Below are 54474 nucleotides of genomic sequence, written 5' to 3'. Positions count from 1 at the left end.
TTCGCAGGGCTCGATATATTCGTTGATGAGACCGTCCGTGCTCCAGGTGAGGTTATAATTCAAGGCGTTGGACGGGTATTGCGGCAGGGCGCCGACGCGCATGCGCACGCTGTCCAGCTTATCGAAACGCGAGGCGAGATCGGCAGCGACAATGGAGATGAAGCCGGGGGCAAGGCCGCATTGTGGGATGAGCGCGCTTTCGGACGTTTCGGCCAGTTTCTTGACCTTGCGGGTGGATTCGACGTCTTCGGTGAGATCGAGATAATGCGTGCCGACGGCAACGGCGGCTTCGGCAATACCTGCGGTGAGGTGGAACGGGGCAGCGGAGAGGACGGCGAATTTGTCCTTCAACAGCGCCTGCAGGCCGAGGCGATCGGTGATGTCGACGATCTCGGTATCGACCCGTTCATGGCCGGGAACGTTGGCGAGTTGATCTGCGGAACGGTCCGCGACGGTGACGCGGTAATCGCCGGTGACGGCGAGCATCCATGCGATGGCGGAGCCGATATTGCCTGCGCCGATGATGACGATATGTTTCATTCTGTCCCCCTTGAGAAATGCCATTGAGGTAACAGAATGCCGCTTTTTGCACACGATTCGTAGCTTCACTTTGCGCGAAAGAGCGACTAGATTTATGCATATCGCCAATAGGATTGTGCATAATGCTTAGTGAAAAAGACCGGGCGTTGCTTTCGCTGCTGGGAGATAATGCGCGCATGCCGGTGGCGGAACTGGCGCGGAAACTCGGCCTTTCCCGCACGACGGTGCAGGCTCGTATCGAGCGGCTGGAGGCGGATGGGGTGATATCCGGTTACGGCATCAAGCTGTCTGACGCCTATCTTTCCGGGCTGGTGCGGGCGCATGTGCTGATTACGATTGCGCCCAAGGCACTGGCGGGCGTCACCGCAGCCCTTGCCGCGATCAAGGAGGTCACGACGTTGCACTCCGTCAGCGGCAGCTTCGACCTAATCGCCATTCTCACTGCGCCTTCGATTGCTGATCTGGACCGGTTGATCGACGGTATCGGGGCGCTGGATGGGGTGGAGCGGACGCTATCTTCGGTGATTTTATCGACGCGGATTTCGCGGTGATTTCAACGCTTCTCCCACATTCCTGTGCTTGTCACAGGAATCCAGTCAGCCCAAGTCTTTGGGCTGAGAAGCCTCTTTTCGCCACGCAGACGCGTGTCGGCTGGATTCCTGTGACAAGCACAGGAATGAGGGGTGGAATTGGAGTGACCTGGTAGTCTCGCACTCGGCGTCCAACACGTTTTCTCATCGCGCAGACGCGCGGTGGCTGGACCCCGGCTCTAGGCCGGGGTGACGGAGGATAGGGCTCAAACCGGGTCCGTACTGCCCCGTTTCGCCTTGAAAAACATCTTCAGCCGCTGGATTTCGGCGGGTGTCCAGCCGTGTGGTTGGGTCACTTCCAGCCATGCGTCGATGTAGTGTTCCGGCGCGTAGACGTGGCCGTAGCCCATGGGGGCGGTGGTGGCGGCGGCGACGTCGAGGAACAGTTGCAGTTCGGTGACGACGGGGAACCAGCGGAAGGAGGAGGAGACATCGCGGCCACGCGGCTGCTTCATCCATTCCGGGCGACGGTAAAGGGCTGCGGTTTCGAAGAAGGTTATGGGGTCGCTGGCATATTGCAGGTAGACGATGCGCATCGGCCCCCAGGGCTTATCCGCCATATGGGCGTTGGTGTATTGGTCTGCAAAGCGGATGACCGAGGAATCGCGGAATTTGGGCAGCCAATAGGGCGAGCCTTCGGTTCGGCCTGATGTGGCCATGCGCCATGTGGGGCTGGAAAAGGGCGGGCCGCTCCACAGCGCGCCCTGGAAGGGATCGGCGAGGACATCGTAGAGATCGGAGGATTTCTGGCTGTTCAGCGCACCGAGGCTGAGACCGTGCAGGTAGAGCTTGGGGCGGGTATCCTTGGGCAGCGTCGTCCAGTAACCGTAGATGGCTTCGAAGAGGGCGCGGGCGGTTTCCACGCCGTAATCCGGCTCCGTCAGAAGGGCGATCCAGCTGGAGAGATAGGAATATTGCACGGCGACGGTGGCGACGTCACCATTGTGCAAATATTCAAGCGTATCAATGGCTTCCGGGTCTATCCAGCCGGTGCCGGTGGGGGCGATGACGACAAGGGTTTCGCGCTCGAAACCGCCGGTGCGTTTGAGTTCTTCCAGGGCGAGTTTGGCGCGCTCTGCCGGTGTGGCTCCGGCATTCAGCCCGGCATAAACGCGGATGGGCTCCATGGCCGGGCGGCTGGTGAAGGCGGTAATCTCTGTGCTGTGCGGGCCGGTGGCGACGAATTCGCGGCCACGGCGTCCGAGCGATTCCCAGGTCATGAGGGAGGCGGAACTACCGGTTTTCATGGGGTCGGAGGGGCGTGGCACATCGGGCTCGATGAGGCTATCGACCTGTTTCAGCGAGCTATCCATGAACCGCAGGCCGACATCGACCACCAGCCCGTTGAGCAGTAGCACGGCGATGATGACGGCGGCGGCAATGCCGACGACATTGGCCAGCGGACGCGGCAAAAACCGGCGGCTGCGCAGGGCAAAGAGCCGCCGCACGATCTGAAACAGGCGCCCGAAAGCGATGAGCAGGGCAGAGACGCCAACGGCGATGGCCCCGGTTTTGATGCGGTGGGCGCTGTCCAACGGGTCGAGTTCCATCAAGACGCGAATGGAGTTTTGCCAGGTTGCCGCCTGCCACAGAAAGCCGAGCGCAGCGACGATTGCCGCCAGCGAGATGACGAAGAGAATGCCGCGTTTATCATGCCGGGAGGGCTGCGGCAGGCCGAGATAGATGGCGATATCCTTCAGAAAAACGCCGATGAGATAACCGATGGCAAAGGAAAATCCGCACAGCACGCCCTGCATGACGAAGGTGCGGGGAAGCAGCGATGGCGTGAGGGAAGCGCACAGCAGCACCGTGCCGACGACGATGCCGGTGCTGGACAGCGGCATGACCAAACGCCTGATCCATCTCAAGATTCTGCTTCCTTCCCCGGTTGGTTGTTGAGGCAGTGTAGTATGGTGGCGTGGTGCGTGGAAGGAAGGGTGCGGAATAAATTTTGCGATGAATAGGAATTTAATCCTTGACGGCGTGACGGTGGTTTGGTAGTGTTTGGGTATAGTCGGAGAAGTGTGGGTGGTGGGGTTGGTAGCGGTTTGCTGCTGGACCTTTGGGTGGGGCTTACCCCCCTCTGTCCTGCCGGACATCTCCCCCACAAGGAGGGAGATTGGCTGGGCGCTGACCCCTCGCTCTCTTCGCGAGGTTGTGGATGGGCGAGAGTTTGCCTCCTGCCGATCTCCCCACCTGTGGGGGAGATGCCCGGCAGGGCAGAGGGGGGGCGAGCTTGCGCCGACATTTGACGTTCCAACCAACAGGCAAATCATGACATCGACAATCAAGACAGACCTCTCGCTCTACCGCGAGTGGCCGCAAACGCCTGTTTATGCCGATAATCCTGCGGTGCTGGAGTTGAAATCCGCGCCGCCGGACAAGGCCAGCGACGACCTTTGGCGGTTGCTGAACGAGATGACCGCTGAGATGCGGGAGCAGTTTCGGTTCTTTCGCTCTCTGCGCGAAGGGGCAGGTGCGGCGCTGGATGAGGCGGCGGACGATGCGGCGGGGAAGGGGGCGCGGGCTGATGTGAAGGCCGCGACCGATGCCATGTCGCTGATCGTGCGGACGCTGGAAAAGATCGATACGCTGCAACGGCAGCTGACCCGCGATCGCGAGGCGGCGGCTGAAGACGCGGCGGGAGCGCAGGATTATGAGGACGCCGTTGCATTCTTCCAAAGGCGCATCGACGACCTCGTCCGGCAGAAAGTGCGGGCAAGGCTTGTCTCTGCCGGTGTTTCGCCAGACGAAGACACGGCTGAAGCCGGAAAATGAAGCGGGGCAGGCGGCGGTACCGGTGATCGGCTCTCCCGTTCCTGACATTCGCAGGCAGGAGATTGCGCAAGGCATGGCAGCGCCGCTGGCAGAAAAATACCAACGGCAGCACATTGCCCGCTTCAACCGCGACTGGCGCTTTGTGGGCAATGCCCCGCAGCAGCCGCCGGATGGCGACTGGCGCAACTGGTTGCTGATTGGCGGGCGCGGCTCTGGCAAGACCAGAGCCGGGTGCGAATGGGTGCATCTCATCGCTTCCGCCAGTGACCGATCCGATCTGCGCATTGCGCTGGTGGCAGAAACTCTGGGCGATGCGCGTGAGGTGATGATCGACGGCGTCTCCGGCATCTGCCGGGTGGCGCGGTTCAGGCGGCCGGATTTCGAGGCGTCGCGCCGCAGGCTGATCTGGCCGAACGGGGCGATGGCGCAAATCTTTTCCTCCGAAGACCCGGAAAGCCTGCGCGGCCCGCAGTTTCATTTCGCATGGTCCGACGAGCTGGCGAAGTGGCGTTATGCTCAGGAAACCTGGGACATGCTGCAATTCGGCCTGCGCCTTGGTGACAATCCCCGGCAGCTGATTACCACCACGCCAAGGCCGATACCGCTGTTGAAGGCGCTGATGGCCGACCCGGGCAGCCGGGTGGTGCGGATGCGCACCCATGACAATGCCGACAACCTGTCGCCCGGTTTCATCGATGCGATGATGAAACGTTATGGCGGCACGCGGCTGGGCCGGCAGGAACTGGATGGCGAGTTGATTGCCCAGCGCGACGATGCGCTGTGGAAGCGCGCCGATCTGGAGGCGATTTTCGATGACAGGCCGGATGTTTTGGCACGGACCGTCGTTGCGGTGGACCCGCCGGCGGGCAGCGGCGAGGGCTCCTGCTGCGGCATCGTGGTGGCGGGCATAGGTATAGACGGGCGGTTTTGGGTTCTGGCGGACTGCTCCGCCGAAGGTGCGACGCCTGCAGGCTGGGCGCGGGCGGTGGTTGCCGCCTTCCGCCGCTTCGAGGCCGACCGGGTGGTGGCCGAGGTGAACCAGGGCGGCGAGATGGTGAGCGCGATGCTGAAAAGCATCGACGCCAATCTGCCGGTGACCATGGTGCGCGCCAGCCGCGGCAAATTTACCCGCGCCGAACCGGTGGCTGCGCTGTATGAGCAGGGCCGAGTGCGGCATGCGGGGCGGTTTGAGAAATTGGAAGACCAGATGGTGGATTTCGGGCCGGATGGGTTGTCTTCCGGCAAGTCACCCGACCGGCTGGATGCGCTGGTCTGGGCGTTGACGGCGCTGGCGATGGGGACGATGGCCGAGCCGAGGGTGCGGGGGATGTGAGGGGTTGTCTTGTGCTTGCGTCGTTATACACGCCGTCATACCGGGCTTGACCCGGTATCCAGTGCGATCAAGTCTGTGATCGCGGAAGAGTCTTCCGCCGCAGACGCAGCGGGCTGGACCCCGGCTCAAGGCCGGGGTGACGGCGTTTAAGTAAGACGACTAGATAAAAAGCGAAACGCCCGCGTGGCCTGTGATGGCGCAGCGCGGGCGATTTTCAAGACTGTGACGGTAGGGGTGATCGACACCCCCGACCGCATCACTTCTTCGTAGACTGGTCCGGCTTCTGTTGTGTGCCGACTTCGCGCATCTGGCGCCATTCGCTTTCGAGGCGGTCGTAGGTGGTCTGCGGAATTGTTGCTGTCATGGCATTCCTCCTTGGCGGTTGGGCGCTGCGTTTTGCGCGGTGTGAAACAGAGTAAGCGGGTGAAAGTTCCTCAATTCAAGGTAAAATTTTCCCTTAAAACGGTTCGTATAAAATAAAATCGATTAGGATTTTTCTAAATCGATTTAGATGCGAGAAGTTGCATATTAAAATCTGGGGTTTAGGCCGCCGTAATTTTGAGAGGTGATGATGCTGTTGGATAGACAACATTTTTTCGCGACGATTCGGGGGGCTCCCTTTCCGGGACGGCTGAGTGCCACGCAGGTGAACGGGACTGAATTGGTTCTCGACGAATTCGAGGTGAGAGCACCGGACGGCGATATTCGCCATCTGGCTTACATGCTGGCGACGGCGTTTCACGAGACGGCAGGCACCATGCAGCCGGTGCGCGAAACGCTGGCGGCGAGTGACGATGCGGCGATCCGTATTCTGGACCGGGCCTATGCGGCAGGAAGGCTGGGGCAGGTGCGCACGCCCTATTGGCGGCGCGATGCAGACGGCAAAAGCTGGCTGGGGCGCGGGCTGGTGCAGTTGACGCACCGGCGCAATTACGAGGCGATGTCAGCGGTGACGGGCATCGACCTGGTGGAGCGGCCCGAGCGGGCGATGGAGCCGCAGGTGTCTGCTGCCATTCTGGTGGAGGGCATGCTGCGCGGCAGTTTTACCGGCAGGCGACTTTCGCAGTATTTTGATACACAGCGCGCCGACTGGGAAGGTGCCAGAGCCATCGTCAACGGCAATGACCGGGCAGCACTGATTGCAGGTTATGGACGAACGTTTCATGCAGGCTTGACGGCAAGCCTGATTGAACAGCCAGCGGTGGGATGATAGCGATTTCCACCCGAGATTTTGCATGACAGGTGCTTTCATGATCCGCCACATCGTTTTCTTTACCGTACCGGAAGCCAACCGCGACGCGGTTCGCAAGGGTCTTTCCGGTCTTACAGCTATTTCTCACGCGCTGACGCTTGAGATTGGCGAGAACGTGAAGAAAGACCAATGGGGCAATTCGGTGGACTTCATCGTCTACGGTGAATTCGAGAATGAGGCGGCACTGGCGGCGTATAAGGCCGACCCGGCCTATGAGCTTTCCACGAATACGGTGAAGCCGCTGCGCGACACGCGGGTGGCGGCCGATTTTGATAGTGACAGGGCGGTGAAAGAGCCGATTGGGTAGGCTGGACCTCATGGTAGGTTTTGTATGTACAAAAATGTAGGTTTTTGCTATCGTGCAATTCGAGTGGGATGAGGTAAAGGCGCAGAAAAATCGGGTGAAGCACCATGTTTCATTCGAACTGGCGAAAGAAGTCTGGAACGACCCGCTGCATGTCATCATGCCGGATAGGTTTGAAGACGGTGAGCAGCGTTGGCACGCTTTGGGTATGGTGGGTGCGGTCGCGATCCTCGTTGTCGTACATAGTTATCCCGCTGGTGAAGATGACGCTGTCGTTCGCATTATCGGAGCCCGCAAGGCGACATCCCATGAAAGGAGGCGCTATGAGCAACAGCAAGTTTAATCAACAGCAGCTTGAAGAACTGGCAAAGCTGGAAGCGATGTCGGATGACGATATCGATACGGCAGATATACCCGAGGCGCCCGTCGAAAACTGGATGCATGCCAAGCGTGGTGCGTTCTACCGCCCGATCAAGCAGCCTGTGACGATCCGGCTGGATGCGGATATTCTGGCCTGGTTCAAGGAACATGCCGAGAAAAGCGGTTATCAGACGGAGATAAACCGCGTGTTGCGGCAGCATGTAACCGAGGCGGAAAAGAAGCGGGCCTGATCCGACTTTCGGCTGAACTGGCGCGTTAGCGCACTGATTTGAAGTAACAGCTGACTTTGTCTGCAACGCCTTTGCATTGCGGGCTTTCGGCGTTCTCATAAAGGATCATTCCATGCGATTTTTTGGTTCTCTGCCGTGGCGGCGCCCGGTGGGGCGTGGACCTGTGCGCGAAGAAAAGGCGGCGGGTGGGTTTCTGGTGCTGTCTGGCGAGGCGGGGCGGACGCATTGGTCGGGGCGCGGATATGGTGCGCTGTCTCGCGAAGGGTTCATGCGCAACCCGGTGGCGCACCGGGCAGCGCGGATGGTGGCGGAGGCTGCGGCGTCTGTCAGTTGGTTGCTGTATGAGGGTGACGCTGAGATTGGCGAGCATGCGCTGTTGCGGCTGCTGGCGCGTCCCAACGGGCAGATGAGCGGGCCTGATTTCTTTGAGGCGCTCTACGGGCATCTGCTGCTCTCCGGCAATAGCTATATCGAGCCGCTGATGGTGGGCGAGCGGTTGCGGGAGCTGCATCTGCTGCGGCCCGATCGCGTCAGCATCATCGAGGGGGCGGATGGCTGGCCTGCGGCGTTCGACTACCGGGCCGAGGGCCGGGCGGCGCGGCGGATTGCGGCGGATCGGGATGGGCTGGGGCTGCTGCACCTGAAGCTGTTCAACCCCCTAGATGACCATAATGGGTTTTCGCCGCTGGCGGCGGCTGGGGCGGCGCTGGATTTGCACAATGCGGCGAGCATCTGGAACAAGCGGTTGCTGGACAATTCGGCCCGCCCCTCGGGTGCGTTGGTCTATCAGCCCAAGGAGGGCGGCAATCTTTCCACCGACCAGTACGAGCGGCTAAAGCGGGAGCTGGAGGAAGGCTATGCAGGCGCGGTGAATGCCGGGCGTCCGCTGCTTTTGGAAGGCGGGTTGGACTGGAAGAGCATGGGGCTTTCGCCGAAAGACATGGACTTCATGGAGGCCAAGAACGGGGCTGCCCGCGACATCGCGCTGGCACTCGGCGTGCCGCCCATGCTGCTGGGCATTCCCGGTGACAATACCTATGCGAATTACCAGGAGGCTAACCGGGCTTTTTACCGGCTGACGGTGCTGCCGCTGATCAATCGGACGGCGGCGAGTTTGTCGGCTTGGCTGGCACCGTTGTTTGAGGGTGCGTTGCGGCTGGAGCCGGATCTGGATCGGATTGCCGGACTGTCTGGCGAGCGTGATGCACTGTGGGCGCGGGTGGGGGCTGCGGGGTTCCTGAGTGATGAGGAGAAGCGTGAGGCGGTGGGGTATTGATGGGGGGGCGGCTGGGTTATCTCTCCCCTTGTGGGAGAGAAAGCGATTTCAACACCTTAGCCAAAGGCTAAGTGTTAGAAATCGCAAGTGAGGGGTTTTCCCTCGGCGCAAGCGGCAAACCCCTCACCTAGAAAATCTACGACTTAGCTTTCGCTAAGATCGTGATTTTCTGTCCTCTCCCACAGGGGGAGAGGTAAACCCGGCGGCACCGTTGAACCACTTTCTAAACAACCGGAATCCATCTGTGAAGGTTTCCCCTCAACCGGTTCCAATGACTCGAGAAAAGCGCACACATCCTCATGGCGGGTGCAGGGCAGCCGCTGTGCAACGTATTCTACTCTAACCCGGAATGATTACCCATGTCTGAATTTGCCAATGAGGGCGGCATTTGGGCTGCTCGATTTACCGGGGCGGTGGCGGGAGCTGGCGTTTCGCTGATCTATCTTCTGCCCCAGACGCACCGCGAGGCGGCCAGCCGGTTTCTGACGGGGCTCGCTTGCGGCATGATCTTCGGCGGGCCGGTGGGGGTGTGGATCGTCAAGCGGCTGGATATTGCCGATGGTCTCTCGGGTCAGGACGTGATGCTGACCGGCTCCGCCGCCGCCAGCCTCTGCGCCTGGTGGGGGCTGGGCGTGATGGTGCGCATTGCCGAGCGTTATGCCGCACGGCCTTAAGCCTGATTACGGGCCTTATATGCGTTGCGACGTGCTGATCAGGCTGAAAAGCAGGTGAATTCTGTGATGCGGCCTCCAGCGCTAAGCACTTTGCCGCTTTTCGAGTCCGCATTGAAAATAACGTATCTGGTTTGCGGGCATATCAAATCCAGTGATTTTTTGTAGCACTGAAGAGTGTTGACCTTTCGTTCGATGCCACCGTCCCAAATGGTACGATTGAATTGGATGTTTTCGCTGCACTTGAACCCTCTGCGCGTTGCTTTGGTTCGGGCTTCCTCCAGGCTGAGGCCAACAGTATCCAGCCTGTTGATTTCATTGTCATGCCAGGACTCAGGAATTTTGGTCAGTCCGCAACCGTTCAAGGTCAGGCACGCAATCAACAGTAATGAAGTACGAAACACGTTTTCTCCCATCGCCAATGGTTTGACGGAGTGAACCGATAAACGCCACGGCGACGGGATGCAAGACAGCCTGTGGTTGCTGTCGACAAGGCGGTAATGATGCAGTCCCGCCACGCCCAACAGCATCACCTTTTCTTACAAATAGCAGGAGAATTTCATGCACGTTTATCGCGGGCCGCGGCCTGCTACGCGCAAATTTGCCAGCCTGGAGCTGCGCGGCATTGCCTTTGATGGGGTGTTTTCCGGTTATGCCAGCGTGTTTGGCGAGGTGGATCTGGGGCGCGATGTGATCGAGCCGGGGGCCTTCAGGCGATCCATCGAGGAGCGCGGTGCCTCGGGGATTCGCATGCTGTACCAGCACGACCCGGCCCAGCCGATTGGCGCGTGGCGCACCATTCGCGAGGATGAGCGAGGGCTTTATGTCGAGGGGGTGCTGGCACCGGATGTGGCGCGGGCCAAGGAGGTGCATTCGCTGATGAAGACGGGTGCGCTGGACGGGCTGTCCATCGGCTTTCAGACGGTGCGGGCGGGCAAGGCTTCGCGCGGCGGTATTCGCCGCATTCTGGAGGCCGACCTCTGGGAAATCTCCGTCGTGACCTTTCCCATGCTGCCATCTGCCCGGGTTTCCAACGTCAAGCAGGCGCGGTTCTTTCGCGACCGGGAGACGGAGCTGGTGCGGACGATGCGCCGGGCTGCGAAGAGTTTGGCGGGGGATGCTTTTCGGCGGTGATGGGGTTTGGGAGGCCCGTCGTCTCGCCCTCATTCCTGTGCTCGTCACAGGAATCTAGCCAGCCCAAGTCCTTGGGCTGAAGGGAGTCTTTTCGTCGCGCAGACGCGCGTCGGCTGGATCCCTGTGACGAGCACAGGGATGAGGGAAGAAAGCACGTCCGCGCCAAGGAAGAGTCTTTTGCATCGCAGACGCGATGCTGCTGGGCCCCGGATCAAGTCCGGGGTGACGGTGGGGAGGCGGGCTTCGTCTTTCATTTCTTACCAATCAACAGAGGAAAACCACATGACGGAACAGACAGTAGCACCGCAGATCAAGGCCGTACCGGATACGATGACGGCGGCGTTTGATGATTTTATGGAGGCGTTCGAGGCCTTTCGCGAGACCAATGACGAGCGGCTGGGGGATATCGAGCGCAAGATGAGTGCGGATGTGCTGACCCGTGAAAAGCTTGATCGTATCGACAAGGCGCTTGATGACAACAAGAGGGTGATGGACGAGCTTTCGCTGAAGAAGGCGCGGCCTGCGCTGGGGCGCAAGGGTGCGGCCAATGCGGAGACGGAAGAGCACAAGGTGGCGTTCGAGGCCTATATTCGCCGGGGTGATGAGGGCGCGCTGCGTGATCTGGAGGCCAAGGCGTTTTCCAGCAGCGCGGGCGCGGATGGCGGGTATCTGCTGCCCAACGAGACCGATAGCGACATCGGCAGACGCATGGCGGTGGTGTCGCCGATGCGTGCGTTGGCCACCGTGCGGCAGGTTTCTGGTGCCGTGCTGAAAAAGCCGTTCGCGCCGAGCGGCATGGCGACCGGTTGGGTTTCCGAGACGGCGGCGCGACCGCAGACCAACACGCCCCAGCTTTCCGAGCTGACCTTCCCGACCATGGAGCTTTACGCGATGCCGGCGGCAACGCAGGGGCTGCTGGACGATGCGGCTGTCGATATCGAGGCATGGATTGCCTCCGAGGTTGATGTGGCTTTTGCCGAGCAGGAGGGCACGGCCTTCATTTCCGGCGACGGCGTGAACAAGCCGAAGGGGCTACTGGCCTATGACATGGTGGCGAATTCGGCCTGGGAGTGGGGCAAGATCGGTTATGTGGCGACAGGGGCTGCAGGCGCATTTGCCTCCTCCGGGCCGCTGGATGTGCTGATCGACACGGTCTATGCGCTGAAAGCCGGGCATCGCCAGAATGGCAGCTTCCTGATGAACCGCAAGACGCAGTCCACCTTGCGCCGGGCGAAGGACAACACCGGCAATTATCTGTGGCAGCCGCCAGCCTCTGCGGGCCAGGCGGCGCTTTTGATGGGCTTTCCGGTGGCGGAGGCCGAGGACATGCCGGATGTGGCGGCGGGCAGCACCTCGATTGCGTTTGGTGATTTCCGTGCCGGGTATCTGGTGGTGGACCGCACGGGTATTCGTATTCTGCGTGATCCCTATTCGGCCAAGCCTTATGTGCTGTTTTATACGACCAAGCGTGTGCGCAATATTAGCATTGTACACATTTTAAGAAAAAAGCTTTATGCCAAAAAACTTGTGAAAACAGATGCTTGAACTAAATCATTGCTCGCCCTGAAAACTCAACGGCGTTAACCCTGGGTTGTGTAAACAACTTATAGGAGTTAAGTAAATGGGTTTTAAGGTCTGGGGTAAGATCGATGGCAAGCGTTTCGAACAAGTGTTTTCAAGTGCTGCGGAGTGGCGTGCAGAGCGCAGCATGATTGAACGTGTTGCAGCAGTTGTTGTGTTGGGAATGGCGAGTGTTGAGGTATGAACATGCACGACATCTGCATCCGAGTGTTGACGACAGCACGCGTTAGTTTGTTGTTCGACGCTCCATTCTTCGGGAACCTTGTCACGCGCATGGCGCTGATTTCAGATGACAAATGTTCGAATATGCGAGGCCACTTTTTTGCCCTAACGTTCAATCCGGCGTTCGTCCGGTCCCTTACCCCTCTGACTCTTCGCAACAGAATAAAACTGGAAATCCTTTACTCAATTGAAGAGCGAATGATTGGCGACACGCTACGCTCCACAGTACAGCAGCATCCAGACGGCGAAACTCAGGCTATCGATAAGGACGTGCTGGCAGCCATTATTTCTGCTGCCGTGGCTGTGAACTGCGCTGGAATACCAGACTGGATTTTGAATTGGATAGATGAATGCGCGAGACCAATTGAAGAAAACGATCAATGGTGTTTTTGAGACTTTCCTCACCCTCCGACCTCCGCATATGGGCTGCGGATCAAGCGGGATGAGGATTTCAATCCAACCAACCGGCTGTCCGAATATGTCAGCGCGGCAAGGCGTGAACGGCGCGTGGTCGAAATTTAGTTATCGTTGTCGCCGGGCAGCTTGGCCGGTTCAACTTCGGCCAAGCGCTTCAGCAGGATGCTGAAAGAATCGTCAGTAGGCACGGTTTGAGATGAAGCAGATCGCGAGGTCTGCTTTATCATGTCGTGACTGAGATATCTTGCCAGTCGATGTGGCTGGTTCTGCATGAAATTTCCCTTGGTTCCCCGGCTACTAAATGACGAGGTCAACTTTAGGTTCCGCTCAAATAGGGACTTAAGTCCTAACCCGTTGCGAACACGATGAGAAAAACTCAATGGCGAGGATGGTCCTGAGCGCCGGATTAGCGCCTCATGATAAAGCCCAAGCAGTGGAGCATCTGCTTGGGCTTCGTTCGTAAGGAGTAAAACATGGCGTGCTTTAGCGGATATTTATGTCCCGGCTTAATTTCGTTGCGCCCGCATCGCGTCAAGCTGCAACTGCATCACCCACTGTTCTTTGGTGAGAATGCATTTCGATGTCGCTCCTGACAATTCGCTCGGTGTTGCACGTGGCTTGCGTTGGATCAGATTGGCGTCGAATGCTAAATTACCGGCTTGCCAAGGCAACGTTTCGTCTATCCGGCAAAAGCCGCCACTCGCATATATCACGCCGATTATCTGGATGAGGTTGGCAGTGCGGACAAATTCGTTGAAGTCGTCTTGCGTCAAGTTCCATGGCTCACCACGGCTATAGTGACGGACGGCGCGGAGGGAGCAAAAAACGCTTTCGAATTTGGTTTGCTTGGGCATGGTTGCCTTCTTGAAATACCGGTAAGACATCATTGCCCCACCAGCTGAGCAATCGGGACCACAGACCGGGGTTTGGATTAGTGATCCGCGTTATTTACTGCCGCCATTCAAGTGCAGGCGGGGGTAATAGAATGATTAGACCCATAAAAATAGAACAGGCATTACACTGACGAAGTAATAGATTGATTAGATCCATATACATATATGTATATGGACCCAACCAGTCCATCATTTCATCAGCGCAAAGCGCTGGCGGCTTCACGCATCGCTTCGCGTTTTTCGTTGGCACTCAAATCCGCTCATCTCTGCTACTCGCGGTCGCTTGCGCTCCTTCCGAATTGGGAAGTGATTACTTGTCTGTTGTCTGCGACGCTTGTGGTCGCTCCGCTCCCGGTTTCCGTTTAGGTTATTGAGTGTGTTGTCTCCGACGGGTCAGGGTTTCCGTCTGGCACTTCGTGAGGGTTCCGTTTTGGGGTTTAGTGAAAAACGCGCAGCTCGCCAGCCGTAATCCACATGCCGAAAAACGGGCTGGAAACACGTCAGAGAGCGTCACTGGCTGCGTCCGTGCGGTCCCAGCAACAACGCGCTTGCCCTACGCTGCCGCGCTGTACGGCGCTCTATGACTGGTTCTGAATGTGCAGAAAAAAATCGCAAAGCCGAACCGTTGGCAGTAACATAAATAAATCGGCAGCAATGCCAATGTTATCTCCAATAACATGGACCCGGATCGACGCTCAACACGATCCGGGTCAATACATTTTAATAATGACATCGTAAGAGCCAATATTTTATACTGAAAAAGTAAATACAGAATACAGCGTTGTTGAGCCAATCGCTGATTATTATTGGAGATATTTTATGAATTACCCACCAAAGCCTATCAAAGCGTCAGCTATCGACGTCATCCGTGCTATCACAAAGCAATCTGATCCTGTTGCAGTTTCCGCAGCTGTAGATGCTGCGCTTCTCGCACAGTACGCAAATGCACGCACCTATCAACTTCTCAAGAAGCGCACGTTCAATCTATCACCCGAAGAGTTCTTCGCGCTTATCACTCCAAGCCGCCGCCAGCGTATGGAGCAGCGCATGGCTGAAGGCCGTTTTGAGCGCTTCATGAAATCCAATTACGGTTACGTACTGACGTGGAAATCCCGCGCGGCATTTAAAGCTGGTGTGATGGACGCATCCACACCCTGCTACGTCAATCGTGAAGACGCTGAACGTGCTTGTCAGTTTGGCCCAGGTGACGAACACACCGCCGACAGCAAAGACCTTATCCGCAAGTCCCGAACTGGCAAAAAAGCCAGCGATGCTACACGAGCGAAAATGTCCCGCTCAAAGGTGGGCAAGAAGCTTGATGCCGAAACCTGCGCAAAAATTAGCGCTGGTCTGAAAGGCAGAGCCAAGTCTCCAGAGCAGATTGAAAAGATGCGTGAAGCTGCAAAGGCCCGATGGGCAAAGAAGCGTGTAGAGGAGAACCGCCCGTAACAAAGGGGCGGTTCCAAGTATCAGACGCCATAAACTGCCTCAAATTTGAAAACCTAATAAATACGACAGAAGAAATACAAGAAGGAGCAAACTCCCATGGAAGACAATTCCAAACTAATTGCGGACATTAATTATGCGATAGAAGCGCTTGATAAGGCCATTAAACATTACGAAGCCGATTGCACACAATCTCAGTTGCAGAGCGTAGAACAAGCTAATCGAAAAACGTTTATTTACCCTCATAAGATCATCGCGAATTTTCGCTCGGTCATCCGCGCTGTTTACGAAGAAAGAGAGACTGCCACAAGCACGGCACAAGTTCTCAACTTCGGTGAGGAGAACCGCAATGGCTAGGAAGGGTGAAAAGACCAGCGCAGATACACGCGCAAAGATGGCCGCAGCGCATAAGGCACGTCGGGCCAATATCAGAAACCAACTTGCCGCCAGTGAAGTTTGCAGCGTTGAAGCAGATAAAGACGGTCAGCACGTAATCGATAACTGCCATCGACGTTGCAAGACAGTCAGCTTGTGGTCACGCATCAAGGAACTCGTGCGAGGTGCGCGATGAGCGACACAACAGTTTTTAATATCAATATTTTCATCGGCCTCGACAAAGAAGATAATCCAGAGCCTCCACAAGAACCCGCACCATCTGCACCAAAGCGTCTTGACCCAATCTCGGAGCTGAAAGCCGCTGCGGGACCGGTTGTGCTGCAATATAAGGTGCGTTTTCAGAACTCGAATATTCCATTTCTCGATTTCAGCCGTGGTGATCGCCGCTGGCTTGGTCTGCTGTTGCAAGACCTTCAACGCATCTACATCGCAAGTCCAACTGATGCTGTGATCATGGGCACTAAGGCTTCCGTTCGCAATCGCTATCAGCAGGCGCAGACATGGCAGGAGTTTATCGATGGGATGGTCGCAGACAAAGTGACAAAGGGTTTCGATTTCACCGCAGGCCAGTTGAAGCATTTGCCTAAGCTGATCGAGGCGCTAAGCAAAGGAACGAAACTTGCTGGCTGTGGTCGTCTGGAGTTCGTTGATGAGAATGGGAAGGTGCTTTGATGAGCACCTATGAGCCGATCATCATCAACGGCAAAACCGTGTTCGTGCCGACATCGCAACCCGCTCAGCCAATTATGCCGAAAGCTCCTGTGAAGGGTAAAGTGCCTTACGCAAAACATGTCGGTCGCCGAAAGGGCGAGCGAAAGCGCTGGTACTAATGCTCGAAGGCCTTCTTCCGAATAAATGGGTGCTGCTATTAATGGCAGCGCTCATTGCCGCCTGCTTGCTCTTTTATCAGCGCAACGAAATCAACAAGGCCACGTTGCGCACGGCACAGACTGAACTCGCGCAGGCTCAGCGCGATCTCAAAATCCAGACGCAAACGATCAACGCCTTGCAGCGTGACGCAACCGTGCAAGCTGAACTGATGAAGCAGGCGAGCGCGGGTATTGCCGCAGCTAGAGAACAGGCGCTTAAAGACGCACGGGCGCTCATGCAGCGCGATCTTGGTAAGGAAGCAAACGTTGACGCTCTGGCCCTGCAGACCGCCGTCAACGAGCAATGGCGGCGCTACCTGCAAAATATACGGCTTACCAGCACAAAGTAACGCTTTTTAAAATCGACCATCAGGGCGACACCATAGAATTCAGCCTGTTAACGAGAACGCATCTTCTCCTTCATCTCTTCAATGATTTTAGGTGTTTGCAGGCGGATCTTCGCAAATGCATCATCAAACACTGTTTGCAAATGTTTCGGCGGAACGGCGAGCCACGCAGCGGCAACAGGCATGAAGCCCTCGATTACATCAAGCGGTCCTTCAAATGCTTCAGCTGATCGGGCATACCTCAAAACGTCTATCATCGCCGTCAAGTCCTTTGGCTTGATCTCATGGTCCAGCCGGTGGGCAAACTTGTTGCGAATAGTGTTCAGTTCAATAATGCCAGAGCGGACAAATGACGCGCTCGATCCAGTTTTCGGCAGCATGAGCGATTTCGCGTGGAGCTAAGGCGCATCTCGGCGATCTCTTCATGTCCGAAATGGTTCTCAAGAAAAAGATTTAGGAAATGCTCGACTACGAGATGCGCCCGCAATACCCGGCCAATCGTGTCATGCTCTCGGCTGGAAAGAGAAATGAATGTCTGGTTGACGTGGTCGAAATGCTCTTGAATTTGATCCCAGTAAGGCAAAAGCATTTCTATTGTCTCGTCGAAACCCTCTATGTCCCGCATTTTTATCTCCATTCTGCGTTCAGGAGACCATCGCAGATAGGCATTTCTTGAACAAGACTTGTCGTGAAATCCAAGGTACAGACGCAAGCATTTCAATTCTTCGACAGCCCCTCGATAGGGATGGTCGGAGTATTGTACTGGCCGATTGCGTGGGCAGTTGATTGCAGCTTAGCCAGCAGGTCAGGAATGTTTCGTGGTTCGATTTCGCGCCACGAAACAACGATCTTCCCAATCGGAATGCCTCGTCCGTCACGAACCCCGCATTGCAGCATTTCAACGCTGCCCATTTGCTTCATGCTGGCCCGTAGATAAGCACTGGTAAGCTGGTCACGCGTCCAGCGTCCGCATTCGGTCACTCCCGGCTTGGGGAAAAGAACCGCGTTTGTTTCAGCTGCGATGCTGCTAGGGATTTTCTGGAATTCTTCGGGGATATAGGCGATGCCCTCGCGCACGTACGGGCAATGGACGTTGGCGTAATTGAAGGGCACTCCACCAAGACCATAACTGCCGTTGCTGAACGTCCAGAATGTAGCACGGTCGGCACCAAACTCTTCTCCGATTTCATCAACAGCCGCGCATGTCAGCGCATCACGCGGAATGCTCTCTTGCAATCGCTTCGCTTCTTCCTCAGGCGGAATGGGCACAGTGATTGGCTCGATGAGCGGCTGTGTTGTCGTGATCTTTGATGCGAGGCGATCAGCTATGTCGATGATTTTAGAAGGGTCGGAAAAGCCCACGTAAACAAGCATTCCAAGGGCCGCGAACAGGCCGATGATGTTGATCGCAAGAAGCGCGTAGATGGGCTTCGCTTTGAATGTGTCAACGAACGAGGCGAACGCCGTAGATAGGTTAGAGAAGTCCATGCACTGCCTTTAGATATCTGGATCATCCAATATTTAAAGCCAGACAGCGCTTTGAAGGGTCATACGGAACGGATGGGTAAATACTGGCAGAACAAATAACAAGAAGGCCAGTCAAATGCCCGACTACAAGAACAAGCTTGAAGAGCGCGTACATAAGCAGGTTGGACCTGACTATCAGTATGAAGCTGAGTGGATCACTTACACGATTCAGAAGCGCTACAAGCCAGACCTAACACACAAGACAACCGCCGACATTATCGAAATCAAAGGCCGGTTCACGGCGGAAGATCGTACAAAGCATAAGGCTGTCAAGCAGCAGCATCCACACCGCAGTATCACAATCGTTTTTCAGAACCCCGATGCGAAGCTGAGTAAGACCAGCAACACCTCGTACGCGGACTGGTGCGACAAGAACGGCATCGCGTGGAGGAAAGCATGACGTTCAATTATTTCGTGTCAGTTGATCCCGCCGCAGTCCGTGAAGCTGAAACCGCAATCTTCCTCACAAGTGACGAACACAATTTCGGTTTAGGCCCGTTGTTCGAAATCGAGAGCGAGGATGAAGATTTCGGAATTGCCGGTCTGGATCATCTTCGCAAAGCAATCATCGCAAGCCGTGTCTATCGTGCGCTCAGCGGCATGAACTGGAATAACGTGAAGAACATCGTTTACGCCGACGACAAGTGTGGAGCAATCGTCGAGTTTCCAAACAAGGAAGCTGCAATGCTGTTCAAACTCTCACAAGGAGGCACAGCATGAGCCGACAGCTTTTCAAGCATTTCGACACGATCAGGGAGCAGAGGCAAATCCTGAATGACTGGTCGGCGTGGGAATACGATCTCAACGAGTATTGGCGAACAATGGACCTGTTTCCGCATCCAATCTCGACCTGCTTCAAGTTTATCAGTCAGGATTTTCAGGCGTATCTCGCCGTCATGCACCTAAACTTGGATCGGGCAGAGAAGCGGCTCAAGATCGCGGCAGGCATTGGTGGTGTTGTGGAAATTACTGATAGCCCACTGGCCCATGACATGCAGCTGGTAAGCGATCCTCGTAGCGCAAACGCATTGCTCGGCAGCAAACACCGCGTCCGCGACAACATCGCCCGTATGGACTTCTACGAGCGTTTTGGTCGCATGACAGATATCACCGCAAGCAAGTTGACAATCCAGCTAACCGAAAAGGCTGGTAATTCGGTTTCCATGCAGGATTTGTCTTTTGCATTCCTCAACCCGCGTTTCGATCCGGTAGTGGTCCTGAGTTTTGAGATTAAGGCCGACGCGATGTTATATCGGCTCTCGATATGAAAGTATCAAACACTAGTAGTGCTGGTCGAAGCTGCCTTTGAATACTTTGCTAACGCATTGGCAATCTGCATTTTTGTTGCTTTTTGGCGGCCTGGCTCTTTCTGATATTCCCTGTAAGCGTCGTCAACGCACCCATACATAGCCTTCAGCGCATTCCGAAGGTCGTCTAGGCTGTCCTCTGTGACGTTCACTCTCATGTCGTTTTTGTCGTACCCGTTCCTGTGCACGCAATCGTGCCGAGCCTCTGTCATTCGGTTGAGATAGGAGCGATTTTCGGCGGTTGGGAAAATGCTTTTATTGAGAACGGCTTTGTAAAGTTGATTAACGATTTCGAAGTTATGCCACATTAGATTTTGCAGCCGCTTCATAACCTCCACTTCAACGAGTTTTGGCTGTTGGGCAAACTCTGCCAGTGTGAACTTCATAGCTTTCAGCTCTCTGTCAGTGGAAACTAGTCGTAGCATGGCTTCCGTATCGTTGGAGACCAAACGAACAAGTCTACCATAGAGATACTGTTCAATCGCCGCAAAGTACGACGTCAATATCATTCGGTTTAACACACGTCGTGAACTCGCATCAATCGAAGCCTCGCTTAAGATAGCGAGGTCGTCCATCGTTCGTTCGAATGTCACCTCCGGCACGATCGCCATTTCATCAATCCAGTGCTCGAATGCGGCTGATTGGTCGAGAACGTTGTTCCCAACGATTACTTCTGAATCGTGGTGTCCTGAGATGGTGACCAACAACGCTGCCCCGTTATTCCGAACTTCAAGATCGATGTCGGAGCCACAAGTTGTACAGAGTATCTTTTGCCTCAGAATACCTTCTGCATCCTCAGGCTTTTCTCTGAGACCATCAAAGCCTGGGTCTTCTACCTCGTCTTCACACAGCGCACCGCACGAGGGGCATTTAAACGCTATCTCTCTTAGCAACACTTTGGCGACCTCTTCAACGTACGAGAATGTGGGATTGCACTGATTTGCAGCTCTTACTGCATGCCGGGGAGATCTGCTTGGTCGACCTGTTCGGTACCTGTCGATATGCCAAAATTGATCAACAGATCGCTGTCTATGTTTGAGGGGTTTCTATAACGGGAATGCTCTAGCAGTGTTTGTAGAACCATTCTGAGATACTTCGTGGCCATCTCGCGATGCTGTCTATATTGGCTGCGCTTCTTATCCTCGATGTCCTTGTTACGCTTTTTGGACGCGTTACCGTGGACAATATCGGAGCGGGTGCTGTAAAGCTGACTCATGTCGGAAAAGGCGGTGGCAGCATTGAACCGGCCGCCTGTCAGCTTTGCCAAACCAGCAACACGCATCCGTAGTTTGTACGTTATGCTGTCGGTTCGGTCGCCACTCAAAAGCAATTCGATCCCGATGATGGCGTCGAGAATTGCGTCCACATCGTCGTCACGTGTGACGCATGTGTTCAAACGCCGCAACGCTAGTTCCATGTTGTTTTGCTTCGCCGAGCGAACCTGCTTGTAGATATCCCTAACATCCGGCAGCAATTCATTTGGAATGGTCCGGACGGCGTCGTTTGACCAGAATAGGCTGCTATCGTAATCGCTCGGATAACGACGGTGTTCTGACGAGTATAGTGCAGGCAAATCCCACTTGTAGCCGTAAGCCCAGCCGCGCGGAACGTACAGCACTTGAGCATACCCACTAGTGGCATTTGTCGCGATCCGCAGGGCCGCAAAAAATTCATCTATTGTGCTAAAAGTGGCATCTGACGGATCGACTAACCTCAATGCCAACTGTGTACTCCGCATGTTGCGGATTGACCACCGGGTATTAACGAAAGCGTGTGTTGCTGACCCGATCACACTCTTCGAAACGCCGCCAAAGCCGAAGACATTTGCTGCTCTGGAAAGCTGAAGGGGCTTACGCATTCGAATGATATAGGAATCGTCATCAAGTCTAAACCTGTCAGCCTCGAAATGATGCATCAAGATCGGTACTGCTAGAGCAATCTGTAACGCTTCTTGGGTTACCGCAACTATGAAATGATGCACAACTGACCAAGCATGATGTGGATCATAGTCCTCTGTTCCGTACAAATCGAAATAGCGCTTCACGGCGTTCTCGATTAGATGCTTGGCTTCATAGTTGGCATCCCATTCCGATTCAAAACGGTGGCGCGTTGCAGGTGTCTCCCACATCATTGAACCAAGCTTGTCGCACGCTTTCAATTCTTCCGCAGGTAGTGCGCCAAATGGGCCCGACAAAATCGTGCCGCTTATCGCGTAATCAAAGTCGCGCTTTGCATCCTCACGCCAGTATCCAATCTCACCGAAGGACGGCATCTTGTTATCGCGGATAAACATTTCAGGATAGTGCGAAAGCTTTGTCATCGCTCTCTTTGCAAATGGCAGGCTAGCCTTATGCATAAGGCGAAAGGCGATGCCTATTTCGTTCGCCAATGCACTGCTTTGTTCCAATGATAAGGTAGGTTCCTCTTCCATAGTCTCTGGTTTGCTCCCCAACTTTCTGTTTGCGTTCTCCTGCATCTACAACGAATCAGTTGTACAAGTATATTCGCGGCAAATGATGGGGCGTTCAACGGTGCAAGAAATGAGAAGTAAGCAAGATAAAGCCAGCGGAAAAATCTGGTGGCTATGGTTCGGTTTTTTCGTGACATTTGGTTACGCTATACTGGTTGCCGTGTTCATTCACCAATATGAAGCTGGCTTCATTGAGCGTGTAGTCCAGTTAGATCTCAACGAAATCGGCGATTTCCTTGCCGGTATTTTTGCTCCGTTAGCATTTCTCTGGCTCTTCGTAGCCACCATGATGCAGTCCGAGGAATTGAAGCTGCAACGCAAAGAACTGACCGAAAACCGGGAGGTAATGCAAGAACAGGCCGACGCCGCTAAAGCGCAAGCCACGTTCATAGAAGCGCAGACCGCTGCAATGCAGAAGCAAACGGAACTCAATGAGCGGCAACTGGCCATGTCGTTGAAAGCTGGTGAGAGGGCGCATCGGATTGCGATGTTTGAAAAGCGGATAGAGATATATAACCGATTGATTTCGATTAGTAAATTAGATTTTGATTATAATTGGACTGTCAGCCAGAGTGTAGTCGACGACCTTTTCGACCTATCGAACCGATCAGAATTTATGTTCGATGATCCCTTCAATGATTGGCTGAATGAACTAGCAATCCACGTGAGAGATTTCAAAATCCTGCTTGACGAATATGATTGGAATCATAGCCGCAACAAAGCGCATATGTCAGAAGACGAATTATCGGCGATCAATGCCGCGCAAGATGAAAGGAGAGAAATGATCGTTCCTCTACGCGATTACATAAAAAGAGAACTTTCAGACAGCACCATCGTCGAAAAATTTGATATGTTCCTTGATCTAAATGATCCAGTAGAGCAGACAGACCCAATTACAACAGAAGAAGATGATAAGGCTGCCTGATTAGAAGCGGATCAACGTCAAAACAACGCGATATCCTGGTAGACCGATAATCAACACAGAAACTCACAAAGCCGCACAGAAATCACAGAAATCCGAAACCCGCGTATGTTAAGCTTGTGCAATCATAGGGCAACCGAAGATTTGAAAAGATTTGGCTGACGCTGCACCAGTGGGTTTAGAAATCAACCTATCTTTGCGGCTGCGAAGTAATATTTTTGGCACTACTGACAACGGACACTAATCGAATGTCAGAGGGTGCAATGCAACCAGTACAACCACAGAAGTTTGTCGCTTACTATCGTGTGTCCACGCAGAAGCAGGGCGCAGAAGGACTAGGCATTGAAGCGCAGCGTGCGGCGGTGAAAGCGTTCGCCAATGGCAATGTGATCGCAGAATTTACGGAAGTCGAAAGCGGCGGTAAAAACGACAGGCCGGAAATCACAGCAGCATTGGCCCATGCAAAGTCAAACAAGGCCACGCTATTGATTGCGAAGATGGACCGGCTATCGCGTAACAGCGCGTTCATCAACAACTTGCTGGAAGCTGGCGTGGATTTCGTCGCAGCGGATCAGCCACATGCCACTCCGTTGACCATTCGAATCCTAGCAGCGGTGGCACAAGAAGAACGTGAGCAGATCAGTAAACGCGTGAAGTTGGCACTGGCCGTTGCGAAACAGCGTGGCGTGAAGCTTGGCGGCGCCCATCAATCCAAAATGGATAAGGCGGATAACTTCGCAAACGCACTCACGGAAACAATCAGAGCACTCAAGGAAAGCGGCTTTGACACGCCAGCAGCAATTGCACGTCAGCTGAACAAGATGGGCATTACGACACCACGAGGAGCGCAATGGGGCGTTGGACAGGTAGTACGACTGCTGCTTAGGCTGGGCGACAAATCCAACGATCATTCGGTATGAGTTTTCTCCTCAAGCACCGGTAAAGCGATGTCATTCCTACCTTGCTTCCGAGCATTCTCCAGTTGAACTTTTAAGAGTTCATCTTGATAGCGCTGATGTCGAAAATACCAAGCTGACATTCCAGAGAAAGTCATGACGCTTCCCCAAATGAACAACCACTTCGAGAGATCGGTGTCTTGTTCAATGCGTTTGGCTAGTAACTCCATCTCACGACTTTGATTCTCGAAGTCCTGACCGGCCCTTTGCAACTGTTTAGTTTTTTCTTTTGTCTCACTGCGGGCTTTCTTCGCGTCATCGAACGCCGCCATCGCTTTTTTCGCGTCTTCAATCCTAGAGGGGTTTGCCGGATCGGAAGCCTTTGCCACCAAATCTTCCACCCGCTCCAGTTGATCCAGAACATCCTGCTGATCTGACTGCACTTCGCTATGGATCAGGTCAAAATTACTGTTAGCCTGCCCAGCCTTCAGCATTTGGGCGTCGATTTCGACCGAATGCTCTCTGGACGTCCAAAGACAAAAACCGATGATGATGATGCCACCTAGTGTCGTAAACTTGTACAGGTTATCGGTGGGAAGCTGAGGTATCATTTTTTTGCTCTTCCTGAGTAATCTTCGGTTGTCCTGATTCTTCAAAGGCTATTGATCGGATAGCACGGCAGCAATAGCGCTGCTGGTGCAAAGGTAGATCGAAGATGACTAACGCAATTGAACTTCTCAAGTCCGCAGCAACAGCCGGTGTAATCGGTGGCCAGAGCGCAGTTGATATCTTTTACAGCAAACTTGAAGAACAGAAGAAGTTTGCGGCTGAAGTAAAGGATGGCAAGGAACATAAAACACGCAGCCTCTGGTTCAGAAAGGATCGCGACGGTTACGTGGTTCGCATCGGACGCGCCGCGCATGAAATCGCAGGCGCTCGCTTGTTCCGCGCAAAGGACTTGGACGGCGTGGTCGAAATCCTGACAGCTGCAAAAATGGCAGTGGAGCAGGACAAGAAGCTGCAAGAGGCTATCGCCAAGCACTCGGCTGATCGCAGTGAACGCCTCAAGGCGGGCCGAGCGAAGAAGAAAGCGAAGTAATCGAAAACTCCGCTTGCGCAATCGGAGTGGCCTCGGCAGCAATGCCGGGGCTTCATGCTCATTGCCTGTCCTTGACCTTCACAGGCCGCCACACAATGCGCTCTGGCGCTCGGTCAAAGCCATCTGGCTCCAAAGTAATATCACACGCGCCGGGACTACATTGTTCGCACCTGAACTTCATCGTGCGGTAGTCTTTGTGTCTGCCGTAGACGCCGGATAGATCGCTGGCAAAAGCCTTGGCCTGTCGCTTGCATTGTCTGCAAGTTGCGACAACCATCATTCGTTTCTCAGCGGCATATCCAAGGCTTCTGTCGGGCATAAAGCAAAATAGAACGTAACGAGAACGCGCGCAACTGGATTGATGCGCAGCTGTGGGCGTATGTGCCAGGCCAAGCTTCAGAGCAGTCAAGGAAACGCGTGAAGGGTAGGGCGCAAAGCAACTGCTGCAACGCCAGCGGCGCTAGCGGACGAGCCTCCTAAGGTGTTTTAGGACGCACGCATACACTCACCCCCCTGTGGCTACCGCTAAAAACTCATATGTACGTTTACCTGCTGATACGGTTTTAAAATCGTCCAGAAGTTATGGCTGGCTCGTATCTTCTCTGTCCAAGAAGTCTTTCAACATTTTATCAACTTCCTCAGTCGTGGTCTCACGCGGCTTTGGTGCGGCGACCGCTGCCGCTTTTCGGTCTGCTCTGAACTGTTCAAGAGATTTCTCACCCCATGGAGAGCAAAGTGGTTCATCGACGAAACTCGTGGCCCGGCAGAAACTAATCTTGCCAGTCATCGTATCGATTCGCATTACTCCATCGTTTTCCGTGGTGATCGCATATCTCGGCGCGGAGAGCCAAATGCTGCCTGCGATTAGTATACCAGCGATGATGATTGCGAGGGCTGTCTGGTTCATCCAATAAATTTACCACTCAATCGTTCCCAACGCGTGAATTCTGCGGTCAGTGCCCTACGGCGGGCTTGTAATGACGAGCTTCCCAAATTCTAAGTAACGTTATCTGATTTGCCCAGAGCATCGCGGCTCTTGACCGAACGATATTCCGCAACCTAAGTGTGCTTCGGGGATTCTGGGGGCATATTGTGATCAGAAAAATCTTGGACGGGGTGAATGCCTTCTGGAAGTGGGCAACGTCTCGCGAAACCATCTTTGCGCTCGTATGCGGCATCGCCGCGGCGTATTTCGCCTACGCTTCTCTTCAGCCTTTTTTCCCAGCTCCTGATGTCACTAAGGATGGGCGTTATATCTTTCTGCTGATCGGTATCATGTTTCTTCTCGCGCCTTTTGCCAGAAAAGTAGAGATTGCTAAGGTGTTTTCGTTCGAGAGTCGCCTTGCAGAAGTAAAGGCTAAAGCGGAAAGTGCGGAAATTAAGGCTGAAACGGCGCAGACAGAAATCCGACACCTCCAAGTAGTCCAGGCAACGCTGACCAACTCACTTAGCAGCGTAAATTCAAACGCCAATGCCAACAGCGTCTACCTCCAGTTCTATAACGAGAGCAAGGAGGCTGCTCTACGCGGCCTCGGCGGATCAGGCATCGGGGTAAGCGCAGCTTCAAACTCTCCAGTCACCGATGACCCTGGCCCCGATTGTGGTCAGCCATCTGAACCGAATGCGCCGTCTGCCAGCTCAAATGATGCAACGCTCGCTACGGTTCAACAAGTTGAACGGTTGGAAGGTGACAGCGCTTTAGCAAAACTACTAATCCTTAGACGCGAGATCGAAGTCGTTTTACGCAGTGCACTCGGTAAAAGTTTAGATATTCATCGAACGCGTAAAGACGCGAAATTTCTAAGCAGCAGGCAGTTGTTCAACATGCTTTTGATAGACAAACCAAGTTCTTCGCGCTTGGCCCCAAGTTTTGATTTTTTCATCAACACTGGAAATGCCGCTGCGCACGGTCAGGTCATTCCTGAAAACGTTCTAAATGATGCACTTCACGTAGGCGTTGAACTTCTTAGGCAAATCCGTAACTTGGCGGCCGAAATCTCGGAGTGAAAATCGACACCGCGAAAGCTTCCTCGCGCCTTATGACCATCATTCATTGAATGGCGCTGGGAGCACCTACCGTGAAAATGATCGGCCCGGTTTTTACACCGGGCGGAGCACCGTCAAACGACGATATCGCGGTTATGGCCCTCAGCCATCCACTCAGTCTGATCCTTTTCATTTGTAAAGAGCAGCCAAATGTAATGCTTGACCTCGCCAGCCTTCTTGTAGCCAACACGAATGATCCACGGTGAGTCAACCAACTCACTTGCCGCTTGTCTAGCCGCATCCATGATTGTCGCGGTATAATCCGGTGCGACCGCTGACAGATCGTATGCGAGCTGGCGCGTGGACTGCGACAGAAGGTTGTTCAATTCCCCAATATCTTTTCTCGCCCGCTCGCCTAGATCATAATAGGTGGTGCCAGTAACGGCATGGCTGACTTCAATGATCCCCTTATAGAGACCAGCAGAAGTGAAGTCTTGAACCACTGCATCCTGAGTGTGGCCCGGGTTCACGCTGTTTTGGAAATAATAAGTCATAACTTCTCCATATGTGACAGTTCACCCGTTCGTTTGAGACACGGGCGCGCATCGCGTTTTGCGAATTGGCGACGAATGCGGTTTTGAACCGCTAAGGCCTTCATCCTTCGTCTGGTCACGGAGCAAGTAATTCGGCTCAGTGATGCGCTTGTATCTGAATACAGCGCTAACGGCTATATCATTGTTGAAATTAGGTTAACGCCGATTTCTCGTATCATTTTTCTGCTCGGTTTCCTGCTTTTTCGGGAAGTGAAAAACACGCGCGAACGCTTCTAGGTCCACCTGCATGTAAGCGGGTTTTTCCTTCCTCGGCTTCACAATTTTTCTCACCATCACTTCTTGCCCTTCTTTCCCGTCTTTGGCGGTTCAAATTTGAATGCGTCCCAATAGATCTCCGGCTTCTTTTTGCGAATGCGCTTGACCTTTGGTGTTTCTGGGATCGGCTTGAATGCGTCGTAGTTGAGTTTCATCGTTGTTTTCCTGCTGTTGAGCACATGGGCGAACAGGCCGGATCAATCCGGCCCGCTGCGTTTCGGGAGGCGCGTTTAATAGAGGCCAGAACGTTCAACTCCGCTGCCACGCGGGACCGACCATCGCCGGTCACGCAATGCGGGGTTACTCCGACGAACTCACCTTTTACGAACAATCGAAGGTGGCGCTTGCCGCGTCTGATGCTGTAGTCACCAGACGCTTCAAGTGCCGCCATGATCCGCTTGGGAACATGATGCCTTCGTGTCATCGGATGAGCTTGTTCGGGCCATGATCGAGGATTTTTACCATTATTCCGCCCATCCTCGGATCATTGCGAGGTACGCGAATGGTGTTACCTGCTCGATGTCGCCTTCGTCCCAAACGTCGAGAATGTCATTGGAGAATTGAACAAAGCGAGCGCTACCGGCAATGTTGTCCATGCAGAAAACGCCTTCGTCGTCCCCGCTCCGATGCGCTGCCGCCACGATGGGCGGAGCAGCGCGCCCTTCGGTAATCGCGATGCGCTCTTTGTTCATTTGCGCCTGATGACTGTCGAAGCAGAAGAACGCACCGTCCTCATGTCGTTCCCACCGGAGAACCACATTACCGTTGAGAAGAACATGATAACCACCGGCATAAGGTGCGAGGGTCAACTGATCAGCATCACGAAACAAGTCCTTAATCGCTGCTTCTGTCGCAGGAAGCCACGAACTGAACGGGATTTGCAGCGGCGCCGTCACAACTCCGTCGATTGCGTCAGGGAGCCAGCCGTTGGTCTGGAGGACATGGCGCTCATTAGGCCAAAGGTGCGTACTGCCACAGAACAGCGGCGCGTCGGGCGGAGACGTTGGAGCCTCACCCCAGGTAAACACGTGGAAATCGTTGACGTTCACGCCGAACAACGAGTTTTGCCCGCCGCTGAACGTGGACGTGATGGGGGTCAGGGTAGTTTTGAGGGTGATAGCCATAAAGTGCTCCATGCACGCGACCGATCACCGGGGCGATATTGCCAGCGGTGCAACTCGGTCTCCGGCTGGTCAGCAGCGCGGCGGTCGCTTTGAGTTGGTGACTATTCGAGGCATCGAACCTCGTGAAGCGCCCTATACGCACAGTCTTAACGACGGCATGGAGATGCGTCGTTGGCTCTGTGTTAGCCGCGCCGATCAGGAAATGCAATATTTTTCTTTTTCGGAAGTATTAACTTGGTTAATTCGCCGATGGCTGGTCGATTTGCTTGATTTCTTCCGCTGTTGCTTCGATCACATTATGACGAGCGTTTGCGCGGGCCAAGAAGTCGCCAAATCCATGCGTGACATTCATATCGATCTTCTGTTCCTGCGCAGCGGCAGAAACATTGTACGAAAGGATGCGGCTGGAAGCTTGCAGACGCACCATTTCATTGGTGCTGGTCATTGCCAACTCATAAAGGTTGTCCAGCATTTCCGGCGACATATACGCGGCTCTCTCTTTCAGTTCAGCCGGTGTCTTCGGGCGACCGTTGGGGTTGCCGGATTTGCCCTTTTTGAAACCGATGGCCTTCAAGTGGTCATGTGTGGCTTCGTCTACCTTGATTTTCTTCTCTTTTTCTTTGACTGCCATTATTCCTCCAGCAGTGTGCCGCCGATTTGGCGAACAAAATCCTGGGCATCTGTGTCGTGCAGGAAGTTGATACGGAAGTGATCGCTACTAGTTTCGTAGATGTCGTATTCGGTAATGTCGTTACGCTCTAGCCAGCCACCATAACGACTGATCACCCATTGCTTGACAGCAGACAGCTTCAGGTCAGGATCGATTGCTGTATCAGGGTTCTCTTCGAACCAACCGATTAGTTCGCCACGCTTCCATCCACTGGCGATGTTCATATGTACTTTCATATCGTGATACCTTCTCGTCGTTCGGTAGCAAATTCCAATTATTTACGCTGCCTAATCGAGAAAGCGCCCCAAACGCCCCCGGGCAGCGTGCCGATACTCATTTGAAGCGCTCATATTCACGTCACTGGTAAATATCCGGTCTTAAACTACCGGTTGATTACTCATGGCAATGACAAAGGAGCAAGAAGCGCAGTTCGACGCGCTGCTCGACATTTATCGCAAGGATATTCCAGCGTTCGCGCTCGACATGTTCGGCTCGCAGCTGCGCCCAAAGCAAATCGAGTTCTGCAACGCATTTCTCGAAAACAAGCGCGTCACGTTCAAGGGTGGCGTTGGCTTCGGCAAGACGCACGTTCTTGCGGTCGTGGTGTGGTGGGCTTTGTTCTGCTGCAAGGGCGATACTAAAGTCAGCTTGTTCGGACCCACGCAAGACAACCTCACCAACGGTATCTGGAACGAGGTTGAACTTCTCTACAATCGCATGGACCCGTTTTTTCAAGACGGTTTCGAATTCTCTGCGACCGAAGCAAAACGCACCAACAATTCAGCTGCTTGCTATGCGACGTGGCGAACGATCCCGCTGCCCGAAAAGATGGGTTCTATAGCGGGTATTCACGCAGACAACAATTTCATCTTCGTGGACGAGGCCGCCGATGTCGATGATATCGCATTTGAGAAAGCGCTACAGAACCACCTTACAGCTGACATCAACCCGAAACTCGTCCTGATTTCAAACCCTCGTAAAGCAAGTGGGTTCTTCTACGAAACATGGCGCGGCAACATTGCAGAGCAGTGGACGAAGGTCCACGGCAAAATGACCGACAATCCCCGCGTAACGCAGGAAGACCTTGAATACGAAGCTAAGCAGCGCGGCGGCAAAGGGTCTAACTCGTACATCGTCAACGTCGAAGGTGATTTTCCTACTGACAGCGAAGAAGGTCTTATTCCGGCATCGCTGATCGAAATGGCGATTGAGCGCAAGGACGTTGGATTACCGAGTCCAAGCCGTCCGAAGATTTGGGGCGTCGATCCAGCTGGTCCCGGTCGAGATCGTTCGACCATCGTCAAGCGACATGACAATCACATCGTTGAGATGCCGATTGAATATCGCGGCCTCAACATCGTTCAGCTTTCCTACAAGATCAGAGACATGTGGATCGCTCTGCCGCTAGCGGAGCGCGATCACACCATCATCGCAGTTGACGCCAATGGCTTAGGCCGTGGTCTGTACGACAACCTACAGCACTTCGGCGTCAATGTTGCAAAAGTCACCACGCAAAGCAGCCCAACACGAGTACGCGAAGCAAAAGAGCAATTCGCTAAGCTGCGCGATCAGTTGTGGTGGCAGGTAAGGGAATGGTTCGAAACAGAAGACGTTTCAATTCCCTACTGCATGGACCTGATCAGAGAATTGAAGTCTCCGACGTGGGCCTACGACAATCGCGGTAAAACGAAGGTTGAAGGCAAAGAGGAAATGAAGAAGCGCTTGAAGGTGTCACCGGATTACGCGGATGCATTGTGCCTGACATTTGCAGTCGATGAGAAGCGATACATCGGCAAATACTCGTGGAAACACTCGATCAGACCGGACGATCTTCGTTGGGCTGAATAAGCGCAAGAACGCGCAAACCCAATAAATATCTCAATAAACTCATAAAAATGAGAAGGGCGGGCCAACCGTCCCGAAAGGTGCAATGGCGACGGATAAAAACAAGAAAACACTCGCTAATGAGGCCGACACAGTAGCCAAAATCAAGCGCATGGCATTGGAGGCGATCAACGTTTCCGATGACAACATCACGCATAAACAAGCGAAATCATTCCGCCTTTACATGCGAAAGCCGATGGACGGCGATGATAGTATCAACGGACGCTCCAAGTACGTCAGTGACGAAGTTAAGAGTGCAGTTGATTGGTCAGTCGCGACGGTAGCGCGTGTTTTTGACAGTCAGCGCGAACCCGTCAGTTTCCAGCCAAACACGGCAAGTCCGCAGGATCAGGCTCTAGCCAAGCAGATGACGCAGGTTGTCAACTTCATCCTGCGCGATAAGAACAAGCATGTTGGAATGCTCATGCCGTGGCTCAAGAACGGCTTTATGATAGGCCTTGGCATTACCAGCGTCAGCTTTCGTCCGTGTGTAGAGCAGTCTTTGCCGAAGACCCTCAAGGGCGTGACACAGCAAGCACTCGTTCAGCTGCACGATCAGGAAGAAGCAGGGGAAATCGAGATTGTCGCCGTTGACGGCCCATACAAGCCGGAACTGCCAGCCAATGCAGTGCCAATCATGGCCGATCTCGTTCCCGAAGTTTACGATGTAAAAATCCGGAAGAACAAGCGCGTTGTGGAAATGGAAATCGAAAATCTTCCACCAGAGGATTTCATCGTTTCCAAGGATGCAAGGTTTGATCAGCAGACCGGAGGCATTAAGGCACGATTGCAAGGCCATCGTCGCGTTGTGAGCCGTGCCGACCTTCTGGAACAGTTTCCCGACGCGAAAGCCAAGGTCAACGCGATCCCATCAGCTGTAGACAAGGACGACGAACTCGCCCAGGAGCGCGGTGCGGGCTTGGATTACGAGCAGGGCATTGGGGACGTTAACGACGACGTTTTCGTGTACGAAGTTTATACAAAGATTGCGATTGATGATGACAAGGCTCGTCACTACCGCCTTACACTCGGCGGCGACATCAGCAACCATTGTGTGCTGCTTGACCATGTAGAGGTCAGCAAATTTTACCCATATGCGGCTTTCTGCCCATACCCACTTCCCAACACGCTGTTTGGCGAAGGCGTTGCCGACCGTATCGGCCCAGAACAGAACTACATCAGTAAGATGATGCGTTTTGTGTTTGACGATCTGGCTTGGGCTGCGAACCCTATCAAGGTCATCGACCCCAATGTGACCAACCCGAATGACGCACTTAACCTCTATCCCGGCGCGACGATCCGCAGTGAAGACCCGCAGGCAGGCATCTCGTGGGCGCAGCGCCAGTTTACGGGTGGTAACAGCCTTAGCGTAATCCAGAGCGTTTCAGGCAAGCTGGATTTCGCAACTGGTGTCGGTCCAAACATGATCAGCATCAACGCATCGGACCTGCAAAACTCCACCGCCACGGCTGCGAGCCAACGCGCAAACAGCAGCCAGCTTTTCATGGAACTGGTCTGTCGTTGGTTCGCTGAGACTGGCTATGCGTATCTGGTGAAACTAATTATCGACGCGCTTATCAGCAATCCCGAAGACGCTCAGCTTTTCATCCAGCGCCTCACTGACCAGTTCGTTCCGATCCAGACCGACGATTGGGACCCGGATATGGACGTATCTGCTAACGTTGCGTTTGGCGTGATGAACAAGGATTTCAACGCTGGAATGCTGCAACAGATTCTCGGCCAGCAAATGCAAGCCATGCAGATGGGCTTGGTTACGCCCGACAAGATCAGTACGACGCTGACCAAGATCGTTGAAAATGCTGGTTTCACCAACCCATACGATTTCTATCTCACGCCCCAGGAAATGCAGGCCAAGCAAGAGGCCGACAAGGCAGCAGCCGCGCAACAGCAGCCGCAGATCAGCCCTGACACGATGGGCTTGATCCAGATCGAACAGACCAAGGCACAATTGCGTGCGCAGTCTGACGAAGCCAGCCGTGAATTTGAGATGCGAAAGTTGATCGTCACCAACGACATCGAGCGCGACAAGCTGGCACAGGATCGAGAAATCAAGATTGCGGAAATTCAAGCGCGTTACGGCGCACAAGTAGATATTGCCCGATTGAACGCAGAACAGGCAGCACGCCGAAATGATGTCGATTTGGCAATGGCTGACATCGACCAGCAAAACGCCGCGATGGAACAACTCGCACAGATCAAGCAGGCAGAGAAAGCCGCCGAGGCACAACAGCAGAGCGAGGCAATGTCTCATCTAGTTGGATTGCAACAGCCACAGCAGCCTCAAATGCCTCCACAGGAGTAAAACATGGAACAGAAAAACGAAAAGATAATCGAGGCAATCCTGAGTGAGTTCGATGGCGATATCCGCACGCGCGTATTCGAAATTGAGGGCCAACTCTGTCGGGTTGTTTATGTCGGACACCCCTACATTTTCGACGTTAGGCCGCTCGAACCAATCAAAGTCGAGGTGGCTTGATGAGCAAAGACACACAAGCCCGCGCACAAGCTGCGAGAAATCTGCTCGATAGTTACGACTTCAAGGTCCTGACAGAAGAAATCCGCAAAGACGTGTTCACGCAGTGGATCAAGACCAACGTACCTGATGTAGATAAGCGCGAGGGCCTGCATGGCGTTGTAAACGGTCTAGAACTGATGATCGCAAAAGCGACCACATGGGCCAACGAAGGTAAGTTCGAAGAAGAGCGTGGAGATCATATTCCACAGGGCTAAGGTGCCGCAGAACAACCCCTCGCAAGTAAATAAGGATGCAATTAACAACTTGTGAGAGTGATTTATGGATTTGTCCAATACTCCTGTTAAGGGAACTGGATCAGCCGAACAGGCAACCGCACCAAGCATTGACCTACTACTGGCCAGCGAAAACGCTACAAGCCAACAGGTGGTAGATAATACCGAAGCTGAACCCGTCGCGGATGAGGTTTCAAACACTACCGAAAGTGAAAACGTTGAAGACGTGGAACAACCGGAAACGGACTCCGACGAGGTCGATAACGAAGATACTGAGGAAGTGCAGGACGAAGCAGAAGAATCAGAAGAGAACGGACTTAGCGACGACACACTCGTAGACGTACAGGGTGAACAGGTGACGCTTAAGGAACTTCGCGAAGGTTACATGCGTCGAGCCGACTACACGAAGAAACGCCAAGCTGAATCTGCTGAATTGAAGCAGCACATGGATCGCTACCAGGTGCAAGAGAAGGATAAGGCTGTCCTACGTGGAGAGTTAGAGCAGAACTTGCAAATTATGGCTGCAAGCATCGCTCATACGTTTCAAATGACAGAAGCGCCGGATGACGACCTGAGACAGATCGATTTTCCAGCGTGGCAAGATCAGATGATGCGTTACGCCAAAGAACAGAAGGCAATCAAAGAAATTTGGGATGCCGGTGAAGTTCTCAAGGCAAACAAAGCCAAGCACCAAGCGGAACAGCTTCATTTTGCGCAAGTCGCGATGATCGAAGAATTCGGCGGTAAGTATCCTGAGTTTGCAGACACGGCCAAGGTTCGGCCCCTGATGAACGAACTAGGTACATTCCTGTTGGATCAAGGTTTCAATGAAGATGAAATCGGCAACATGGCAGATGGTCGAATGTTGGACATCGTTTATCGCCTCTACAAGCATGAGGTGATCGCGAAGCAGGTTCCAAAGGTACTCGATGCCATCAAGCAGAAGCCTCCAATTAGTGGCTCTGGCACGGCAACCGTGAAGGCACAAAAAAAGTCGGCAGTCGATACAGCAATCGCAAAAATGAAGCGAACTGGGTCGCATGACGCGGAAAACGATGTCTTTGCAGCACTTTTGAAGAATGATCGATAATAAAGGAGAAGCCAAAAATGGCCCCGATTAATACAACAACTTCCAAGCACAATATTCGTGAATCTTGGCATAATGCGGTGAGTGAATTAAACCGCGAAGAAACACCGTTTCTATCGTCCATCGGCACTTCCGGCACTGGCGATGTTACGAAGTGGTTCTTTGCAAAAAAGCTGAATGATCCAGTCGAGAACGCCCTAGAGGAAGGCGCGAACGCACCGGATGCGACCGCTACCTCTACATACCGCGCTGCCAACGTGACGCAGATTTTCGCTAAGACACGCTCAGTGACTTCCACACAAGAAGACACAGACACGATTGCTTCCGTTGACCATATGGCGCAGCAGATCAAGGACGCTTCCAAGGAAATGAAGCGCGACATTGAGAAGGCTCTTACAGGTGCACAGGGCTCTGTGCTCGACGGCGTTCGCAAGCTGGCAGGTGTAGAAGCTTGGCTGAAGTCTAACAATTCGCATGGCACTGGCGGCGCGACTGCTGGTTATGACGATGCGACAGGTCGCGTTGCTACCGTAGTTGACGCAACTGCAAAGCGCGAGTTCACGGAAGAACTCCTGAACGATGCCTTCCAAAAGATTCACGAAAATGGCGGTCGTGCAAAGACCATCATGCTCGGCGGCGAATTGAAGCGTAAATTCGACAAGTTCGACGGTTTCGGCAAAACAGTGAACATGAATGCTTCCGAGAAGGAGATCATCAACACAGTTGATCGTTACACCGGCGCATTCGGGTCTTACGTCGTTAAGACCAACTTCATCATGCGTACATCGACAGTTCTATTGCTTGACGAGAACACCTGGGCTGTCGCGTACCTCACAAAGTACACGAAAAAGGATCTGCCTTCTAACGGTCTTTATGAGTCCAAGATGATCCACGCAGAACTAACTCTAGAAGCACGTGATGAAACCGGTAACGGTAAGATTGCTGACGTACAGGCTAAGCCAGTCGCGTAATTGGAATACGGAGAGGGCGTAATGGCCCTCTCTTTTTTCGCCCAATAAAAACAATAACAAAGAGGCGACAGTGAACAATGAAAGCATTTTTGAACTCGGTATCGATTTCTTTCTGAGAGACGGCGAAAGCAAAGTCGTACATGAGGACGCAAGCAAGACGGTAGTTTGGACACGTCAAGGCGATAAGCTGAACGAGGAAGTCTATCACTACAATTTCCAGAGCGTTTTGGATGCCAATGCCGAGGCTGCAAAGGAATTTAACCGCAACGGCAAACTCGGTGAACATGTCCGAGTCGCTAGTATTCCAGCCAGTATCTACGCGGAGTGGGAGAAAGAGGGCATCACAGATGACGATGCAGCTTTCAATCGCCGCCTGAACGATCCTGACTACAAGAAATTCCGCGTCAACGATTTGAGGCTGTAACGATGGCCTTAGAAAATCTTGATGCCCTAATCACAGCAATGGAAGACGTGCTTCAAGGCCAACTCGATGGCGAGGATTTTTCTCGCCACGTTGCTCTTGCAGAAGGCGACGTTTTCCCAATCCTGAAACACTACAAAATGGAAAAGCGCGTTGCGTTGACCACGGTCGGCGGCGCGATCACGTTTCCAGCTGACATGCAGGAAGCAATCTCCATCCTCGTTGATGGTAAGGTTGCGCTGCTAGTGCCGTCGAATGGGCCAGTTTATCTGCGTGCTGGGGAAATCGGGTTTTACCAAATTGGCGATCAGTACGTTTTCGTGCCAGAGCAAGCAGCTCCACGCGCAGTTGTTCTGACCTATTTTGCACGCCCGATCCCGCTCAGTACAGTCGCACCTACAAACTGGCTGTTGACCAAATTTCCAGCGGTCTATTTTCATGCCGCCCTTGCACGTGGATATCGTTATCGCGGTGGTGATGCGCTTGCTTTGGAGCAGGCCGAAAAGGCCAGTCTACAAGAAGCACTGATGGCCGTTGCGACGGATCACAAGCGCGTCACACAGTCTGGCAATTCCATCATCTCTATCGGAGGTGCTGGCTTTGGAGATTAATGTCACCCTCGGTTCTTGGATGCCTGACATGCCCGCGATGAACAATCCGGGCGTTACAAAAGCGTACAATGTCATCCCGACATTCGGCACGGTCAAAGGCGGTGTCACTTACCAGTCGATGAAACGTGCTTCGCTGTATTCGGCCACGACAATGGCAAGTCGTCCCCTGGGAACGGCCATTGGTTTGGACCGTGAGCGCAACGCAAAAGTCTACGGTGGCTGCGCTGAGAAGCTTTACCGCATCGATCCTGAGACACGCGGCTGGAAAGACATGTCGCGTAACGGCGGTTACGACACAGCAGAGGGCGAAAACTGGAATGCGACCGAATACGGTGAAGGCATCTATTTCACCAATTACTCGTCTGAAATTCAGTACATCAACAAAAATGACGATGGTAGGAACGCTTCAAACCTCACAACGGCGGTCAAGGGCAGATACATCACAACGGTCAATGACCGCATCATTGTAGCGAACACCTATGACGCGCTCGATGGTGCTGTCCCGAACCGCGTTCGCTGGTCAGGGCTTGGATTGCCAGCAAGTTGGGATTTCTCTCAAGCAACGGGCGCTGACTTTCAGGACGTGTACGGCTTCGGACCAATTCAGGGCATTGTTGGCGGTGAAGCTGGCTGGCTGCTGATGAAAGATGGTGTTGTGAAGATGACACCAGTCGGTTTCCCATTCTGGTTTGACTTCAAGCCCGTCGATAAGGCCAAAGGCTGCGCAATCCCACAGAGCATCATCACCGTTGAGGGTCTTACATACTTCATCGCCAATGACGGCTTCTACATGTTGAACGGCGATGCCGGTACAGCGCCAATCGGCGCGGGCAAGGTCGATCAGTTTTTTCTAAACTCAATCGATACAAGCGCTTACTCGCTTATGACCGTAGCGGCTGATCCACGCGAGAAGCTGATTTACTGGTCCTATAAGAGCAGCGAAGCGGTTGATGGCACGCCGGATAAAATGCTCATCTACAACTACGTCACAGGCGATTGGTCACAAGCTGACGCGACCGCAGACTTCATTTTCAACGCGCTCTCGCTGCCATGGACGATTGAGCAGTTAGACGTTTTCGGCACAATCGAGAAAGTCCCCGCGTCGTTTGATAGCCCGCTCTGGGCTGGTGGTAATGCCATGCTTTGGGCGATGAAGGCCAATGGCTCAATCCACGTGTTCGGCGGTGAAAACCTGCCAGCGACAATCGAGACAGGCGAGCAATTGCTGTCGCGCACGTTGAAGCAGATGAACCCGCAATCGCGTGGGGATCGAAGCAATATTCATGCAGTCCGACCGTTGTTTGATGGCGTTGGCGAAGCTGTCGTCACGATCCGCATTGGCTCCCGCAGTGACAGCAACGGTGCCATCGGATGGAGTAATGGGCGACCGATTCATTCGCAAACTGGCTGGGCTTATTTCCGTAATCAAGGTCGATACCACAGGTTCCGCATTCAGTTAGGCGGCGAATGGACCGAGGTTTTCGAATTGCAGATTGACGCTTCTGGCGCAGGTTCGAGGTAAATAAAATGTACATTAGAGATATCACGAACACTGCTCAGCTGAAGACATTCTTGGATTGGATTTACCGCCAAGTCGCAAACAACACAGGCACCGTGACGCTTTCAGCCAATGCAACACAAACTGTTGTGCAAGCGCCAAAATGCACGACGAGTAGCGTGGTCATACTGAGCGCACAGACTGCAAACGCCAGAGCAGTGCAGTGGAATTACATCGCTGGAAATGGATCATTTACGATCCAGCATGCAACGGCAGCAACAACAGACAGACGTTTTGGATATATGATCGTAGGAGTGTGATGGAAGTCAAAAAGGTCAAGATTACAGAGGGATACGACGAAGCAATTCGCGTCCTACCTTGGCTGACTGAAGCACTCCAATATTCGAGCGACTCGATCACAGAAACCGACATCATACGTGGTTTGATCGAGTACGATTACCAACTTTGGCTAACAGATCATGCAGCTTGCATCACCTCTTTCACAGAGTGGGAAGGCAAGACAGTTTGTTGCTTGTTCCTGATCAGCGGCGAGAAGGGCAAGGCTTTGCCAGAAATATTAGCCGCACACCCAATACTTGAAGAATACGCACGTGAAAAAGGCTGTGATGGTCTGCTCGGAATTGGCCGCGCAACATGGCTCAAGGCACTCAGCAGGATTGGATTTGAACAGGTCTCTAAGAGAGGTTCTGACAACGTATATTTTAAGGAAGTTTGATCGATGGGTGGACAACCAAAAGAAACCACAACAAAAGTTGAACCATGGGGCGGCGCACAGGGCTACCTCACTGATGTTTATAAGCAATATGATCAGCTGATTAAAAGCGGCGCTCCAAAGCAGTGGAGCGGATCGACAGTAGCGGACCAGTCGCAAGCAACCAAAGACGCTCAAAGCGGGCTGCACAATTACGCTTCGAATGCTGCGAACTCGAATGGCATCAAGAACGCGCAAGGCACCGTCAATGATATCACGACAGGCGGCGCATTCGGCACCACAGCACAGGATGCGTTGAAGTCGGGAACGATGTTCTCGAACCCTGCAATTGCGCAGACCAATGCAATCACCAACGGCATCAAAACGAATTATGTGAACCCGGCTGCTGGCCAAGCTGCAAATCTCAACGGCTACACGAATGCTGCTTCTGGTCTGCAAACGAACCAAGCGACTAACCTTGCAACAGCCTACAATCCAGCGCTTGCAAATCTACAAAAGACCGCAGCGGGCAGTAACATTGGCGCTAATCCGTACTTGGAGCAGGCGGTTGCCAACAGTAACCAGAAGATCGCTGAGCAGCTTGGCAACGTAACGCTGCCCACGATTCAGGGTCAGGCCGCAGGCATGGGCCGCTTGGGATCGAATGCATCAGCGAGTCTGATCAACAATGCGACATCGACCGCAGCCGACGCGATGAGCAAAAACGCGCTCGACATGTATCAGGCGCAGTACAACAACGATGTAAGCGCGATGCTACAGGCAAATAACCAAGTTGCATCTGCCTATAACAGCGATGTCAGCAACGCGATGAACGCGAACGCCAACTTGGCGACGACAAACACTGCGCAGCAGGGCCAGCGTATCGCGGGAACGCAATTGTACGGCAATCTAAACCAAGATGCCGCAGCGCTAAATCAGGCCGGTCAGGGCTTGCAGCTTCAAGGTGCCGGTCAGGCTGGTCAACTTGGTAACGCGCAACAAGACTTGCGCAACAGTGCCGCGTCCTCGTTGTGGAGTGGTCAGAACGCGCAGGCTAACACTCAGCTTGGCGCAGCTGGTATGGCCGGTGATATGTACGGCATGGGTTTGCTGCCTTATGAGACGCTTTTGGGTCTTGGTCAGTCGCAGGACACTCGTGCGCAGGACATTCTCAACAACACAATCCAGCGCTACGAACAGAACCAGCAGCAGCAACTTACTAACTACGGTAATTTCGCTAACGTGCTCAATGGCGGTGGTTACTCGAATACCACGACGCCGGTTTACAATAATACAGCGGGACAGATGCTCGGCGGTCTTGGCTCGGCACTCGGCGCGTTGGTTGCGCTATGCGACGTTCGAACAAAGCAGATTATCCGCCAAATCGGAGCGATGCCGCTGGCCGATGGTTCCGAAGTCCCAATGTACGAATTCACCTACACGGACGATCCAGACCAGAAGCTTTGGGTTGGTCCTGTGGCGCAAGAAGTCGAAGCGGCAATTCCGAACTCCACAATGGATATCGAAGGTCGCAAGTACATCATCACAAATGCATTCATGGAGGCCGCGTAAATGGCTTTTGATTTCAGAGAACTTCTTAGGGAAGCGCTTGCAGGCCGTGGCGGTCTTGCTCCGATCCCGCAGCCTCGTCCAGATCAGATTGATCCAGCCGCAACAGCAAGCATTGCCCCATCAGCGTTGCCGGTGGAGGCCGCTGAAGAAGCAGCCACAAATGATCGCTTCTTTTCCAGTCTGTTCAAGGGCAACGACGAGAGGCAAGGCAGCGTTGCAAACGCTCTCATTCAGGGAGGTGCTGCAATGATGGTTGCTGGTGGGCCAAGCGTTGGGAAGCCAACGAATTTCATGTCTGTGCTTGGTTCAGGCATTGGAACGGGTGCGCAAGCGTATAACGACTTCGGTTCTGATCAGGCAGACATCGCCTTGAAAAAGGCCCAGGTCGGCGCTGCAAACGCAAAATTGGCAGCATCGCAGAAGGGTCAGCTGTTGGCCGCAACGTTTGGTAACTTGCCGAAAAACGCCGATGGTTCAGTTGATTTCCGTGGTCTGTCACCGGAGCAACTGTACGAATATTTCAAGTATCAGGTTTCGACCGGCGATGAAGCTGGCGCACGTGACACGCTCGGTATGATTCAGAAATTGCAGCAGACAGCTGCTGGCAATGGCATGATCATCGGTGAAGACGGCAACATGCTGTTGGCTCCCGGCTACGGTGAAAGCCTACGTAGTACAGAAGAATTCAAATCGGGCGGTCGCAAAGCTGGCGAAGCCCCTTACAACACGACCTCCGATCTTACCGAACTAGACCGCATCAACGCGGAACGTGTCGCAGCGGGACAGCCAAAACTCACGACAGAAGAATGGCTAAAGCAGACGCAGACGCGCAAATCCACACAGGTCAACGTGGGCGGCAACTCCAACAAGTTTAAAGACAAGTTGGATGAGAAAGCAGCAGATCGCTTCAACACCATCTCCGAAGAAGGGAACAACGCTAACCAGATGGTTGGTGATATGCAGATGCTTATCGACTTAGGTAAGAAGGTCGGCACAGGTAAGGGCGCTGAATTGATGGTTCAGTTCGGTCCGTGGGCTGACATGTTCGGCATCAAGTTGGACGGACTTAGTGAAGCGCAAGCCTTCGATAGTATTGTAAACCGCATCACACCTCAAATGCGTCCAGCTGGTTCAGGCGCAGCAAGTGACCTCGACGTTCGAATGTTCATGTCTGCTATTCCGAATATCGGTCGTACAGCAGAGGGTAACGAGATCATTGCAATGACGATGCAGAACGTTTCGAAAAACAAGATCGCAGCAGCGGAGATTGCGACACGAGTTTCTAAGGGTGAACTCACATGGGAAGACGGCGACAGAGAAATCCGTGCTTTGCCGAACCCGTACGAGCAGTTCAAGGACTTCCAAAAAAACAAGAAGAAAGGTCCAACCATCGGCGGAACTGCCTTCAAAGATGAACCTGCGCAGGAAGTCCCACAGGTCCCACCAAATGAGCCGGTGACGGTAAATAATGCGAGTGATTATGCAAAGCTTCCAAGCGGCTCAATTGTCATCTGGAACGGACGCAAACTGAGAAAGCCGTAACATCGGTTTTCTTCCACGAATAAGAACCCCGGCAAACGGGGCGAGGTGAGTATTGGCTAAGCCCGCGCTGAATAGCAACGCGATGTACGCGTACAGGTATTTGCAAGACAAGTACAAACTCAAGGACTACCAAGCCGCTGGTGTTGTTGGCAATCTGATGCAGGAAAGCACATTCAACACTGGCGCACGTAATGCCGGTGACGGTCGCGATGGCTCAGATTCAGTTGGTATCGGTCAATGGAATTCTGATCGTGCGCGTAACATGCGTGCCTATACCGGCGATAGTTCTTCACTGGATCGTCAGCTGGATTTCGTCATGCACGAGATGCAAGGTAGCGGCAATAATGGCGGTGGTTCAGAAGCGTATGCTTGGAACCAGTTGATGAACTCGAAAGACGTTCACGGCGCAACGGCTGCGATAATCTCGTATGAGCGTCCAGCAGGTTGGTCCAAGCAAAATCCTACAGCGGGTCATGGTTTCGATAATCGCTTATCGTGGGCTGGCGAGGTCATGGGCATGTCGCCGGATCAGATTGCTTCTGCAAGACCCTCCGCAGCTTCACAGGCGCAAGCGCAGGCCGTTGCAAGTGCAGGCACTACCCCGGACGAGACAGCAGTAGCGAAGCCTCCTGAGAAGAAATTGTTCGAAAAACTTGGCTTGCCATCGATCCCTGAAAAGATTGGTGGTTTCGATACTGCCAAAGGCTTCAAGGCAATGGGTGATATCGGCAAGCTGATGACCGAACACGCCGAGGCACAGAACAAGCAAGTTCAGGCAGCAGCGCAAATGGGTCAGAACCGACGCGCAAACGCTGGTCCGGTTGAGGTGCAGCAAATTGATACCGCGCTATTCGGTAACGCAATCAATGCGGCCAATGCACCTACCGCTGCTTTGTCTGTCACACCTCAGATTAGCGAAGAAATGAAGAAGAAACTGCTCATGGCCCGTCGCGGTGGACTTGGCGGTCTAGGTGGTTTTGGGAGAGCGTAATGGGTCCAAATGTTAATTTTAAAAAGAAAGATGATCTACCCGACTGGCTTGCTGGCGCTGTTCCCATTGAGGATGGAACAGTCGGTGAAGCTTTGCCGGAGTGGCTTGCGGGCGCGGTGCCAGTTCAAGATGAGGCTCCTAGTAGCCGTTTCACCGAAGACCAGATCAATGTGAATTATGAGGCACCTGCAAGCGTGCGATTTGAAGTCGGTGCGCTGGTAAAGCCAGAGGATCGCCTTCGCGTTTTGCAGAAACATTATCCCGATGCCGAACCGTATGGTGACGGTAACTTCATCATGACCCATCCCGAAAACGGTGAGGTCATGCTGTATAATCAAGAAGGTTGGATTCCAAGCGCAGGCGATTTTGCCAGCGTTGTGCCAGAAGCAGCTGAAGTCATCGGGGCTGCCGGTGGTGGCATTTTTGGTGGTCTAGGTGGTGCGGCTGCTGGGACAGCAGTTCCCGGCGTCGGCACTGTTGCGGGTGGTGTTGGTGGCGCAATGACTGGTGCGGGCGCTGGTGGCGCTACCGCGAAGGATCTCGCTGAACGCGGCATCAATTGGTGGTTCGGCAACGAGGACACACGCACGCTAGGCGAATACGCCAAGGACAAGGCTATAGACGCTGCAATGAGCGCAGCTGGTGAGGGCGCGGGCATGGTTGCTGCCAAAGCAGGCCAAGCCATCGCTGCGCCCATTAAAGCGAGATGGGCCGGCAAGGCAATGGACGATGCCGCTGCCAAGCAGTTGGCGAAGGATTTTGCCGATGAAGGCATTAAGCCGACCGCAGGCACTATCACGCAGAACCCCAAAACGCTTAGGGCTGAGGCAAACATTGCCGCACGTAACCCACATAGCCGTGTTGCGGAAACACAGGATGCGATCGATCGCGAACTTGCTTCTCGTTTCGAGAAAACCGTCGAGGCTGTGGGCGCAAATTCTGATCCAGCTGCTCTTGTCGGCACGACGCAAAGCGCTGGTGAAGGTCTAGTAGCCAAGGCACAAGAGGCAAATCGAAACCTCAACCAACAGCGTGACACCATGTACAGCCAGCTCGACAGCATGGTTGGTTCGACACCAAGTGCTGGCGGATCAAATACGCAGGCATTGCTTGCGAAGATGAATACCGAGAAAAAGGCGTTTGGTGACAGCGCAAAGATCAACAAGGGTCCGCTTCTCGATGATGCTATTCGTCAGACCAAGGCCGCAGCCGGTGACTTGAAGAAGGGCATTTCATTCCGTGACGCACAAGAGATGCGCAGCGCAGTAGGCAAGCGGGCTTTCGACCGCAACACCGATCCTTACTTGGCAGGCCGTTACAAGCAGTTGTACGAGGCTGTAACCAACGACATGGCAGAAACCGCAAAAAGTGCGGGCGATGAAGTTTTCAAGGCGTGGAAAGAGGCTGACAGCTTCAACGCTTCCCTGTACGGGCCGAATAGTCCGAAGGAAGCCGTAAAGGGTCTGACAAAAGCCGCTGATCCAGAAGCCGCATTCAGTTTCCTCACACAGAAGGTCAAACAGGGTGGAACGCGGATCAAGGCTGCTCGTGAGCAGATCGAACGTGTTGGTGGTGCCGCGCAGTGGGACGAGACTGTTGGCGTCTATATGAACCGCATCGGCACTCATCCAAATGCAGCGGGTGAAAGCGTGTTCAGTCCGGGCCGCTTCTTGCAGGAATGGAAGAAGATTGCACCGGAGGCAAAGGACGAACTCTTTGCAGGCGCACGCCAGACATACCGACAGGACTTGGACAAGCTTGCCCGAATGGTTGAAGCACGGAGCGCCGCAAGCAAAGTCAAAGGCCGTCTAGGCAGCGAAGCCGACAACCTTCTCACACAGGCATTCAGGACGGTGACAGCACCGGTCAGCGCGGGCAAACGCGTTTATATGGATCGCTTGCTCACGGATAGTCGCGTGGTCAAATGGATGACAGGAATACCGCAAGCGCAAATGACAAAGGGCGGCATTCGAGATCACATCAGCTGGTTGCGCAATTTCAGTCGTGAAGCACTTCGCGCTGGCACAGATGATAGTGAAGCCCTGCACAACGCAATCAACAATTACCTCGCAGATAGCGGGATTGAAGACCAAGAGAAATAAGCAATCCGATTAAATACCGGACAGCACCAAAACAATAATAAAAACAAGGTGGTGATCGATGGCAGATATCTCTGCAAGCAACTGGAATGAACAGGACGTACTGAATAATAGTGCTGCCCCAAACGGACTACCGAAAGGTGCGCAACCTAGCGCCGTGCAGCTGGTAACAACTGATACACGAGGCGCGGTCAAGCGCTTTTGGAACCGCATCAATTCCTTTTACACGACCACCGGAACTACGTCTGCACTCATCTTGACGATGCAAGTGGCTCCAGCGGGCTATGTGAAAGGTGAGCGCTTAGCGTTCTTCTCCAGCCAATCAAACACCGGTGCAATGACGCTTAACGTCAACGGGCTTGGCGCAAAGTCAATTCTACAGCAGGATGGCGCGGCATTGGCCCCAGGGCAGATCGTAGCTGGATCGGCAACGACTGTAATCTACGATGGCGCTGCTTTCCGCCTTGAGAACTACGCGAGCAATCCGAAATTCAGCGGAACGGTAAGCGCGGATGCCGTTTCGGCAACGACCATCACCGGCACGCTTTCGGGCAACGGTGCGGGCATCACGGCCATCAATGCTTCGAACATCGCTACTGGCACAATCGCAGACACGAGATTGCCTGCCACGATGTCAGGTAAGTCCTTCACTACTGATGTTTCGATCAATCAGACACTATCAGTGGGAACCACTAATGGCGGTGGTATCGAGGTCGGACGAACAAATGGAACGGCTTCTCCGGCCTTTATCGATTTTCATACATCGGCAACAGCCGTTGATTACAACGTTCGTCTGAACGCAACGGGTGACACTGCGAATGCAGGTGGAACACTTGATATTCTCTCAGCTTCGCTGAAACATAACGGTGCAGAAGTTTGGGACACAGCGAGCCTACCAACACCAGCAGTTCAAGCAACGCAGGTGATTGCCGGTAATGGTCTAACGGGCGGTGGCACGTTGGCCGCAAGCCGCACCATCATGCTTGGTACTCCCGGTACGATTACCAACGCAACGACAAACGCGGTAAGTACAACATCACATACCCATGCGTTGACGCTGGTTGCAGGTGATATCACCGGTGCTTTGGGGTACGCGCCTGTGGACACCTTGGCATTCACGCCACTCGTGACGAGGACAACAAGCCTCGAAACTCGTGCAACTAATCTTGAGGGACGTGCGACGGCTCTTGAGAGTGGTGGCATAAAATATGTCGGGCGTGCATCACCGGGAGGTTCAACGAATTTTTCGTTGGGCGGTATTCCTATCGACGCTAAACGAGTAACGCTTGTGTTCTACGTCTCCACAGCAGCCGCTACGGCGGTCTGGCTTAGGTTAGGGCGAGCAGCCGGATGGCAGGAAAGTGGCTACGAAGGATCGTGGTCACAGCACGTATCTGGCTCAATCAGCGGTGGTGCAACAGCGGCTGATAGGTTCCAATTTGCAGGTCGAGGCAGCACGCTTCACCGTTACGTGGTGACAATGCTCCGAAACAGCCCATCAGAAAACACTTGGTTTGTACGTTCGGAAGCGGATCGTGGTTCTGGATTTCAATGGTTCAACGGTAGCGTGGCACTAACCGGTAATCTCACGAGTTTGCTCTTCAGTAATGACTCAAACAGTGTGATGAATGGGCAAGTCGACGTTTATGCTGAGTAAAATATTCTTGGCTCCGAACGTGACGTGACCGGTGCTGGCTAATCATATCGAAGTGTTTGGGGACGGGGACGAAAACTTCGGTCAAATTGGTCACCAAATGGACCGAAGCGATTAGCCAGCACTGGCTTGTCACGTTACCGGGGGAGGGCTCGGTGACTGTCATCTCTAGTGGGCTTAGATGACGTCGAGATAATTCATCAGTGAGAAAATGGTTCCGCTACTAAGGCAGATGGCCTTTTGTAAGTAGGTATTGTGCGTGTAGCGGGATTACAAACGAATGACCCTAGTGAGACCAAGACGTACCATCTCGGCTTCCGCGAACTGGACCGCTGGTGCTTCGTCCTCATACGTAGTCGTAGTTGCAGCCCCGTCTTCAATGACGCGCACGGTCCAGAGTTGATTCGAGAAGAACAACTCGACGGAATTACCAATAATGTTCTCGATCTGGTCGAACAGGTCTGCCATTTGCCCTACCTACCGTAATGGGAAGCGGTATTCTAGTACGACATAAAGAGCGTACGTTACCGTACAAATCAACTCTCAGAAACCCATAATTAGTGAATTGAATATTAGACGATCAGCAGGAATGATGCACTCACAAATCGGTTTGACGTAAGGTGAGTTTCTGCGAAGGCGTTATGACCAAGTACTTCTTTCATATCACGTACAAGGACGAGACTGCTCTTGACGAATACGGGAGCCATTTCTCGACGCCATATCGAGCGATTACCGAAGCGGAGTTAAATCTTCTAACTTTTGCCTTGGAAGCAAAGGTAAGAGGCAAGTCGGTCCCGCACACCGTCGTGATCGTGGAAGATGGAATTTCGCGCAAATTCGTCGCCGCGAGAAGCACGGAAAATTAGTGCTGACCAAGCGAAACAGCCGTTGTCAGTTAGCGGCTGGTGTCCAAACAGTCAGGCTTTGGCGGCCCTGACGTTATCCCCCGATTGGTCAGCGGAGGAATTGATGAAGAAGATGGTGCGCAAGCGCAAGCGAAAATAATCACGCCGCAGCTCGAAGTCTTGAATGGGCCTCTTTAGCCACCGTTATCTGACTTTCGGTCGCTCCATCGATGATAAGCATCTCTCGAATTTCATCCCAAGGCTGCTCGATATTGTTGAGTGTTATGATCCGAGTGCCAGCACGGTCGAAAAGATAAATCCGGGTATAGCCTGCGACGTAAATCGTTGCAGTCTGTAGCGCGAAATCGACCTGTATTTGAGAAACGAAACGCTTGATCGATTGCGCGACCTTGGACCGGCTTACGAATATCTCTTCGTCGGTACCAGTCTTCCACAACGCGCGCTCCGCAGCGATTGTCTCGCTCACATCATGAAGTTTGCTGGCTTGGTCGTCAATCGATCCGATGGCAGCACGAAGTTCGTTCGATTTAGCTTTCAACTGCTCGATCTGTCCACGAAGGTGTCGGATGCGTGCGATGAATTCCAAACGTGTCTGGTCGTCGTCCGCGAGTTCTGCCATCGACATCGCATTCTTGCGGCGCTTTTCGAGATCGAGCAGATCGTCATCGACACCTTGGGCTTCCTCTACCAAGACATCACGCTGCACGGACGTCTTGGTGACGCCTAGTTTACTGTCGAGATAGAAATCGGTCACGTGATCTAGAATACTGTTTTCCAAATTCGTGTACGGAAACATTTTCTTAGGGCCGGGACACGTTTTGTCCTCGTAGCGGGTCTTGCAACGGTAATACTGGAAATCATTTCTGGTCGATCTCACCAAACCCAGACCGCCATGGCAGTGAACACATCGGGTGATCATCTGGAATAAATTCGCGTACTTTAGACCTTTCCGACCTGTCCTAGCGACTTGTGAACGATTGCGTTGAACACGCCAAAAAATTTCTTCACTGACCGCAGCTGGATAATACTTTGGAATTGGCTCGCCCATAGGCACGAGTTTGCCATCAACCGTATCGTGGACTTGCAGCGTGCCAATTGCGGTTTCGTTTTTCAAAATGCGGATTACGGTTGTTTCCCACCATTTCGAACTGCTGGCTTTTAGCGGAGCTGTGTTTGCCTCATTCAGCAGACGAGCGATTTTCAAGGGTCCGACGCCCTGATCGGCAAGTTCAAAAATTTTCTGAACTGTTTTAGCGTGTTCATTTAGCGTGAACTTGCAGTCCTTGCTTCCTTGAATTCGGATCTGATCGATCCACCCCACGCATTGAGGTAGAAAGCGGGGGAGGCCAGCGATCATGTCCTTTCGTAAAGCATCTGCATTCTTTTTGCTGTTGTAGGATTTTCTCGCACTTTCCTCGTGACCACGGCTCATGATGGTTAACGAGATAATCATTTGCGTGAAATCACGCCCGCAATCGTACACCTGCCCATCTGTCAGCGTGACGATTTTTATTCCAGCTTGAAGCAGCGCTATGAATTGCGCCTGCGCATCGATTGGTGTCTGTCGGGATAGGCGGTCGAGGTTCTCGACAAGCAGATACGAACCAACGGCAATTTGGCCAGTTGCCACCAAATCGATGAACCGGCCAAGCGCACCAGACTTAACGTGATCGCCATGATAACCGGATTTACCAAGATCGCGTAAGCTGTCGTCTAAATCTAAGCCATGCTGAGCCGCATACGCTTGCGCAGCTTCTAACTGCCGTTCTTCACCTCGGCCTTTGCGCTGCTCTTTTGTTGAGATTCGGATGTAAGAATAGGCTTTTGTTGGCATTGTTAACTCCGCATACTGCACCTTTAAATCGTGCCCCTTAACGCTATGTGTATAATGCACACAAAGCGCGTGGGCGGTGGGGTGCAGAATTTTGAGGCGGTGAAGCTGGTGAAGTTTGCGGCGAGTTGAGAACGCGGTTCTTCATCTTGATGTGGTCATGCCGGAGGTTTCCGGCATGACCGAAGACGAAAAGAAACGTCACCGCCCGTGGCTCACCCCCCTCTGTCCTGCCGGACATCTCCCCCAACAAGGAGGGAGATCGGCTAGACGCGTGATCCCCACTCTATCCGCAGCCTTCAAGATGGGCGAGAGGCCTCAACGGGTCGATCTCCCCACCTGTGGGGGAGATGTCCGGCAGGACAGAGGGGGGTGAGCCACGGGCGATGACAGGCAATAGTTGCTGCTGCAACACCCCAATTCCCCCGGAGACACCATGACCTATGCCACACTGACCCCGCCCCAGGCGGAGGCGTTGACGCTTGCCGAGGTGAAGGCGCATTTGCGGCTGGATGGCGCGGATGAGGATGCGCTGCTGGCATCGCTGATCACAACCGCGCGCGAGCATCTGGAACGCCAAACAGGTCTGTGCCTCATGCGGCAGAGCTTCCGGCTGTATCTGGACGCATGGCCGGAAAGCGGCGTGATTCAGATTGCGAAGGGACCGGTGCAAGCCATCGAAACGATTCTGGTTTTTGATGATGCGGGCGACCCAACCGATATTACCGATACGGACAAACTGCTGGATGGTCAGGCGCGACCGGCGCGGCTGTGGCTGCGCCAACCGCCTGTACCGGGGCAGCCGCTGAACGGTATCGAGATCGATTTTACCGCAGGCTTTGGCGAAAGCGGCGCTGAGGTGCCCGACACGCTGAAGCGGGCGATGCTGATCCACATCGCGCATATGTTTGCCTTTCGCGGCGCGGTTTCACCTGCCGACCAGCCTGCGGGTGTGCCCGTTGGCTACGAGCGGCTGATTGCGCCGTTTTGCAGATTGGGGCTTTGAGCGATGAATCTCACCTTTCTCGACCCCGGCCAGCTGACGGCGCGGCTGGAGCTGGAGGCACCGGAGGAACTGCCTGACGGGCAGGGCGGTGTGACGGCTGGCTGGCGGTTGCTGCGCTCTCTCTGGGCGGCCATCGAGCCGGTTTCGCAAGGGGCTTACGAGCGCGCATCCGCCGATGGCGTGGCGGTGACGCACCGCATCTGGGCGGGGTTTCGCGGCGATATCGAAGCGGGCATGCGGCTTCGCAAGGGGGCGCGGCTGTTTGCGGTGAAATCTGTTGTCGACCCGGATGAAACGGGCCGCTTCATCGTCTGCCGCTGCGAGGAGGAAAGCCGATGAGGGCGGCGAATGCGCTGTTGCAGGCGGTGCACACCCGCCTTGCCGGAGATGCGGTGCTGGTGGGCATGGTGGGTGCGCGCGGCATTGTCGACCGGCTGTTGCCGAGGCCGGTTCTGCCTTGCGTTGCTTTCGGCGAAATCGACAGCCGTGATTATTCGACGGCTTCAGAACGGGGTGAAGAGCATTTCCTGACCATCGAGGTGTGGAGCGAGGAGGGTGGGCGCAAGCTGGCGCAGGACATTGCAGTGCGCGTTCTGACGCTGCTCGACGATGCGCCATTGGTGCTGGGCGGAGGGATTGCGCTGGTAAGCCTGTTTTATCGCTCCAGCCGGTCTGTGCGGCAGGCGAAAACGAAGCAGTTTTTGACGGAGATACGGTTTCGGGCGGTGACGGAGTAGGGGCGGGTGGGTGCGGTGGTTATCTCTCCCCCTGTGGGAGAGAAAGCGTTTTCAACATCTTAAGCTTAGCTTAAGTGTTAGAAATCGCAAGTGAGGGGTCTGGCCTCGGCGTAAGCGGCAAACCCCTCACCTAGAAAATCTACGACTTAGCCTTTGGCTAAGATCGTGATTTTCTGTCCTCTCCCACAGGGGGAGAGGTTACCCGGCCGCACCGTTTCCCCTTTCATTTTTAGTTTGTGAAAGGACACATCATGGTGGCGCAGAAGGGGAAAGACCTGCTGCTGAAGATCGATAATGGCGGGGCGTTCGTGACTGTGGCCGGGCTGCGCACGAAGCGGCTGGCGTTCAATGCGGAGAGCGTTGATGTGACGGATGCGGAAAGTGCCGGGCGGTGGCGGGAATTGCTGGCGGGGGCGGGTGTTCAGCGGGCGGGGCTGACGGCATCGGGCATCTTCAAGGACCAGCAGAGCGACGCGCTGGTGCGCGGGCAGTTTTTTGCCGGGGCCATTCCCGGCTGGCAGATCGTGATCCCGGATTTCGGCACCGTGTCCGGGCCGTTTCAGATTACGGCGCTAGAATATTCCGGGCGGCATGATGGCGAGGTGCAGTTCGAGATTGCGCTGGAATCGGCCGGCGCCATCAGCTTTGGAGCGCTGTGATGGGGGTCGCGAATTTCGGGCGGGCCAACCGCAGACGCGGAGAGGTGGAGGCGGTGCTGGATGGCGAGCGGCGCATTCTGTGCCTGACGCTGGGCGCGCTGGCGGAACTGGAAACCGCCTTCGCCGCCGATGACCTGACGGGCTTGGCGAGCCGCTTCGCCAGTGGGCGGATGAAGTCCGCCGATATGATCCGCGTCATCGGGGCCGGGCTTCGCGGTGCTGGCAACGTGTTTTCCGACGACGATGTGGGGGGCATGAGCATCGAGGGTGGAATTGCCGGTTATGCAACGATCGTGGGAGACCTCCTGACCGCGACCTTTGCCGGAACCGGCACGGAGGGGCAGGCCACGGCTTCCCCTTGAGTGCCGCAGCGGGTTCAAGCCCTGATCATGGTGCCAAGCCCTTTCCCTGGGGGCAGGTGATCCATGCGGGCCTGAGTCTGCTGCGGCTTTCTCCAACGGTTTTCTGGGCGCTGACGCCCGTGGAGTTCTTTGCCATGACGGGCGGGATGAGGCCGCAGCGTGATGGTTTGGATCGCGGTGGGCTGGAGGGGTTGATGCGGGCTTTTCCGGATTGTTGATCAGGGCCTTGCCGTTTTCTTCGGACGGCCCCCTTTTGCGCCATTGGCGCGGCTAGCGGCGGCTTTGGCGGGGGAGCGGCTTTTCCCGCCACGGCTTTGCGCCTCCATGAAGGTCTTGCTGCCGAAGATGCCGCTCATCAGGCCAGTGACGGTATAATCCACGTCGAGGCTTTCCCAGTGGAGACCGGTTTCACCCAGCAATTCGACTTCGGCGAGTTGCGCCGTTGTCGCCAGCTCCAGCCCTTCCACCGCGCGGGCGGGGAACATGAAGGATGCCCCATTGGTGAAATCCACGATGACCCGTTCCGATGGCGCGTCGAAGCGAATCGCGTTCGGGACAGGGCGCTCTGCCCGTTCATGCCCCCAGCGCTTTTTTGCCTGGGCAAGTTCCTGATCGCTGATCTCAACCATGATATTTCCTCCAGGTATCGAGAAAGAGTTGCCGGTGTTCTTCGACCACATCTACAGCTCGTCGAACATCCCTATCTGACATGCCTCCCTGCGTGATGACGGTGAGATTGATGATGTCGATGCGGCTTTCTCCTTCGCCATAGACATGAGCGTGAGGCGGTTCGTGATCCGCAGTGTAGACGACGAAACGCATTCCGTACTGGCGAAGAACCGTAACCATTATACAAATAACCTAACTTCTTGGGTTTTTCAAGTGATTTAACAATTGCTGCGTCATTCCAATCCCCTAGCATCCCAAATTGAATCAGAAAGGCAAGGCCGATGGCTGATGAGACGAGTTTTGGCGGCCAGCGTGATGAGGCGCAGGCTTTGGCTGACGTGATGGAGGATCTGGAGCGGCGGTCGCAGCGGTTTGGGTCGGCTTTGACGTCTGCGCTTCAGGCGGCTTCCACGGGTGGGAAGGGGTTGGACAGCGTGTTGCAGGGGTTGGGGACGCGGCTTTCCAATATTGCGCTGTCCGCCGGGTTGAAGCCGCTGGAGAACATGCTGTCTTCGGCAGTGAGTAACCTCACATCGGGGGCGGGGTCGCTGTTTGCCTTTGCCAATGGCGGTGTGCCGGGGCGGGTGACGCCTTTTGCTGAGGGTGGGGTGGTTTCGAGCCCGACGTTTTTTCCCATGAGTGGCGATATGGGGTTGATGGGTGAGGCGGGGAGTGAGGCGATCTTGCCGCTGAAGCGCGGGGCGGATGGGTCACTGGGCGTGGCTTCTGCCGGGGGCGGTGGAGGTACGCAGATCGTGTTTAACGTGACGGCGAGCGATGCGGCGAGTTTTCGGCGTAGCGAGGGGCAGATTTCGGCGATGCTGGCGCGGAGTGTGGGGCGGGGGCAGCGGGGGCTTTAGTGTTTTTGCGTTCGGCGTTGAGGTCTTGTCGTCGTTGGCGTTGCGGGTGGGGCTTACCCCCCTCTGTCCTGCCGGACATCTCCCCCACAAGGAGGGAGATCGGCTGGGCGCACAGCCTCCACTCAGCCGCAGCGTTCGAGATG

The 54474-nt window shown here is 54.2% G+C and carries 69 protein-coding genes (1 of these 69 only partly in view); 47 read left to right on the top strand and 22 right to left on the bottom strand.

All coding sequences use genetic code 11. From position 1 onward, the window contains the following. Positions 1-540, bottom strand: the 5' portion of a protein-coding gene (locus ASF29_RS10920) for a saccharopine dehydrogenase family protein (RefSeq protein WP_062450728.1). The gene continues 561 nt to the left of window position 1, outside the view; only the first 540 of its 1101 coding nucleotides appear in the window; the start codon lies at positions 538-540; its stop codon lies off the left edge, out of view. A 119-nt stretch (positions 541-659) separates the two neighbouring features. Here ASF29_RS10920 and ASF29_RS10915 point away from each other — a divergent pair, with 119 nt between their 5' ends. Further along, positions 660-1091, top strand: a complete 432-nt coding sequence (locus tag ASF29_RS10915; RefSeq protein ID WP_062450727.1) for an Lrp/AsnC family transcriptional regulator — start codon at positions 660-662, stop codon at positions 1089-1091. 245 nt (positions 1092-1336) lie between these two features. Here ASF29_RS10915 and ASF29_RS10910 read toward each other — a convergent pair whose 3' ends face one another. Continuing rightward, positions 1337-2980 (bottom strand): alpha/beta-hydrolase family protein, encoded by a 1644-nt coding sequence (locus tag ASF29_RS10910; RefSeq protein WP_162237894.1) that lies wholly within the window; start codon positions 2978-2980, stop codon positions 1337-1339. A gap of 424 nt (positions 2981-3404) precedes the next feature. On the opposite strand from ASF29_RS10910, the gene ASF29_RS10905 reads away from it, so the two are divergent. From ASF29_RS10905 to ASF29_RS10875, 8 genes are all read left to right on the top strand, one after another. Then, positions 3405-3908, top strand: a complete 504-nt coding sequence (locus ASF29_RS10905) for a hypothetical protein (protein WP_062450720.1) — start codon at positions 3405-3407, stop codon at positions 3906-3908. A gap of 73 nt (positions 3909-3981) precedes the next feature. Further along, positions 3982-5241 (top strand): terminase family protein, encoded by a 1260-nt coding sequence (locus ASF29_RS10900; protein WP_062450726.1) that lies wholly within the window; start codon positions 3982-3984, stop codon positions 5239-5241. 571 nt (positions 5242-5812) lie between these two features. Beyond that, complete coding sequence (locus ASF29_RS10895; protein ID WP_062450725.1) at positions 5813-6451, top strand: hypothetical protein; 639 nt, start codon at positions 5813-5815, stop codon at positions 6449-6451. A 40-nt stretch (positions 6452-6491) separates the two neighbouring features. Then, on the top strand, positions 6492-6800 hold the full coding sequence (locus tag ASF29_RS10890; protein ID WP_062450724.1) for a Dabb family protein: 309 nt from the start codon (positions 6492-6494) through the stop codon (positions 6798-6800). Between the two features lie 52 nt (positions 6801-6852). After that, on the top strand, positions 6853-7140 hold the full coding sequence (locus ASF29_RS23955) for a BrnT family toxin (protein ID WP_082453461.1): 288 nt from the start codon (positions 6853-6855) through the stop codon (positions 7138-7140). Beyond that, positions 7121-7408, top strand: coding sequence for a BrnA antitoxin family protein (locus ASF29_RS10885; RefSeq protein ID WP_062450719.1), 288 nt, complete (start codon positions 7121-7123; stop codon positions 7406-7408). The genes ASF29_RS23955 and ASF29_RS10885 overlap by 20 nt, the downstream gene beginning before the upstream one ends. Positions 7409-7520: 112 nt before the next feature. Further along, on the top strand, positions 7521-8684 hold the full coding sequence (locus ASF29_RS10880) for a phage portal protein (protein WP_062450723.1): 1164 nt from the start codon (positions 7521-7523) through the stop codon (positions 8682-8684). Positions 8685-9043: 359 nt separating this feature from the next. Next, entirely contained in the window at positions 9044-9358 is a 315-nt protein-coding gene (locus ASF29_RS10875; protein WP_062450718.1) for a DUF6107 family protein, read from the top strand. Between the two features lie 38 nt (positions 9359-9396). Here ASF29_RS10875 and ASF29_RS10870 read toward each other — a convergent pair whose 3' ends face one another. Next, complete coding sequence (locus ASF29_RS10870) at positions 9397-9885, bottom strand: hypothetical protein (protein WP_156462631.1); 489 nt, start codon at positions 9883-9885, stop codon at positions 9397-9399. Positions 9886-9916: 31 nt separating this feature from the next. On the opposite strand from ASF29_RS10870, the gene ASF29_RS10865 reads away from it, so the two are divergent. The 4 genes from ASF29_RS10865 to ASF29_RS10855 all read left to right on the top strand — a co-directional run bounded on the left by ASF29_RS10865 (position 9917) and on the right by ASF29_RS10855 (position 12685). Further along, complete coding sequence (locus ASF29_RS10865; RefSeq protein ID WP_062450716.1) at positions 9917-10489, top strand: HK97 family phage prohead protease; 573 nt, start codon at positions 9917-9919, stop codon at positions 10487-10489. 282 nt (positions 10490-10771) lie between these two features. Beyond that, positions 10772-12034: a phage major capsid protein gene (locus ASF29_RS10860; protein ID WP_062450715.1), complete on the top strand. Its 1263-nt coding sequence runs from the start codon at positions 10772-10774 to the stop codon at positions 12032-12034. Between the two features lie 76 nt (positions 12035-12110). Beyond that, positions 12111-12254 (top strand): hypothetical protein, encoded by a 144-nt coding sequence (locus tag ASF29_RS24685; RefSeq protein WP_200925532.1) that lies wholly within the window; start codon positions 12111-12113, stop codon positions 12252-12254. Positions 12255-12343: 89 nt separating this feature from the next. After that, positions 12344-12685 carry a hypothetical protein gene (locus tag ASF29_RS10855; RefSeq protein ID WP_156462630.1) on the top strand — a complete coding sequence of 114 codons (342 nt, stop codon included), beginning with the start codon at positions 12344-12346 and terminating at the stop codon, positions 12683-12685. Between the two features lie 125 nt (positions 12686-12810). Here the strand turns inward: ASF29_RS10855 and ASF29_RS24360 are convergent, their stop codons facing one another. Together ASF29_RS24360 and ASF29_RS10850 are read right to left on the bottom strand one after the other, a co-directional pair. Beyond that, positions 12811-12981, bottom strand: coding sequence for a hypothetical protein (locus ASF29_RS24360; protein WP_156462629.1), 171 nt, complete (start codon positions 12979-12981; stop codon positions 12811-12813). A gap of 234 nt (positions 12982-13215) precedes the next feature. Further along, complete coding sequence (locus tag ASF29_RS10850; protein ID WP_156462628.1) at positions 13216-13563, bottom strand: hypothetical protein; 348 nt, start codon at positions 13561-13563, stop codon at positions 13216-13218. A gap of 858 nt (positions 13564-14421) precedes the next feature. Between ASF29_RS10850 and ASF29_RS10845 the strand changes: the two genes are divergently transcribed. The 5 genes from ASF29_RS10845 (at position 14422) to ASF29_RS10825 (ending at position 16663) form a co-directional block, all read left to right on the top strand. Beyond that, positions 14422-15051 carry a hypothetical protein gene (locus tag ASF29_RS10845; protein WP_062450712.1) on the top strand — a complete coding sequence of 210 codons (630 nt, stop codon included), beginning with the start codon at positions 14422-14424 and terminating at the stop codon, positions 15049-15051. Positions 15052-15147: 96 nt separating this feature from the next. Beyond that, positions 15148-15405, top strand: coding sequence for a hypothetical protein (locus ASF29_RS10840; RefSeq protein ID WP_062450711.1), 258 nt, complete (start codon positions 15148-15150; stop codon positions 15403-15405). A 210-nt stretch (positions 15406-15615) separates the two neighbouring features. Further along, positions 15616-16116, top strand: a complete 501-nt coding sequence (locus ASF29_RS10830) for a hypothetical protein (RefSeq protein ID WP_062450709.1) — start codon at positions 15616-15618, stop codon at positions 16114-16116. Next, complete coding sequence (locus tag ASF29_RS24355) at positions 16116-16274, top strand: hypothetical protein (protein ID WP_156462627.1); 159 nt, start codon at positions 16116-16118, stop codon at positions 16272-16274. Before ASF29_RS10830 ends, ASF29_RS24355 begins: the two co-directional genes overlap by 1 nt. Next, on the top strand, positions 16274-16663 hold the full coding sequence (locus ASF29_RS10825; RefSeq protein ID WP_062450708.1) for a hypothetical protein: 390 nt from the start codon (positions 16274-16276) through the stop codon (positions 16661-16663). The genes ASF29_RS24355 and ASF29_RS10825 overlap by 1 nt, the downstream gene beginning before the upstream one ends. A 47-nt stretch (positions 16664-16710) precedes the next feature. Here the strand turns inward: ASF29_RS10825 and ASF29_RS10820 are convergent, their stop codons facing one another. From ASF29_RS10820 to ASF29_RS10815, 3 genes are all read right to left on the bottom strand, one after another. Next, positions 16711-17040, bottom strand: a complete 330-nt coding sequence (locus ASF29_RS10820) for a hypothetical protein (protein ID WP_062450707.1) — start codon at positions 17038-17040, stop codon at positions 16711-16713. Next, positions 16983-17285: a hypothetical protein gene (locus ASF29_RS24350; protein ID WP_156462626.1), complete on the bottom strand. Its 303-nt coding sequence runs from the start codon at positions 17283-17285 to the stop codon at positions 16983-16985. Before ASF29_RS24350 ends, ASF29_RS10820 begins: the two co-directional genes overlap by 58 nt. A 92-nt stretch (positions 17286-17377) precedes the next feature. Beyond that, positions 17378-18148 (bottom strand): hypothetical protein, encoded by a 771-nt coding sequence (locus ASF29_RS10815; protein ID WP_062450706.1) that lies wholly within the window; start codon positions 18146-18148, stop codon positions 17378-17380. Between the two features lie 61 nt (positions 18149-18209). Between ASF29_RS10815 and ASF29_RS10810 the strand changes: the two genes are divergently transcribed. The 3 genes from ASF29_RS10810 to ASF29_RS10800 are packed head-to-tail and all read left to right on the top strand — an operon-like array spanning position 18210 to position 19455. Next, positions 18210-18587, top strand: a complete 378-nt coding sequence (locus ASF29_RS10810) for an endodeoxyribonuclease (RefSeq protein ID WP_280136424.1) — start codon at positions 18210-18212, stop codon at positions 18585-18587. Then, entirely contained in the window at positions 18584-18907 is a 324-nt protein-coding gene (locus ASF29_RS10805) for a hypothetical protein (RefSeq protein ID WP_062450704.1), read from the top strand. The genes ASF29_RS10810 and ASF29_RS10805 overlap by 4 nt, the downstream gene beginning before the upstream one ends. Next, positions 18904-19455: a hypothetical protein gene (locus ASF29_RS10800; RefSeq protein ID WP_062450703.1), complete on the top strand. Its 552-nt coding sequence runs from the start codon at positions 18904-18906 to the stop codon at positions 19453-19455. Before ASF29_RS10805 ends, ASF29_RS10800 begins: the two co-directional genes overlap by 4 nt. Before the next feature lie 5 nt (positions 19456-19460). Here ASF29_RS10800 and ASF29_RS10795 read toward each other — a convergent pair whose 3' ends face one another. Together ASF29_RS10795 and ASF29_RS10790 are read right to left on the bottom strand one after the other, a co-directional pair. Continuing rightward, positions 19461-20390, bottom strand: coding sequence for a hypothetical protein (locus ASF29_RS10795; protein WP_062450702.1), 930 nt, complete (start codon positions 20388-20390; stop codon positions 19461-19463). Between the two features lie 53 nt (positions 20391-20443). Then, entirely contained in the window at positions 20444-21814 is a 1371-nt protein-coding gene (locus ASF29_RS10790) for a HEPN domain-containing protein (RefSeq protein WP_156462625.1), read from the bottom strand. Positions 21815-21863: 49 nt separating this feature from the next. On the opposite strand from ASF29_RS10790, the gene ASF29_RS10785 reads away from it, so the two are divergent. Both ASF29_RS10785 and ASF29_RS10780 read left to right on the top strand, forming a co-directional pair. Then, positions 21864-22889 (top strand): hypothetical protein, encoded by a 1026-nt coding sequence (locus ASF29_RS10785; RefSeq protein WP_156462624.1) that lies wholly within the window; start codon positions 21864-21866, stop codon positions 22887-22889. A gap of 260 nt (positions 22890-23149) precedes the next feature. Beyond that, a complete protein-coding gene (locus ASF29_RS10780) occupies positions 23150-23806 on the top strand; it encodes a recombinase family protein (protein ID WP_062450699.1) in 657 nt (218 codons plus the stop codon). Here ASF29_RS10780 and ASF29_RS10775 read toward each other — a convergent pair. Beyond that, the gene (locus ASF29_RS10775; RefSeq protein WP_062450698.1) at positions 23794-24393 is read right to left on the bottom strand and encodes a hypothetical protein; all 600 of its coding nucleotides are present in this window, start codon (positions 24391-24393) and stop codon (positions 23794-23796) included. The genes ASF29_RS10780 and ASF29_RS10775 overlap by 13 nt on opposite strands. Before the next feature lie 104 nt (positions 24394-24497). Between ASF29_RS10775 and ASF29_RS10770 the strand changes: the two genes are divergently transcribed. Further along, positions 24498-24881 (top strand): hypothetical protein, encoded by a 384-nt coding sequence (locus ASF29_RS10770; protein ID WP_062450697.1) that lies wholly within the window; start codon positions 24498-24500, stop codon positions 24879-24881. Positions 24882-25461: 580 nt separating this feature from the next. On the opposite strand, the gene ASF29_RS10760 is transcribed toward ASF29_RS10770, so the two are convergent. Next, on the bottom strand, positions 25462-25788 hold the full coding sequence (locus tag ASF29_RS10760) for a hypothetical protein (protein WP_062450695.1): 327 nt from the start codon (positions 25786-25788) through the stop codon (positions 25462-25464). A gap of 185 nt (positions 25789-25973) precedes the next feature. On the opposite strand from ASF29_RS10760, the gene ASF29_RS10755 reads away from it, so the two are divergent. Further along, the gene (locus tag ASF29_RS10755) at positions 25974-26888 is read left to right on the top strand and encodes a hypothetical protein (RefSeq protein ID WP_156462623.1); all 915 of its coding nucleotides are present in this window, start codon (positions 25974-25976) and stop codon (positions 26886-26888) included. Positions 26889-27001: 113 nt separating this feature from the next. Here ASF29_RS10755 and ASF29_RS10750 read toward each other — a convergent pair whose 3' ends face one another. The 6 genes from ASF29_RS10750 to ASF29_RS24605 all read right to left on the bottom strand — a co-directional run bounded on the left by ASF29_RS10750 (position 27002) and on the right by ASF29_RS24605 (position 30265). Beyond that, positions 27002-27421 carry a hypothetical protein gene (locus ASF29_RS10750; RefSeq protein ID WP_062450693.1) on the bottom strand — a complete coding sequence of 140 codons (420 nt, stop codon included), beginning with the start codon at positions 27419-27421 and terminating at the stop codon, positions 27002-27004. A gap of 332 nt (positions 27422-27753) precedes the next feature. Further along, positions 27754-27891 carry a hypothetical protein gene (locus ASF29_RS24345; RefSeq protein ID WP_156462622.1) on the bottom strand — a complete coding sequence of 46 codons (138 nt, stop codon included), beginning with the start codon at positions 27889-27891 and terminating at the stop codon, positions 27754-27756. A gap of 309 nt (positions 27892-28200) precedes the next feature. Further along, complete coding sequence (locus ASF29_RS10745) at positions 28201-28860, bottom strand: hypothetical protein (protein ID WP_062450692.1); 660 nt, start codon at positions 28858-28860, stop codon at positions 28201-28203. 238 nt (positions 28861-29098) lie between these two features. Further along, the gene (locus ASF29_RS10740; protein ID WP_062450691.1) at positions 29099-29491 is read right to left on the bottom strand and encodes a DUF5681 domain-containing protein; all 393 of its coding nucleotides are present in this window, start codon (positions 29489-29491) and stop codon (positions 29099-29101) included. After that, the gene (locus ASF29_RS10735; RefSeq protein ID WP_062450690.1) at positions 29491-29754 is read right to left on the bottom strand and encodes a hypothetical protein; all 264 of its coding nucleotides are present in this window, start codon (positions 29752-29754) and stop codon (positions 29491-29493) included. The genes ASF29_RS10740 and ASF29_RS10735 overlap by 1 nt, the downstream gene beginning before the upstream one ends. 169 nt (positions 29755-29923) lie before the next feature. Further along, on the bottom strand, positions 29924-30265 hold the full coding sequence (locus ASF29_RS24605; RefSeq protein WP_162237893.1) for a hypothetical protein: 342 nt from the start codon (positions 30263-30265) through the stop codon (positions 29924-29926). On the opposite strand from ASF29_RS24605, the gene ASF29_RS10730 reads away from it, so the two are divergent. The 15 genes from ASF29_RS10730 to ASF29_RS24335 all read left to right on the top strand — a co-directional run bounded on the left by ASF29_RS10730 (position 30248) and on the right by ASF29_RS24335 (position 47344). Next, positions 30248-31378: a hypothetical protein gene (locus ASF29_RS10730; protein ID WP_162237892.1), complete on the top strand. Its 1131-nt coding sequence runs from the start codon at positions 30248-30250 to the stop codon at positions 31376-31378. The two genes, ASF29_RS24605 and ASF29_RS10730, sit on opposite strands and share 18 nt — an antisense overlap. 82 nt (positions 31379-31460) lie before the next feature. Continuing rightward, complete coding sequence (locus ASF29_RS10725) at positions 31461-33737, top strand: hypothetical protein (protein ID WP_062450688.1); 2277 nt, start codon at positions 31461-31463, stop codon at positions 33735-33737. Positions 33738-33740: 3 nt separating this feature from the next. Beyond that, positions 33741-33911, top strand: a complete 171-nt coding sequence (locus tag ASF29_RS24340) for a hypothetical protein (RefSeq protein ID WP_156462621.1) — start codon at positions 33741-33743, stop codon at positions 33909-33911. Continuing rightward, complete coding sequence (locus ASF29_RS10720) at positions 33911-34165, top strand: hypothetical protein (RefSeq protein ID WP_062450687.1); 255 nt, start codon at positions 33911-33913, stop codon at positions 34163-34165. The genes ASF29_RS24340 and ASF29_RS10720 overlap by 1 nt, the downstream gene beginning before the upstream one ends. 64 nt (positions 34166-34229) lie before the next feature. After that, the gene (locus tag ASF29_RS10715; RefSeq protein ID WP_062450686.1) at positions 34230-35273 is read left to right on the top strand and encodes a hypothetical protein; all 1044 of its coding nucleotides are present in this window, start codon (positions 34230-34232) and stop codon (positions 35271-35273) included. A 17-nt stretch (positions 35274-35290) separates the two neighbouring features. Further along, positions 35291-36241 (top strand): DUF5309 family protein, encoded by a 951-nt coding sequence (locus ASF29_RS10710; RefSeq protein WP_062450685.1) that lies wholly within the window; start codon positions 35291-35293, stop codon positions 36239-36241. Between the two features lie 70 nt (positions 36242-36311). After that, on the top strand, positions 36312-36665 hold the full coding sequence (locus ASF29_RS10705; RefSeq protein WP_062450684.1) for a hypothetical protein: 354 nt from the start codon (positions 36312-36314) through the stop codon (positions 36663-36665). 2 nt (positions 36666-36667) lie between these two features. Continuing rightward, positions 36668-37273, top strand: coding sequence for a hypothetical protein (locus ASF29_RS10700; RefSeq protein WP_062450683.1), 606 nt, complete (start codon positions 36668-36670; stop codon positions 37271-37273). Further along, positions 37254-38795, top strand: a complete 1542-nt coding sequence (locus ASF29_RS10695; RefSeq protein WP_244473537.1) for a hypothetical protein — start codon at positions 37254-37256, stop codon at positions 38793-38795. Before ASF29_RS10700 ends, ASF29_RS10695 begins: the two co-directional genes overlap by 20 nt. 295 nt (positions 38796-39090) lie before the next feature. Then, complete coding sequence (locus tag ASF29_RS10690) at positions 39091-39507, top strand: hypothetical protein (RefSeq protein WP_062450682.1); 417 nt, start codon at positions 39091-39093, stop codon at positions 39505-39507. Positions 39508-39510: 3 nt separating this feature from the next. Continuing rightward, positions 39511-41055, top strand: a complete 1545-nt coding sequence (locus ASF29_RS10685; RefSeq protein ID WP_062450681.1) for a tail fiber domain-containing protein — start codon at positions 39511-39513, stop codon at positions 41053-41055. Then, on the top strand, positions 41056-42597 hold the full coding sequence (locus ASF29_RS10680) for a hypothetical protein (RefSeq protein ID WP_062450680.1): 1542 nt from the start codon (positions 41056-41058) through the stop codon (positions 42595-42597). Positions 42598-42649: 52 nt separating this feature from the next. Then, entirely contained in the window at positions 42650-43588 is a 939-nt protein-coding gene (locus ASF29_RS10675; protein WP_156462620.1) for a phage tail tip lysozyme, read from the top strand. Beyond that, a complete protein-coding gene (locus ASF29_RS10670; protein WP_062450678.1) occupies positions 43588-45690 on the top strand; it encodes a hypothetical protein in 2103 nt (700 codons plus the stop codon). Before ASF29_RS10675 ends, ASF29_RS10670 begins: the two co-directional genes overlap by 1 nt. A gap of 58 nt (positions 45691-45748) precedes the next feature. Then, positions 45749-47344, top strand: a complete 1596-nt coding sequence (locus ASF29_RS24335) for a hypothetical protein (RefSeq protein WP_156462619.1) — start codon at positions 45749-45751, stop codon at positions 47342-47344. 267 nt (positions 47345-47611) lie between these two features. Here ASF29_RS24335 and ASF29_RS10660 read toward each other — a convergent pair whose 3' ends face one another. Then, positions 47612-47809 carry a hypothetical protein gene (locus ASF29_RS10660; protein WP_062450676.1) on the bottom strand — a complete coding sequence of 66 codons (198 nt, stop codon included), beginning with the start codon at positions 47807-47809 and terminating at the stop codon, positions 47612-47614. A gap of 537 nt (positions 47810-48346) precedes the next feature. Beyond that, entirely contained in the window at positions 48347-50041 is a 1695-nt protein-coding gene (locus tag ASF29_RS10650) for a recombinase family protein (protein WP_062450674.1), read from the bottom strand. A gap of 433 nt (positions 50042-50474) precedes the next feature. Between ASF29_RS10650 and ASF29_RS10645 the strand changes: the two genes are divergently transcribed. From ASF29_RS10645 to ASF29_RS10620, 6 genes are all read left to right on the top strand, one after another. Continuing rightward, complete coding sequence (locus ASF29_RS10645) at positions 50475-51044, top strand: head-tail connector protein (RefSeq protein WP_062450673.1); 570 nt, start codon at positions 50475-50477, stop codon at positions 51042-51044. Between the two features lie 3 nt (positions 51045-51047). Next, positions 51048-51383, top strand: coding sequence for a phage head closure protein (locus ASF29_RS10640; protein WP_062450672.1), 336 nt, complete (start codon positions 51048-51050; stop codon positions 51381-51383). Continuing rightward, complete coding sequence (locus ASF29_RS10635; RefSeq protein WP_062450671.1) at positions 51380-51781, top strand: DUF3168 domain-containing protein; 402 nt, start codon at positions 51380-51382, stop codon at positions 51779-51781. Before ASF29_RS10640 ends, ASF29_RS10635 begins: the two co-directional genes overlap by 4 nt. A 251-nt stretch (positions 51782-52032) precedes the next feature. Continuing rightward, complete coding sequence (locus tag ASF29_RS10630) at positions 52033-52440, top strand: phage major tail protein, TP901-1 family (RefSeq protein WP_062450670.1); 408 nt, start codon at positions 52033-52035, stop codon at positions 52438-52440. Beyond that, the gene (locus tag ASF29_RS10625) at positions 52440-52802 is read left to right on the top strand and encodes a gene transfer agent family protein (RefSeq protein ID WP_062450669.1); all 363 of its coding nucleotides are present in this window, start codon (positions 52440-52442) and stop codon (positions 52800-52802) included. Before ASF29_RS10630 ends, ASF29_RS10625 begins: the two co-directional genes overlap by 1 nt. Continuing rightward, the gene (locus ASF29_RS10620) at positions 52799-53020 is read left to right on the top strand and encodes a rcc01693 family protein (protein WP_062450668.1); all 222 of its coding nucleotides are present in this window, start codon (positions 52799-52801) and stop codon (positions 53018-53020) included. The genes ASF29_RS10625 and ASF29_RS10620 overlap by 4 nt, the downstream gene beginning before the upstream one ends. On the opposite strand, the gene ASF29_RS10615 is transcribed toward ASF29_RS10620, so the two are convergent. Together ASF29_RS10615 and ASF29_RS10610 are read right to left on the bottom strand one after the other, a co-directional pair. Further along, positions 53021-53431: a DUF2442 domain-containing protein gene (locus ASF29_RS10615; RefSeq protein ID WP_062450667.1), complete on the bottom strand. Its 411-nt coding sequence runs from the start codon at positions 53429-53431 to the stop codon at positions 53021-53023. Further along, positions 53424-53651 carry a DUF4160 domain-containing protein gene (locus tag ASF29_RS10610; protein WP_062450666.1) on the bottom strand — a complete coding sequence of 76 codons (228 nt, stop codon included), beginning with the start codon at positions 53649-53651 and terminating at the stop codon, positions 53424-53426. The genes ASF29_RS10615 and ASF29_RS10610 overlap by 8 nt, the downstream gene beginning before the upstream one ends. Positions 53652-53752: 101 nt before the next feature. On the opposite strand from ASF29_RS10610, the gene ASF29_RS10605 reads away from it, so the two are divergent. Beyond that, positions 53753-54331, top strand: coding sequence for a phage tail tape measure protein (locus ASF29_RS10605; RefSeq protein WP_062450665.1), 579 nt, complete (start codon positions 53753-53755; stop codon positions 54329-54331). The last annotated feature ends 143 nt before the right edge of the window (positions 54332-54474 follow it).

Source organism: Rhizobium sp. Leaf262, from assembly GCF_001422245.1.
GTDB lineage: Bacteria > Pseudomonadota > Alphaproteobacteria > Rhizobiales > Rhizobiaceae > Agrobacterium.
The sequence above is the reverse complement of the archived record's forward strand: the minus strand, read 5'-3'. Positions and strand labels throughout refer to the sequence as shown.

Bases quoted from the DNA above. Each gene is read 5' to 3' on its own strand.
- ASF29_RS10905 (WP_062450720.1), top strand. From the start codon at position 3,405: ATGACATCGACAATCAAGACAGACCTCTCGCTCTACCGCGAGTGGCCG.
- ASF29_RS10900 (WP_062450726.1), top strand. From the start codon at position 3,982: ATGGCAGCGCCGCTGGCAGAAAAATACCAACGGCAGCACATTGCCCGC.
- ASF29_RS10895 (WP_062450725.1), top strand. From the start codon at position 5,813: ATGCTGTTGGATAGACAACATTTTTTCGCGACGATTCGGGGGGCTCCC.
- ASF29_RS10890 (WP_062450724.1), top strand. From the start codon at position 6,492: ATGATCCGCCACATCGTTTTCTTTACCGTACCGGAAGCCAACCGCGAC.
- ASF29_RS10885 (WP_062450719.1), top strand. From the start codon at position 7,121: ATGAGCAACAGCAAGTTTAATCAACAGCAGCTTGAAGAACTGGCAAAG.
- ASF29_RS10880 (WP_062450723.1), top strand. From the start codon at position 7,521: ATGCGATTTTTTGGTTCTCTGCCGTGGCGGCGCCCGGTGGGGCGTGGA.
- ASF29_RS10875 (WP_062450718.1), top strand. From the start codon at position 9,044: ATGTCTGAATTTGCCAATGAGGGCGGCATTTGGGCTGCTCGATTTACC.
- ASF29_RS10870 (WP_156462631.1), bottom strand. From the start codon at position 9,885: ATGCTGTTGGGCGTGGCGGGACTGCATCATTACCGCCTTGTCGACAGC.
- ASF29_RS10865 (WP_062450716.1), top strand. From the start codon at position 9,917: ATGCACGTTTATCGCGGGCCGCGGCCTGCTACGCGCAAATTTGCCAGC.
- ASF29_RS10860 (WP_062450715.1), top strand. From the start codon at position 10,772: ATGACGGAACAGACAGTAGCACCGCAGATCAAGGCCGTACCGGATACG.
- ASF29_RS24685 (WP_200925532.1), top strand. From the start codon at position 12,111: ATGGGTTTTAAGGTCTGGGGTAAGATCGATGGCAAGCGTTTCGAACAA.
- ASF29_RS10855 (WP_156462630.1), top strand. From the start codon at position 12,344: ATGGCGCTGATTTCAGATGACAAATGTTCGAATATGCGAGGCCACTTT.
- ASF29_RS24360 (WP_156462629.1), bottom strand. From the start codon at position 12,981: ATGCAGAACCAGCCACATCGACTGGCAAGATATCTCAGTCACGACATG.
- ASF29_RS10850 (WP_156462628.1), bottom strand. From the start codon at position 13,563: ATGCCCAAGCAAACCAAATTCGAAAGCGTTTTTTGCTCCCTCCGCGCC.
- ASF29_RS10845 (WP_062450712.1), top strand. From the start codon at position 14,422: ATGAATTACCCACCAAAGCCTATCAAAGCGTCAGCTATCGACGTCATC.
- ASF29_RS10840 (WP_062450711.1), top strand. From the start codon at position 15,148: ATGGAAGACAATTCCAAACTAATTGCGGACATTAATTATGCGATAGAA.
- ASF29_RS10830 (WP_062450709.1), top strand. From the start codon at position 15,616: ATGAGCGACACAACAGTTTTTAATATCAATATTTTCATCGGCCTCGAC.
- ASF29_RS24355 (WP_156462627.1), top strand. From the start codon at position 16,116: ATGAGCACCTATGAGCCGATCATCATCAACGGCAAAACCGTGTTCGTG.
- ASF29_RS10825 (WP_062450708.1), top strand. From the start codon at position 16,274: ATGCTCGAAGGCCTTCTTCCGAATAAATGGGTGCTGCTATTAATGGCA.
- ASF29_RS10820 (WP_062450707.1), bottom strand. From the start codon at position 17,040: ATGCTGCCGAAAACTGGATCGAGCGCGTCATTTGTCCGCTCTGGCATT.
- ASF29_RS24350 (WP_156462626.1), bottom strand. From the start codon at position 17,285: ATGCGGGACATAGAGGGTTTCGACGAGACAATAGAAATGCTTTTGCCT.
- ASF29_RS10815 (WP_062450706.1), bottom strand. From the start codon at position 18,148: ATGGACTTCTCTAACCTATCTACGGCGTTCGCCTCGTTCGTTGACACA.
- ASF29_RS10805 (WP_062450704.1), top strand. From the start codon at position 18,584: ATGACGTTCAATTATTTCGTGTCAGTTGATCCCGCCGCAGTCCGTGAA.
- ASF29_RS10800 (WP_062450703.1), top strand. From the start codon at position 18,904: ATGAGCCGACAGCTTTTCAAGCATTTCGACACGATCAGGGAGCAGAGG.
- ASF29_RS10790 (WP_156462625.1), bottom strand. From the start codon at position 21,814: ATGACAAAGCTTTCGCACTATCCTGAAATGTTTATCCGCGATAACAAG.
- ASF29_RS10785 (WP_156462624.1), top strand. From the start codon at position 21,864: ATGCCTATTTCGTTCGCCAATGCACTGCTTTGTTCCAATGATAAGGTA.
- ASF29_RS10780 (WP_062450699.1), top strand. From the start codon at position 23,150: ATGCAACCAGTACAACCACAGAAGTTTGTCGCTTACTATCGTGTGTCC.
- ASF29_RS10775 (WP_062450698.1), bottom strand. From the start codon at position 24,393: ATGATACCTCAGCTTCCCACCGATAACCTGTACAAGTTTACGACACTA.
- ASF29_RS10770 (WP_062450697.1), top strand. From the start codon at position 24,498: ATGACTAACGCAATTGAACTTCTCAAGTCCGCAGCAACAGCCGGTGTA.
- ASF29_RS10760 (WP_062450695.1), bottom strand. From the start codon at position 25,788: ATGAACCAGACAGCCCTCGCAATCATCATCGCTGGTATACTAATCGCA.
- ASF29_RS10750 (WP_062450693.1), bottom strand. From the start codon at position 27,421: ATGACTTATTATTTCCAAAACAGCGTGAACCCGGGCCACACTCAGGAT.
- ASF29_RS24345 (WP_156462622.1), bottom strand. From the start codon at position 27,891: ATGAAACTCAACTACGACGCATTCAAGCCGATCCCAGAAACACCAAAG.
- ASF29_RS10745 (WP_062450692.1), bottom strand. From the start codon at position 28,860: ATGGCTATCACCCTCAAAACTACCCTGACCCCCATCACGTCCACGTTC.
- ASF29_RS10740 (WP_062450691.1), bottom strand. From the start codon at position 29,491: ATGGCAGTCAAAGAAAAAGAGAAGAAAATCAAGGTAGACGAAGCCACA.
- ASF29_RS10735 (WP_062450690.1), bottom strand. From the start codon at position 29,754: ATGAACATCGCCAGTGGATGGAAGCGTGGCGAACTAATCGGTTGGTTC.
- ASF29_RS10730 (WP_162237892.1), top strand. From the start codon at position 30,248: ATGGACCCGTTTTTTCAAGACGGTTTCGAATTCTCTGCGACCGAAGCA.
- ASF29_RS10725 (WP_062450688.1), top strand. From the start codon at position 31,461: ATGGCGACGGATAAAAACAAGAAAACACTCGCTAATGAGGCCGACACA.
- ASF29_RS24340 (WP_156462621.1), top strand. From the start codon at position 33,741: ATGGAACAGAAAAACGAAAAGATAATCGAGGCAATCCTGAGTGAGTTC.
- ASF29_RS10720 (WP_062450687.1), top strand. From the start codon at position 33,911: ATGAGCAAAGACACACAAGCCCGCGCACAAGCTGCGAGAAATCTGCTC.
- ASF29_RS10715 (WP_062450686.1), top strand. From the start codon at position 34,230: ATGGATTTGTCCAATACTCCTGTTAAGGGAACTGGATCAGCCGAACAG.
- ASF29_RS10710 (WP_062450685.1), top strand. From the start codon at position 35,291: ATGGCCCCGATTAATACAACAACTTCCAAGCACAATATTCGTGAATCT.
- ASF29_RS10700 (WP_062450683.1), top strand. From the start codon at position 36,668: ATGGCCTTAGAAAATCTTGATGCCCTAATCACAGCAATGGAAGACGTG.
- ASF29_RS10690 (WP_062450682.1), top strand. From the start codon at position 39,091: ATGGAAGTCAAAAAGGTCAAGATTACAGAGGGATACGACGAAGCAATT.
- ASF29_RS10685 (WP_062450681.1), top strand. From the start codon at position 39,511: ATGGGTGGACAACCAAAAGAAACCACAACAAAAGTTGAACCATGGGGC.
- ASF29_RS10680 (WP_062450680.1), top strand. From the start codon at position 41,056: ATGGCTTTTGATTTCAGAGAACTTCTTAGGGAAGCGCTTGCAGGCCGT.
- ASF29_RS10670 (WP_062450678.1), top strand. From the start codon at position 43,588: ATGGGTCCAAATGTTAATTTTAAAAAGAAAGATGATCTACCCGACTGG.
- ASF29_RS24335 (WP_156462619.1), top strand. From the start codon at position 45,749: ATGGCAGATATCTCTGCAAGCAACTGGAATGAACAGGACGTACTGAAT.
- ASF29_RS10660 (WP_062450676.1), bottom strand. From the start codon at position 47,809: ATGGCAGACCTGTTCGACCAGATCGAGAACATTATTGGTAATTCCGTC.
- ASF29_RS10650 (WP_062450674.1), bottom strand. From the start codon at position 50,041: ATGCCAACAAAAGCCTATTCTTACATCCGAATCTCAACAAAAGAGCAG.
- ASF29_RS10645 (WP_062450673.1), top strand. From the start codon at position 50,475: ATGACCTATGCCACACTGACCCCGCCCCAGGCGGAGGCGTTGACGCTT.
- ASF29_RS10640 (WP_062450672.1), top strand. From the start codon at position 51,048: ATGAATCTCACCTTTCTCGACCCCGGCCAGCTGACGGCGCGGCTGGAG.
- ASF29_RS10635 (WP_062450671.1), top strand. From the start codon at position 51,380: ATGAGGGCGGCGAATGCGCTGTTGCAGGCGGTGCACACCCGCCTTGCC.
- ASF29_RS10630 (WP_062450670.1), top strand. From the start codon at position 52,033: ATGGTGGCGCAGAAGGGGAAAGACCTGCTGCTGAAGATCGATAATGGC.
- ASF29_RS10625 (WP_062450669.1), top strand. From the start codon at position 52,440: ATGGGGGTCGCGAATTTCGGGCGGGCCAACCGCAGACGCGGAGAGGTG.
- ASF29_RS10615 (WP_062450667.1), bottom strand. From the start codon at position 53,431: ATGGTTGAGATCAGCGATCAGGAACTTGCCCAGGCAAAAAAGCGCTGG.
- ASF29_RS10610 (WP_062450666.1), bottom strand. From the start codon at position 53,651: ATGGTTACGGTTCTTCGCCAGTACGGAATGCGTTTCGTCGTCTACACT.
- ASF29_RS10605 (WP_062450665.1), top strand. From the start codon at position 53,753: ATGGCTGATGAGACGAGTTTTGGCGGCCAGCGTGATGAGGCGCAGGCT.